Here is a 48,346-nt window from a genome sequence, read left to right as displayed (position 1 = left end):
CGGCCGCACGCTGGCGGCCCGCCTCGTGCAGCAGGTCGCCGCCGCCCGCCGCCGCGCCACCCCGTCCTGGCGAGCGGCCGCCCGCCCGGTCGCCGACCCCGTCGACGTCGACGTCCTGCTGGTCCGCCGCCCCGGCGAGGTCGACCCCGACCCGCTGGTCGACGATCTGCTGACCGGCACCGCCCGCCCGCGCCGCATCCTGGTCGGCGAGGACGGCGTCCGGCCCGCCCCGGCCCGCCCCTACGACCTGCTGTGGCACGAGGCCCCGCTCGGCCGCGGCCTCACCCGCAACACGCTGCTCACCCGGTCCACCGCCGAGTGGCTCCTCATTCTCGACGGCGGCATGCGCGCGTCGCGGTTCCTCATCGAGCGCTTCCTGGCCGCCGCCGACGGCGTGGACGTCGTGCACTGCCCGGTGGCCGACCCGGTCGAGGGCCTGGTCGGCGCCCTGCCCGCCGAGGAGCGCCGGCTGGGCACCATCCCCTACCTGGGCAGCGGCTACCTGATCCGCCGCCGGTTGATCGACGCGCTCGGCGGCTGGACCGAGGACCCGCTCCTCGACGGCCTCGAGGACCACCTGCTCTGGCGCCGGATCGCCGCCGCCGACCATCCCTCCGCCCTGGTCCAACAGATCCTCATCCGCCGCACGCGCCCCGACCCCGCTCCCCGTCCGGTCGACCTCGACCCCCACCGGGTTTGGGCCCAGGTCGTGTCACACTTGTGAGCCTGGGTTCAGAAAAGCCGGCCCCCACCGGACAACTGCGGGGTGACTCCGCGCGCGGGAGACGAGTTCATGGGTACCGACAGCAAGACTCGCTGGCAAAGCGGTTTAGCGAACGAGCTGGAGCATTGGAGACATTGGCTGGAGGGCGGTCCCGAGGCCTTTGCCGGTTGGGCCTTCAACGACTACGAGTGGAGAACGAGCCCCGACTCGGATTTGCGCCAGCAGCCGCACATCACAAGACACCTGGAGCGGTTCGCACCTCCGGGCGCCGAGGTCACGATTCTTGACGTCGGGGCCGGCCCGCTCACCTGTGTGGGGAAGAAATGGCCGGACCGAACCGTGCGCGTCGTCGCGGTCGACGCACTGGCGGATCAGTACGACAAGCTGTTGGAGCAACTGAACATCACACCCCTGGTCCGCACCAAGGCCGCCGAGGTCGAGCAGCTGACGCGCGTGTTCCCGGCCAACTATTTCGATCTCGTCTACTGCCAGAACGCCTTGGATCACGTGTACGACCCGCTGCGCGGCATCCACCAGATGCTGGAGGTCGTCAAGCCGGAACACGCCGTGGTGCTCATGCACAACGTCAACGAGGGCGAGCGGGAAGAGTATTTCGGGCTGCACCAGTGGAACTTCTGCCGCGAGCAGGATGACTTCGTGATCTGGAATGGCGACGGGCGGACCAGCGTGAACGCGTCATTGGCCGGAATCGCCGAAGTGCGTTTCGAGGACTCGGACCCGAACCTGCTCATCGTGTCGCTCATCAAGAACGGCTAACGCTGTATTTTCTAGCTCGGGCTGTGTTTTCTAGCTCGGGCAAGGCCGCCCTGTCGCCTTCGGCGAGCGGCCTGGGGTTGGGTTGCTTTTGGGGGTTGCGGGCCGGGGTGGGTGGTTGGGTGTCGTGGGTGGTTGGCTGACGACGACAAGGGCAGGGCGAGGAACGAGCCCTGCCCTTGTCGTCGTGTGGCGGCCGCCCTCGCCAACGATTTGTCGACCTCAGCGCAGTTTGACCTTGGCGCACTTTCGAACGGAATGGCTAGGCGCATTCGGGGCGGGGGCGCCACCACAGCGTTAGGACGCGTCCGTTGGGCAGGGGGTGGGATGCACGGGCGGTGAAGCCCGTGGCCTGTGCCGCCCGCGCCATGGCGGCGGGATCCACCGGCGGCGGGAACTCGTCGACCGTTCCGGTCGCGGTGAAGAGCAGGCAGGCGGTGCTGGCGTCGCCGCTGAGACTGTCCTGGAACCGGGTGAGCCAGCGCTGGTGGTCGGCGAGGGTGTTCCCGATCTCGACCGGCCTGATCTGCGCCATCGCCACGCCGTAACCCTTTTTCCGGAGCATGGCGAGCTGAACCGTGCTGGTGTTGAACATCCGGTCGCGGACGCCGAATGCCGTCGTGCCGCCGAGGGCGTTGTTGTCGACGATCTGCTGGGCGGCCCAGTCGCTGGCCGCGGACCATTGCCGCGCGGTCTCGGCGCTGACCGGTTCGCGGGCCTCCGTCGGCGGATCCAGACCCGCATAGATCTGCGCCGTGCCGCGGCCGTCGGTGACCTTCACGCGGCCCACCCCGGGCAGGTCCATGGTCCACACCCCGCCGGTCGGGGCCCTCAGGTCGAGCGCCGGCACGGCGGCGATGAGACCCACCACCGCGGCTACCGCCGGGAGAGCCCGTCGCAGGCGAGGGTGTGCACGGTGCAGCCCCCACACGGCGACGACGACCATCGCCGGTGTCAGCAGCAGGGTGTACCCGTTTCCGTTGGTCCGCGAGGACACGAATGCCGCAAGTCCCTCGGCGACCACCAGCATCACCGGCATTGCCGGCGACGTGACGGCCAGCTCGAGGAACGACCGGGTCCCGTCCGACCGGGCTCGCCGGAGCGCGAGATAGCTCGCCGAGATCAACCCGACGCACAGGACCAGGGTGTGCGGCAGGTACTGCTCGGCCAGAACGGTGTGCAGCCGGGCGAGCCAGGCTGCCGGGTTGAACACACCGGCCGCGGTGCCGTACTCCGCGGACTGCTGGCCGTAGCCGAACTCCGTCAGGTACCGGAAGACCACCGGGCCGCTGGACACCAGCCACGTCGAGGCGACCCCGACGGCGACGGCGAGGGCGACCGCGCAGTGGATGAGGCGTCGGCGCCGATCCGGCCCGACCGTCACCTGCAGGAGCGCCGCCAGCACCAACCCCGGTGCGAAAGCGATGGTCATGGTCCTGGTCAGCGGCATGAGACCGAGAAAGACGCCGAACGCGACGGAGAATCCCGTGCTCGACAGCCGCTCGGAGCGGACAAGGCAGTACAGCGCCGCCATGGCGACCGCCATCGCCGGCACCCCGAAGTGGTATGCGCGGGCCTCGAGAAGCACGCCGGGCGCGGTGGCGATGAGCAGCAGCGCCGGCCAGGCGAGCGCGCGGCCACCGAGTCGGTTCGCCAGTCCATAGGTGAGCAGGACGGTCGCCAGCCCGGCGAACAGCGGCACGGCGAGCGCCACCGTCGGGCCGGTCCCGGTGACGAAGAACTGCAGCGAGGTCAGGGCCGGGACCAGCGGGGCCGAGATACCCGGCCACCACACGGCCGCCACCCATCCGCCGAAGCCGTCGCGAACCGCCGCGTAGTGATCGTTGAGGGCCAGCGACAGGTAGCTGGCCTCGTCGACGTCGACGATCCCGTGCTGGCGGTAGATCGCGACCCAGCGGACGTTGACGGCCAGCCAGACCACCGAGGCGAGCAGGAGCATCCAGGTGTTCGTCCGGATCCGACGGACCGACCGGATGGCGACCGCCATCGTGCACCCCCATGGCGGTGAGCTGGACGAGCACAACATAGCCGCACATCAGGTGTGACAGCGCGCGGCAATCGGGTGAGACTGGTGCCGTGCCGGAACTACCTGAGGTCGAAGCGCTGGCTCATCATCTGCGTGAGCACGCCGTGGGGCGGACGGTCGCGCGGGTGGACGTGGCGTCGTTGAGCGTGCTGAAGACGGCCAGCCCGCCGTGGACGGCGTTGCACGACCGGGAGGTCACCGGGGCCGGGCGCCACGGCAAGTACCTTGACCTGGACTGCGGCGGGCTGCACCTGATCACACACCTGGCCAGGGCCGGGTGGCTGCGCTGGGCGGACACCATGGGAGCGGCGCCGCCGCGGCCGGGCAAGGGCCCGCTGGCCCTGCGGGTGCATCTGGGCCGCCCGGGCGAGGGACCCGGGTTCGACCTCACCGAGGCCGGCACCAAGAAGGGCCTTGCGGTATGGATCGTGTCGGACCCGCGGGAGGTGCCGCAGATCGCCGGCCTCGGGCCGGACGCCCTTTCGCTCACCCGCGACCAGCTGGCCGGGCTGCTCGCCGGGCGCTCCGAACGCCTCAAGACCGCGCTGACCGACCAGAAGCTGATCGCCGGCGTCGGCAACGCCTACTCCGACGAGGTGCTGCACACCGCCAAGCTGTCCCCGTACGCCACCGCCGGCAAGCTGCCCGACGACGCGATCGACCGCCTGCACACCGCGCTGCTGTCGGTGCTCTCCGACGCCGTGACCCGCTCGGTCGGCCAGGACGCCGCCCGTCTCAAGGGCGAGAAGCGCTCCGGCCTGCGGGTGCACGCCCGCACCGGCCTGCCCTGCCCGGTCTGCGGCGACACCGTCCGCGAGGTGTCCTTCGCCGACAAGGCATTCCAGTACTGCCCCACCTGCCAGACCGGCGGCAAACCCCTCGCCGACCGCCGAATGTCCCGGCTGCTCAAGTAGCTCAGCCGGTCAGCAGGACCTCGAGGGTGCGGGGGCCGTGCACGCCCTCGACGCGGTTGAGCTCGATGTCGCTGGTGGCCGACGGGCCGGAGATGAACGTCAGCGGGCGCAGCGGGTCGAGCGTGGCCAGCGCCTCCGGGACGGTGCCGACGATCTGCTCGGTGCGCACCACGCAGAGGTGGTAGTCGGGGATCAGGGTCAGGGCGCGGCGGCCCTGCTCGGGTCCGGCGTCCAGGACGATGGTGCCGGTCTCGGCGATGGCGAGGGCGCAGCCGGTGAGGACGCCGGCGGCCTCGTCGAGGGTGGCCACGGGCAGGGGGGTGTCCTCGTCGTCGACGTGCCAGTCGATGCCGGGCACGCACCACGAGGCGGGCACGTCGGGTGGGACGACCATGGGGCTGGCGCCGCGCAGGCGCAGCACCTCGGTGATGGTGGCGGGCAGGTCGGGGGTGGCGACGCGGCGGACGCCGGCGCGGTAGTCGGCGACCCGGGCGGCGAACAGGCCGGGCAGGTCGTCGATGGGCCGGCTGAGGTCGTAGTCGCGGGGGATCTCCTTGGCGGCCGGGCGGTCGGCGAGGGCGCGGCGGATGCGGCCGAGGATCTCGGTGCGGGGGTCAGCCACGGGTCCTCCTCCACCAGGCGCGGAACGACTCGCGGGGCGGGACGGGGGCGTCGCGGCTGTCCGTCCACTTGGAACCCGGCCAGGGCAGGTGGGTGATGCGGCCGCCCCGGCCGAGCAGCCGGGCCAGCGAGCCGGCCTTCTGCGCGGCCTCGTAGCGGCGCGGGTTGCCGAGGATCCAGGCGAGCGTGGCCATCCCGGCGGCCTCGGGGGTGCGTTTCCCCTTGGCGGCAACGGTTTTCGCGCGCAAGTGGACCAGCACCGACGGGATGTCGATGCGCACGGGACAGACCTCGAAGCAGGCGCCGCACAGGGAGGAGGCGTAGGGCAGCGACGCGGCCTGCTTGTCGTGCGGGTCGTCGACCAGCATCGGGGTGAGGATCGCGCCGATCGGGCCCGGGTAGACCGAGCCGTAGGCGGCGCCGCCGGTGCGCTCGTAGACCGGGCAGACGTTGAGGCAGGCCGAGCACCGGATGCAGCGCAGGGCCGAGCGCCCGACCGGGTCGGCCAACGTGGCGGTGCGGCCGTTGTCAAGCAGCACCAGGTGGAACTCGCGGGGGCCGTCGCCGGGGGTGACGCCGGTCCACACCGAGGTGTACGGGTTCATCCGCTCCGCGGTCGACGAGCGGGGCAGCAGCTGCAGGAAGACCTCGAGGTCGCGCCAGGTTGGCACGATCTTCTCAAGGCCCAGCACGGTGATCAGGACCTCGGGGAGGGTGACGCACATGCGCCCGTTGCCCTCGGACTCCACCACGACGACCGATCCGGTGTCGGCGACGGCGAAGTTGGCGCCGGAGACGGCGACCCTGGCGGAGAGGAACTTGCGGCGCAGGTGCAACCGGGCCGCCTCGGCCAGCGCGCCGGGGGCGTCGGTCAGGTCGGCCGGCGCGTCGGGCATGGCGCGGGCGAAGATCTCGCGGATCTCGGAGCGGTTGCGGTGGATGGCCGGCACTAGGATGTGCGACTGGCGGTCCTGTCCCAATTGGACGATCAGCTCGGCGAGGTCGGTCTCTACCACGCCGATGCCGCCCGCCGCCAGCGCCTCGTTCAGGCCGATCTCCGCGGTGGCCATGGACTTCACCTTGACCACCTCGTCGGCGCCGGCGAGCCGGGTAAGGCGCAGCACGATCTCGTTGGCCTCGTCGGCATCGCGGGCCCAGTGCACGACGCCGCCGTGCGCCCGGACCGCGCTCTCCAGCCGCTCGGCGTATGTGTCCAAATTGGACAGCACGTCGTCCTTGATCGCCTCGCCGGCCCGGCGCAGCCGCTCCCAGTCGGGCAGCTCGGCGACCGCGGCGGCCCGCTTGGTGCGGATCGTGTGCGTGGCGTGCCTGAGGTTGCGGCGCAGCTGGGGATCGCGCAGCGCCTCGGCGGCGGCCCTCGGGAACGTCGGCGTGCCCAGCCAGGTCACCGGGTTGCGGGCCATGGGTCCTCCTCCGTGCTGGCCAGGATCTCCGCGAGGTGCACCGCCCGCACACCGGAGCGCAGCCGGGTCAGGCCGCCGCCGATGTGCATCAGGCAGGAGTTGTCGCCGGCCGTGACGAACTCCGCGCCGGTGCCGAGCACGTTCCACATCTTGTCGGTGAGCATGGCGGTGGACGTGTCCGCGTTCTTCACCGCGAACGTCCCGCCGAAGCCGCAGCAGGACTCGGCCTCGTCCAGCTCGATCAGCTCCAGCCCGCGCACGCACTCCAGCAGCCGCACCGGGCGATCGCCGACGCCGAGCATGCGCAGCGAGTGGCAGGTGGGGTGGTAGGTCACCCGGTGCGGGAAGTACGCGCCCACGTCGATCACGCCGAGCACGTCGACGAGGAACTCGGTCAGCTCGTAGACGGGCAGGGATCCCAGGCCCAGCTTGGGATGGATCTCCCTGACCATGCCGACGCACGAGCCGGACGGCGCGACCACCGCGTCGTAGCCGTCGAAGGCCCTGGCCAGCGCCGCCGCCATGGGCACGGCGTGATCCCGGTAGCCGGTGTTGAAGTGCATCTGACCGCAGCAGATCGCGTCCAGCGGGAAGTCGACCGTACAGCCGAGCCGCTCCAGCAGCCGCACCACCGCCCTCGCGGTGTCCGGGTAGAACGTGTCGGTCAGGCAGGTCGGGAAGAGCGCCACGCGTGTTGTCTTGGCGACCACGATCAGTACCGTATCCCGGTGACCCTTGCTCCTTCGCTGTCGACAACCGAGCATTGACGCGTGGCCGACCTGCTGAACGAGCGAGCCGTGGTGGGCGCGGTGGCGCTGCTCCTCGTGCTCGCGGCCTTCCTGTTCCTGGTGCGGAACAGGAAGTCCGACGGTTCGGTGGCCGACGCCGTGCTCGACGCGGTGCAGCGGCTTTCCAAGGCGGCGCCCGAGCTGCGTAACGGGCTCACCGAGCAGGCGGCCGACCAGGCCACGAAGCACCTGGTGGAGATGCTCAAATGCGTCGCCATCGGCATCACCGACTCGTCCGGCCGGCTGCTGTCCTGGGACGGTGGCGCCAACGAGCACTACGAGGACCTCACCGGCGCCATCGACGTCGCGCTGAGCAAGGGGCATCGGGAGCACATCAACCACACCGACCTGCCGTGCGACCACAGGGGACGCTGCCCGATGCGAACCGCGGTGATCGTGCCGCTGATCATCGACGGTGAGGTCGAGGGCACGCTCATCGTGGTCGGCGGCGTCAACAGCAAGCGGTTGATCCGGGCCGCCGACGAGGTCGCCCAGTTCATCTGCATCCAGCTGGAGCTGGCCAAGCTCGACGAGTCCAAGCAGCAACTGGCCCGCGCCGAGCTGCGGATGCTGCGGGCGCAGATCTCCCCGCACTTCCTGTACAACGCGCTCAACGCGATCTCCTCGCTGATCCGCACCGACCCCGAGCAGGCAAGGGACCTGTTGCAGGAGTTCGCCGACTTCACCCGCTACTCGTTCCGCTCGTCGGGGCTGTTCACCACGCTGGCCGAGGAGCTGCGCAACATCGACCGGTACCTGACCATCCAGAGCCAGCGCTACCAGGAGCGGCTCAACGTGCGCATCAAGATCGCGCCAGAGGTGCTCAACGTGGTGGTGCCGTTCCTCGTGCTGCAGCCGTTGGTGGAGAACGCGGTGCAGCACGGCATCCAGCCCAAGCCGGGCGGCGGCACGGTCACGGTCATCGCGCAGGACAACGGAAACGAGGCGTTGATCAGCGTGGAGGACGACGGGGTCGGCATGGACGCCGACCGGTTGTTCGCCGACCTGCGCGACGCGCACAAGACCGGCGCGCACGTCGGCCTCGGCAACATCAACCAGCGGATGCGGTCGGTGTTCGGCGACGAGTACGCCCTGATGGTGGAGACCGCACCGGGCGCGGGGATGAAGGTGATCCTGCGGGTGCCGAAGTTCTTCCCCGGCGTGCGGCCCGATCTGCCGGAGTACTCCCCGTCGGCCGACGACGCCGAGGAGCCGGGGGCGCTCGCCACCAGGGCCGACACGTAGGGTGAACGGCATGAGCGGAGCTTGCGGAGCGAATCGTCGATACCGTCCCGCCGCCGAGGGACGAGGCGGCGGGACGGCCATCACCGAAGCTTGCGAGGTGCACCAGTGAGCGTCACCGACAAGCTGGTCTCCAGGCTGCCGAAGATCGGCGACCGAACCGGGCACGCACCCGTGGTCGCCGTGGTCAAGCTGCACGGCGTGATCACCCCGACGCCGTCTCCGCTCGGCCGGGGCACGATCAACATCAACACCGTGGAGTCGGCGCTGAACCGGGCGTTCGACCACGACCGGCTGGCCGCGGTGGCGCTGGCGATCAACTCACCTGGCGGCGCCCCGACCCAGTCCGCGCTGGTGGCCGAGCGGATCCGGCTCCTTGCCGGGCGCAAGAAGGTCCACGTGCTGGCCTTCTGCGAGGACGTGGCCGCGTCCGGCGGCTACTGGCTGGCCTGCGCGGCCGACGAGATCTACGCGCATCCGTCCTCGCTGGTCGGCTCGATCGGCGTGGTCTCGGCCGGCTTCGGGCTGACCGGGCTGCTCGAGCGGATCGGCGTCGAGCGGCGGGTGTACACCGCGGGCAGCAACAAGATGCGGCTCGACCCGTTCCGGCCGGAGAAGGCCGAGGACGTGGCCTGGCTGGCGGGCCTGCAGAACCAGCTGCACGACCAGTTCGCCGGCTGGGTGCGCAAGCGCCGCGGGGACAAGCTGGACTCCGACCACGAGGACCTGTTCTCCGGTGAGGTGTGGACCGGCGCGCGGGCGGCCGAGCTCGGGCTGGTCGACGGGCTGGGCAACCTGCGCGAGGTGATCGCCGAGAAGTACCCGGGCGCCGAGATCAGCGTGGCCGAGCCCAAGCGCCCGCTGCTGGCCCGGCTCGGCATGGCCGGTGCGGCCGGTTTCGGGCTGTCCGGCGCCGACCGGATGCTGGCGGCCGTGGAGGCCCTCGAGACCCGGGCCGCGTGGTCGCGGTTCGGCCTGTAGTCGGCTTCACCCGGCTGTGTGGCCCCCGAACTGACCATAGACAGGCGCCCGTCGCGCTCGGCAGGATTCTTCTCACCGTGAGTACCGCACATACCACCCGTGGTCTCGTCGTTCTCGCCGTCGACGACGAGAAGGACGGCATGGACGTCCTCGACGAGCGCCTGAGCAACAACCGCCACGTGCGGCGGATCATCAAGGCGTTCGACGCGACCGGGGCGCTGCGCGTCCTGAGCGGCGACGACGACGAGCTGGCCGAGCGCCGCCAGCAGGGCCTGCCGATCGTGGATGCGGTCTTCTCCGACCTGAAGATGCCCGGGCTGACCGGCATGGAGATGGCCAAGGTGCTCACCGGGTTCAAGCCGTCGCCCGTGCTGGTGTTCGTCACCGGGCACGGCGAGGGGGAGCACGCGGTCGAGGCGTTCGAGCTCGGCGCGGTCGACTTCATCCCCAAGCCCTGCGACCAGTCGCGGATGGACCGGGCGATCCAGCGGGTGCTGTCCAAGCTGCGCGGCGACGGGCTGATCGGGGAGGCCACCGCCGTGGCCGAGCCGAGCGAGGACGAGGTGATCCCGGTCGAGCTGGCCGGCACCACGAAGCTGATCCCGCGCTCGACCGTGCGCTGGGTGGAGGCGCAGGGCGACTACGCGCGGCTGTTCACCGCGGAGGGCTCGCACCTGGTGCGGATCCCCTTGGCGCAGCTCGAGGAGCGCTGGGAGAAGCACGGGTTCGTCCGAATCCACCGGTCCTACCTGGTGCCGGTCAACCTGATCACCGAGCTGCAGCTGGGCGGCAACGGCTACCACGTGATCATCGGCAACGGCGAGCGCAAGCTCCCGGTCAGCCGCCGGCACACCCGCGAGCTCAAGGACCGGATCACCCGGCGCGGAGTGGGGTTGTGAGCAGGCACGCGGCCGGGCCGGGCAAGCACGAGCAGCAGCCGAAGTACGTCGAGCCGCCGACCAAGCCGCGGCGCAAGCGGGTGGTGCTCGCCGACTCGCGCGCGCCGGTGACCGTGCTGCGCACCGTGGTCGAGCTGGAGGAGCAGACCAGCTACGGCGAGGAGCTGGTGCGCCAGTTCATCCGCATCCAGCTGCGCACGGCGGTGCGGATGTGGGGGTCGGTGGTGCTGGTGCTGGCCAGCCTGCCGGCGCTGTTCCACTTCCTGCCGCACCTGTCCGAGGTGACCCTGACCGGGGTTCGGCTGCCCTGGCTGGTGTTGGGCATCGCCCCGTTTCCCCTGTTGTTCGGCGTCGGCTATTGGTACAACGTCCGGGCCGAGCGCAACGAGCGCGATTTCGTCGACATGGTCGAGAAGTAAGGTTCTCGGCAAGCACTACGAGCTGGGAACCGCACCGTGGAAGTGAACCTGTGGGCCGTCGCGACCGTCATGCTGGTCGCGGTCGCCACCTTCTACATCGGTTACCGCAGCTCACGGCTGGCCAGCACCACACCTGACTTCCTGGTCGCCCGCCGGGCCATCCGGTCCAGCCGCAACGCCGCCGCGGTGTCCGGCGAGTACCTGTCCGCCGCGTCCTTCCTCGGCGTGGCCGGGCTGGTGCTCAAGGACGGGGTGGACGCGCTCTGGTACCCGATCGGGTTCACCGCCGGATACCTGGCCCTGATGGTGTTCGTCGCCGCGCCGCTGCGCCGGTCCGGCGCCTACACGCTGCCCGACTTCTGCGAGGCCCGGCTGGGCTCGCGCGGCCTGCGCGGGCTGTCCACCGCGTTCGTGGTGTTCATCGGCATGCTCTACCTGGTGCCGCAGCTGCAGGGCGCGGGCCTGTCGATCACCCGGATCCTGCCGTTCCCGCACTGGGTGGGCGCGTTGATCGTGGCCGGGGTCGTCGTGGTCAACGTGTTCGGCGGCGGCATGCGCGCGATCACCATCGTGCAGGCGTTCCAGTACTGGCTGAAGCTGTTCGCCATCGCCGCGCCCACGTTCGTCATGTGCGCGCTGTTCATCGGCGACGGCGGCATCAGCAGCTCGGCGACCACGGGGCTGACCGAGCCGTACCCGCCGACGTTCACCAGCGCCACCAAGATCGACGTGCGGACCCCGGTGATCCTGCAGGTCAAGGAGCACACCTGGCTGTTCGCCGAGGGCGTGGTCGACGACGGGCCGGCGCAGGGCTCGACGTTCTGGGCGCCAGGGGACCACAAGGTGGGCGCCGGCACCCAGCTGCACTTCTTCCAGGGCTCGGCGGTGCCGGTGGTGGCCGGCGCGCCGGCGGACAACGAGAGCTGGCTGAGACCGGTGGCCGGGACGTCGGACCTGTTCCTGACGTACTCGCTGATCCTGGCCACGTTCCTGGGCACGATGGGCCTGCCGCACGTGCTGGTTCGCTTCTACACCAACCCGGACGGCCGGGCGGCCCGGCGGACCACGCTGCACGTGCTGCTGCTGCTGTCGCTGTTCTACCTGTTCCCGATGCTGGTCGGCGCGCTGTCCCGGCTGTACACCCCCGAGCTGCTGGTCACCGGCCAGACCGACCTCGCGGTGCTGGCGCTGCCGACCAAGATCGCACCGGGGGTGCTCGGCGAGATCCTGGCCGCGGTCACCACCGCCGGCGCGTTCGCCGCGTTCCTGTCCACGTCCTCCGGGCTGGTGGTGAGCGTGGCCGGGGTGCTGTCCACCGACGTGCTTCCCGGGCGGGTGCGTGACTTCAAGTTCGCCACCGCGATCGCCGGGGGCGTGCCGCTCGCGCTGGCCATCGTGCTGCGGCCGAGCGACATCTCGCTCACCGTCGGCCTGGTGTTCGCGCTGGCCGCGTCCACGTTCTGCCCGATCCTGCTGCTCGGCATCTGGTGGCGGCGGCTCACCTGGGTGGGCGCCGCGGCCGGCATGGTGGTCGGCGGCGTGCTGGTGCTCAGCGCCCTTGTGGTGCACACGATCAGCGGCTACACCGGCGGCTGGGCCTCGCCGCTTTTCGCCCAGCCGGCGATCATCACCGTGCCGGTGGCCTTCCTCACGGTGATCCTGGCCAGCCTGGCCACCCAGCGCACCATGCCCGCCGACGTCAACCGCATCCGGCTGCGCATGCACGCCCCCGACCGCCTCGGCTTCATCCGCGACCGCGACATCGCCCGGTTCGGCACGGCCGAGGAACGGGCGCGTCTGGCCAACGGGAGACACCGCCAGTGAGGGTCATTCAAACGCCGACTAGCGACGGCGGGCCACCGGGCGGTGTCGCTTCCGACTAGCGAGGGTAAGCCGGAGGCCTGCCCGAGCGGTCGGCCCGACGACCACAGCAGTACGCAACCACCGCCGCAGTTTTGAATGGCCCTCACCTTGAAGACACACAGTAGAGCGGCTCACGCTTTCGTATGAGTGCGGACCACCCTAGTGTTCCCCTACGAGCAGCTTCGGGTGCATGGGAGCACGGATGTCGGCGACGGTCTTGGGCGTGGCCCGGCACATCGCCGAGCAGCTCAAGGACGGGCTCTCCGGCCAGCGGGTGCGCACCGCGGCCAGGGGCGTGCGGCGGCTGCTGAACGCCGACGCGGTCGGGCTCGCCGATCTGTCCGGGTCCACGGTCTGGGCCGGCTCGCCGCCCGTCGAGGCCGCCGAGCTGGTCAAGCAGGTGCTGCACACCGAGACGCGTACCGGGCGCCCGCCGCTGGTCGCCGTCCCGCTGCACGTCCAGGACGAGCTGGCCGGGGTGCTGGTGGTGTCCGGCGACGTCAAGCGGGGCACCGTCCGGGAGGCCGCGGACTGGATCGTCGAGGCGCTCGAGCGGGCCCGGCTGGAGGCCTCCGCCGAGCAGGCCGCCCAGGCGGAGCTGCGGGCGCTGCGGGCGGAGATCTCCCCGCATTTCGTGTACAACGCGCTGACCGTGATCGCCTCGCTGGTGCGCTCCGAGCCGGACCGGGCAAGGGAGCTGATGCTCGACTTCGCCGACTACATCCGGTACAGCCTGGCCCGGCACGGCGAGTACACCACCGTGGCCGACGAGTTCCACGCCATCGAGACGTACCTGGCCCTGCAGCGGGCCGTGCTCGGCGAGCGGCTGCGGGTGCTGGTGCGGGTCGCGCCCGAGGTGCTGGCCGTCGCGCTGCCGTACCTGGTGCTCCAGCCGCTGGTGGAGAACGCGGTGCGGCACGGCATCGAGCCGCGCGCCGGGACCGGCCTCGTGCAGGTGCGCGGCGAGGCGGAGGGCAACGACTGCGTGATCAGCGTGGAGGACGACGGGGTGGGCATGGATCCGGTGCTGGCCGAGGCGATCCTGGCCGGGCGCGGCGGCTCGGACAGCGTCGGGCTGGCCAACGTGGACCGGCGGCTGCGCAATGTGTACGGCCCGTGGTACGGGCTCGTCGTGGAGACCGCCGAGCGCGCGGGCACCCGGGTCGTGGTGCGGATTCCCAGGTTCCAGCCGGGAGTGATGCCGGGATGAGCGGTCTCAAGGTGCTTGCGGTGGACGACGTGCCACCGGCGCTCAACGAGCTGTGCACGCTGTTGCGCGAGGCGCCCGAGGTCGCCGAGGTGGCCGGCGCGGGCGACGCGCTCAGCGCGCTGCGCATGATCCAGAGCGGCCGGTTCGACGCGGTGTTCCTGGACGTGGCCATGCCGGGGCTGGACGGTTTGGAGCTGGCCTCGCTGCTGGCAAAGCTGACCGACCCGCCGGTGATCGTGTTCGTCACCGCCTACGAGCAGCACGCCGTGGCCGCGTACGGCATCGGCGCGGTCGACTACCTGCTCAAGCCGGTGCGGGCCGAGCGCCTGGCCGACGCGCTGGCCAGGGTGCTGCGCGTGGCGCCCGGCGGGGCGGCCGATGCCTCCGACGAGGCCGCGGCGCCGCTGCCCGACGCGATGGCCGCGCTGCCGGTCGAGAGCGCGGGGCGGACCCGGTACGTGCGCCGCAACGAGGTGCACTACGTCGAGGCGCACGGCGACTACGTGCGGCTGTACACGCACTCCGGCGTGCACCTGGTGCGGATGCCGATCTCCCGGCTGGAGGAGTACTGGGAGGCGGCCGGGTTCGTCCGGGTGCACCGCAGCTTCCTGGTGGCGCTCGGCGCGGTGCGGGAGCTGCGCAGCGACTCGGTCGGCGGGCTGCTCGCGCACACCGACCTCGGCGACGTCCCGGTCAGCCGCCGGCACGCCAGGGAGCTGCGCGAGCGGCTGCTGCAGGCGGCCCGGCGCGGCCAGCTCGACCGGACCGGGCGGCCGTAGTGCCCAACCGGCGAGTGGCGGTGATGAGCCCGCAGACCCGGCACGCGCACACCCGGCGCCGGCTGCGCGGCCGCTGGCGGGTGCCCAAGCTCGACGCCGCCGACGCCGAGCGGGCCCTTGCGCTCTACCGGGCCCAGCGCCGCAGGGCGATCGCCCCGCTGGTGCTGCTGTTCGCCGGCATGCTCGGCCTCCCGGTGCTCTTCGCCGCCCTCCCCGCCCTCGACGACGCCCGCCTGCTCGGCATCCCCGCCTCCTGGCTGGCCCTCGCCGTCCTGCCCTACCCCGGCCTGGTCCTGCTGGCCCGCTGGCACCTGCGCCGAGCCGAGCGGATCGAGGACCGGCAATGACCACCCACAAACCCCGGCGTGTCCCGCGCTCAGGCAGTCGTGTTCCGCGTCCAGACAGCCGTGTCTCGCCTCGGAGTAGCCATGACGCGCGCTCACGGAGCGGATTTCGCCGCACTTCCACCACTCAGCCCCCACCCCGTTGGGTGGGGGGAGGTTCGTGGGCTCGTGGCCCAGTCTATCGGCGAGTGCGGCAGCGGGACCGCGAATGATCTTGGCTGTGGACAGGCGGACATCTGTGGACAGGTGCCGCCTTGTCGGCGGTGGGCGCCCGCGGCGCGGGCGAGGTTGTGGTAAACGGTGATCTTCGCGTTCGCGGTGGCGCCGGTGGTGCTGGTGACGCTGCTGATCGGGCTGCGCGGGGTGGCGGCCATGCGGACCACGTCGGACTTCCTGGTGGCCTCGCGGCGGGTGTCGCCGCTGCTGAACTCGGCGGCGGTGTCGGGGGAGTACCTGTCGGCGGCGTCGTTCCTCGGCGTGGCCGGGCTGGTGGTCAAGGACGGGGTCGGCGCGCTGTGGTACCCGGTGGGGTTCACCGCCGGGTACATCGCGATGCTCGTGCTGGTGGCCGCGCCGATGCGGCGCTCGGGTGCGCTGACCGTGCCGGACTTCGCCGAGGCCCGGCTGGCCTCGCCGGCGCTGCGCCGCGTCGCCGCGGTGGTGATCCTGGTGATCGGCGGGCTGTACCTGGTGCCGCAGTTCCGCACCTCGGGGCTGGTGCTCAGCGTGGTCAGCGGCACGCCGTACTGGGTCGGCGTGGTGATCGCCGGCGCCGGCGTGGCGATCACGCTGGCGCTGGGCGGAATGCGCGCGGCCACCTACGTGCAGGCGTTCCAGTTCGTCCTCAAGCTGGTGCTGTTCATCGTGCCCGCGGTGTGGCTGCTGGTGGCGGTCGGGCCGGCGGTGCGCAGCGACGCCGTGCATCCGGTGGAGTTCACCCGGTTCGAGCGGGACACCCCGGTGACGTTCCGGGTGGGCGTCACGATGGACGTGTCCGAGCCGACCTCCGTGCGCACCGACGGCGGACCGGCCGTGCTCGCCCCCGGGCCGTGGCAGGTCGCCGCGGGCACCCGGGTGATCTTCCCGGCCGGCGCGTCGGTGCCCGAGGTCCGCGGTGAGCCGCTGCCCGGCGGGTCCGGCTGGCAGCGGCCGCTGCTTGACCTGCAGAACGCCGGCTACCCGCTGCTGGGCACGTGGGCGCTGCTGGTGTCGCTGATGCTGGGCACGATGGGGCTGCCGCACGTCCTGATGCGCTTCCACACCAGCCCGGACGGCCGCTCGGCGCGGCGCACCGCGGCGCTGACCGTGGGCCTGCTGAGCATGTTCTACCTGTTCCCGGGGATCTACGGGGTGCTGGCCAGGGTCCTGGTGCCGCACCTGTACCTGTCCGGGGCCACCGACACCGCCGTGGTCGCCATGCCGGCCCAGGTCGACGCCGGCGTGGCCGGGACCGCGTTCACCGGCCTGCTGACCGCGGGCGCGTTCGCGGCGTTCCTGGCCACCTCGCTCGGCCTTGTGCTGGTGGTGTCCGGGGCGATCGCCTACGACCTGCTGCCCGGCGGCCTCGGCGCGCTGCGGATCGCGGTGTTCGGCGCGTCGACGGTGGTGGTGCTGCTCGCCCTCGTGGCCATCCGGTTGGACGCCGGCGTGCTGGTCACCTGGGGCTTCACCGTGGCCGCGTCGACCTTCTGCCCGCTGCTGGTGCTCGGCATCTGGTGGTCGCGGCTGACCGTGGCCGGGGCGATGTGCGGCGTGCTGGCCGGGTTGCTCGGCTCGGCCGGGGCGATCGCCGCGACGCTGTTCGGTCCGCCGCTGTCCGGCTGGCCGGCCATCCTGGTCGCGCAGCCGGCCCCGTGGACCGTGCCGCTGGCGTTCGGCACGATGATCATCGTGTCGCTGCGCGGGCGGCCGCCGGCCTGGGCGGCGGCCGCGATGCTGCGGCTGCACCTCAACGAGGACCGCGCGGCGTCCGGCGGGCCGGCCGCCCTGCGTGACCTGCGCCACTCGACCCGATCAACACGCCGTTCGTCGACCGTTCGTCGCAGCCTGGGGCGGTTGGTCCGCTGACGATTTCGGTGCCCGCGGCGGGTTCTTAACTTGACTCAAGTTACCCACGCATTGCGGGAGGTGTTCGTGAGCACCACAGAACAGACCCGGGGACCGGACTGGTCCGCCGTCGAGCAGAGCGCGGACTTCGCCGTGCTCCGCCGCAGGTTGCGCGGCTTCGTCTTCCCGATGACGGCCGCGTTCCTGGTCTGGTACCTGCTGTACGTGCTGCTGTCCGACTACGCGCACGGCTTCATGTCCACCAAGGTGTTCGGCAACATCAACATCGGCCTGATCTTCGGGCTGCTGCAGTTCGTCTCCACCTTCGTGATCACCTGGCTGTACGTGCGGTACGCGAACCGGAAGCTCGACCCGATCGCCGACAAGATCCGCGCCGAGATCGAGGGAGGCGCGAAGTGATCAACCTGGCGCAGAGCAGCGGGGCCGAGGCCAACCCGGTGCTCAACATCAGCATCTTTGCGGTCTTCGTGGCGGTCACGCTCTACATCGTGTTCCGGGCCAGCCGGACCTCGAAGACGGCGGTCGACTACTACGCCGCCGGGCACTCGTTCACCGGCGCGCAGAACGGTATCGCGATCTCCGGCGACTACCTGTCCGCGGCGTCGTTCCTGGGCATCGCCGGCGCCATCGCGGTGTTCGGCTACGACGGGTTCCTGTTCTCGATCGGCTTCCTGGTGGCGTGGCTGATCGCCCTGCTGCTGGTGGCCGAGCTGCTGCGGAACACCGGCCGGTACACGCTGGGCGACGTGCTGAGCTTCCGGATGCGGCAGCGCCCGATGCGTGCCGCCGCTTCGGTGTCGACGCTGGCCGTGTCGTTCTTCTACCTGCTGGCCCAGATGGCCGGCGCGGGCGGCCTGGTGGCGCTGCTGCTCGACGTCACCGGCAAGGGCGCGCAGGCGCTGGTGATCGCCGTGGTGGGCATCATCATGATCACGTACGTGGTCATCGGCGGCATGCGCGGCACCACCTGGGTGCAGATCATCAAGGCCACCCTGCTGATCACCGGCGCGCTGGTGATGACCGTGTGGGTGCTCGGCAAGTTCGGCCTCAACCTGTCCAGCCTGCTCGGCGACGCGGTGACCCAGGCGAAGAGCCCGGTGCTCGACCCCGGCCTGCAGTACGGCGCCACCGGAACGTCCAAACTGGACTTCGTGTCGCTGTCGATCGCCCTGGTGCTCGGCACCGCCGGCCTGCCGCACATCCTGATGCGGTTCTACACCGTGCCGTCGGCCAAGGAGGCCCGCCGTTCCGTGGTCTGGGCCATCGCGCTGATCGGCATCTTCTACCTGTTCACGCTCGTGCTCGGCTACGGCGCCGGCGCGCTGGTCGGCAAGAGCGTGATCAACGCCGCGCCCGGCGGGCAGAACTCGGCCGCGCCGCTGCTGGCCTACGAGCTGGGCGGGACCGTGCTGCTCGGCCTGATCTCCGCGGTGGCGTTCGCGACGATCCTCGCCGTGGTGGCCGGCCTGACGATCACCGCGTCGGCGTCGTTCGCTCACGACATCTACGCCAACGTGATCAAGAAGGGCGAGGTGGACGACAAGGCGCAGGAGGTCAGGGTCGCCCGGATCACCGCGTTCGTGATCGGCGCCCTTGCCATCGGCGGCGGGATCCTTGCCCTCGGCCAGAACATCGCGTTCCTGGTGGCGCTGGCGTTCGCGGTCGCCGCGTCGGCCAACCTGCCGACGATCGTGTACTCGCTGTTCTGGAAGCGGTTCAACACCTCGGGCGCGCTGTGGAGCATGTACGGCGGATTGATCATCTGCATCGGATTGATCATCTTCTCGCCGGCCGTGTCCGGTAAGTCGACGTCGATGTTGAAGAACGCCGACTTCGACTTCTTCCCGCTGGCCAACCCGGGCATCGTGTCGATTCCGGCGGCGTTCCTGCTCGGCTGGCTGGGCACCGTCCTGTCCAAGGAGCGCAACGACGCCAAGTACGCCGAGATGGAGGTCCGCGCGCTGACCGGGGCGCACGCCGAGAAGGCGGTCGTGCACTAGCCGCCCCGGAGTGCCTGAAGGGCCCGCACCCGACGGTGTGTGCGGGCCCTTCGGCAGCTCACGCGCGCCGTACCGGGGCCCGTGGCAGCATCGAAACGTGATGCCCCCGAACGTGCCCGCCGTGACGGTGGCCGAGCTGCCGGACGGGGTGACCATGCTCGACGTCCGGGAGGACGACGAGTGGACCGCCGGCCACGCGCCGAACGCCGTGCACATTCCGATGAGCGAGCTGGCCGGCCGGCTCGGCGAGCTGCCCACCGACGGCAGCGTCTACGTCGTCTGCCGCAGCGGCGGGCGCTCCGCAAGGGTCACCGCCTACCTCAACGCCAACGGGTGGGACGCGGCCAACGTGGACGGCGGCATGCGGGCCTGGCACGCCGCCGGACGACCGATGGTCAGCGAGCTTCCGGGCGCCGAGCCGGAGGTCATCTGACCCATGCACCCGCACGAGCCGCGTCCCCGTTGGGTGGCCACCACGCCACCCCGCCCGGTGCCGCCCGTGCGGGTGCGCCGCATGCCCTACCTCGGCCCGCCGTTCTACGCCTCGCCGCCGCGCTGGGGGTTCCCGCCGCTGGCCTGGCGCTGGCCGACGTCCGTGCCGGGCACCCGCACCCGGGTGCCGGTCAGCGTGGACCGGGTCCGGGCGCTGGCCAGGCAGGCCGCCGTCGCGCTCTGGATGATGGCCGCGGTGGCGGTGTTCGCCGCGGCCGCCGAGGTGTGGCGGTACGTGCTGCTGGTGCAGAGCCGCACCGGGGCGCTGTCCCGCAGCGTCGTCACCACCTCCGACGCCCTCGTGGTGGCCGGGGCCGTGCTGGCCATCGGGATGGGCCTGCTCGCGCTCGGCCTGACCCTGTGGTGGCTGATCCAGGCCCGCGGCGCCGCCACCGACCTCGGTGGCCACGAGCCGGCCCGGCCGGACTGGCAGGTGCTGGCGTGCCTGGTGATCCCCGGGCTGAACCTGGTGGTGCCCGGGTCGGTGCTGGCCGAGCTGGAGCACGCCGTGCTGCGCCGCCCGGTCACCGACCGCCCAAGGCCCGGCCGCCTGATCGTCTGGTGGTGGGTGACCTGGGCGCTCAGTGGCCTGCTGTTCACCGCCACCCTGCTGTGGCGGCTGCGCTCCGGCGTGCAGGCCCAGGCCGACGGCGTCCTGCTCAACGCCGCGACCTACCTGGCCGCCGCCGCCGTCGCCGCGCTCACCGCGCTGGTCGTGCGCGCGCTGACCGCCCTGCTCGCCCCCATCGACCCGGCCAGCGTCCGCCTCATGCGGGTCATCAAGATCGACGGCGCCCCCGACCCGCCGCTGCGGCCCGGCCGCCCCGCGGGCGCCGTGCGCTGAGATTCCGTTACCGGAATTCCCGGTGCGATCATGTGGACACCCACAGTGACATGGGGAGTCCTCGTGAACACGTACCGCAAGCCGCCGCTCCGCCGTCGCCGCCTCGGCAAGCGGCTGCGCGCCATGCGCGAGCGGGCCGGCCTCACCCTCGAGCAGGCGGCGGCCCGGCTGGATATGAGCCGCTCCGGGGTGTTCCGCCTCGAGACGGGCGCGAGCCGGCCCAACATCCACGTGCTCCGCTCGATGATGGATCTCTACGACCAGTGGGAGGAGGGCCTGCTCGACGCGGCCCGCGACGCGATGAAGCCCCGCTGGTTCACCGCCTACGGCGTCGCGGACATGGGCTACGTCGACGTGGAGACCGAGGCCAGCCGGGTCTCCGAGTACACCTGCCAGCACCTGCCCGGCCTGCTGCAGACCGGGGACTATGCCCGCGCGCTCATCGAAGGCAGCCGGCGACGCCGAACCGCCGAGCAGTTGGAGAGCGAGGTGTCGGTGCGGTTGATCCGCCAGCACCGGCTCACCAACGAGGAGGAGCCGCTCGAGCTGGTCGCGATCATCGACGAGGCGGCCCTGCGCCGCGAGGTCGGCGGCCCGCAGGTGATGCACGCGCAACTGCGGCAACTGATGGAGATGGCGGAGCTGCCCACGGTCCACCTGCAGGTGCTTCCGTTGGAGGCGCAGGCGTACGGCGTCATGGACGGCGCGTTCACGTTGCTCGACTTCCCCGAGCCGGAGGACCAGGCGCTGCTCTACCACGCCTACGTGACCGGGGCGCTGCACATCGAGAACGAGTATGAGGTCCGCGAGGCTAGACTGACGTTCGACCAGCTTCGCTCCGATGCGCTCAACCAGGCGGATTCGGTGGCGCTGATCGAGCGACTGGCTCTGCAGCTCTACGTTCCGGCATGAAAGAGGGCGAGCCACGTGTCCACTGTGGACCTGCAGGGGCTGACCTGGCGCAAGAGCAGCCGCAGCGGAGGGACCGGCACCAACGACAACTGCGTCGAGATCGCCCTCGCCGGCCCCGTCATCGCCGTCCGCGACTCCAAGAACCCCTTCGCCGGCGCCCTGACCTTCCCCGCCACCGCCCTGACGGAGCTGCGCGCTTCCCTGTAGCCACGTTCGAGTGAACCCCTCTAGGGGGTCTTAACCTTGACCTTCAAGTGGCCCTAGCGTAGCTTTGTGGTGTTCAAACCGATGAAGCGGACCAAGGTGGTCTCGGCGCTGCGGTCACACGGATGCGAGCCTCTTCGCAACTCGGGAGGGCATGAGGTGTTCGCGTGTCCCTGCGGGGAGCACACGGCACCGGTACCCCACCACCGCACGATCACCGCCGAGTCGTTCGCAGCATCGGCAAGCAGATGGCATGCCTTCCGGACGGGTGGTTGCGATGAAGACCTATCAGGCCACGGCGCGCCGCGAGGACAGGTGGTGGGTCGTCGAGGTGCATGGCGTCGGAACGACCCAGGGTCGCTCCACGGCCGAGGCTCAGCGCATGGCAACGGATCTCGTGGCGATCATGAAGGAGGTCCCACTCGAGGACGTGCGCGTCGAGATCGAGTTCGAGGTGCCCGGCGATCTCGGCGAGGAGATCAAACGTGCCCGGCAGGAGGCTCGTGAGGCCGAGCAGGCCCAGCGCCGCGCCGCGGAAAAGGTGCGCCGTGCCGTCGGAAACATGTTGAGCAGCGGAATGTCCAAACAGGACGCGGCCCGGATCCTGGGAGTCTCCGCCCAGCGAATCAGCCAACTCACGAGGTCGGCGTGACGGTCACCGGCAGGGTGCGCAGCCCGCGGATGACGAACTCGGGGCGGCGTTGCGGTTCCTCGGCGAGCCGCAGGTCGGGCAGCCTGGTGAGCAATGCGTCCAGGGCGGCGGCGATCTCCACGCGGGCCAGCGGGGCGCCGACGCAGTAGTGGATGCCGGCGCCGAAACCCAGGTGGGGATTGGGGGTTCGGCCGACGTCGAGCCGGTCGGGGTCGGCGAACACCGCGGGGTCGCGGGCCGCGGCGCCGAGCAGGGCGGCGATCTTCTCGCCGGGGCGCACGACGTGCCCGGCGATCGACGTCTCGGCCGTCGCGGTCCGCTCGAACAGCTGCAGCGGGGCGTCGAACCGGATCAGCTCCTCGACCGCGAGCGGCGCCAGGTCCGGGGTGGCGACCAGCCGGTCCCACTGGTCGCGGTGACGCAGCAGCGCCAGCACGCCGTTGCCGATCACGTTGACGGTCGCCTCGTGCCCGGCCATGAGCAGCAGCACCGCGGTGCCGACCAGCTCGTCGTCGGTCAGCCGGTCGCCGCCGTCCCGCACCGCGACCAGGTCGCTGATCAGGTCGTCGCCCGGCTCGACCGCCCGCTTGCCGGCCAGCTCCCGCAGGTACGCCACGAACTCCACGGCCGCCCGCTCCGCCGCGCCGGCGCGCCGGGCCGGCAGGCCGTACTCGTACATCTTCACGATCGCGTTGGACCAGGGCTGCAGTCTCGGCCGGTCGGCTTCCGGCACGCCGAGCAGCTCCCCGATCACCTCGATCGGCAGCGGGGCCGCCAGGTGCTCGAGCAGGTCGGCGGCGCCGTCCGCGGCGATCGCGGCCGCGAGCCCGTCGACCATCCGCCCGGCGAGGTCGCCGACCCACGGCCGCAGCCGCACGGTGTGCCCACGCGCGAACGCCGCCGAGATCAGCCTGCGCAGCCGGGTGTGCCGCGGCGGCTCGCTCTCCAGCAACGAGTTGCGGTGCAACAGGTTGAACGCGGCGAACCGCCCGGCCGGCTCCTTGTCCACCCAGATCCGCCCGAGCGGCCGGGCCCGCAGCAGCTCCGAGCACGCCGCGTGGGACACCGCAACGGCCAGTCCGAGCCCGGGATGCCGGTGCACCTCACCCCGTTCGCGCAGGGCGGCGAACACCGGGTAGGGATCGGCGATGAACCCCGGGTCGCTCGGGTCGAACGGTAAGTCGCTCATAAGCCAACGGTAAACCGGCCGTGCGATGATCCCGGGCGTGTTGCCCGACGTCGTCGCGCACCGGGGCGCGTCCGCGCACCGAGCCGAGCACACGCTCGCCGCCTACGCGCTCGCGCTCGAGCAGGGGGCCGACGGACTGGAGTGCGACGTCCGCCTGACCAGGGACGGGCACCTGGTGTGCCATCACGACCGCCGGGTGGACCGCACGTCGAGCGGCCGCGGCGTGGTCAGCACGCTCAGCCTCGAGCGCATGGCCGAGCTGGACTACGGCGGCTGGCACGCCGAGCCGCCGGAGCACGCCGACGATCTCGTCCTGACCCACCGCACGGCCAAGCCCGAGCGGCTGCTCACCCTTGAGGCCCTGCTCGCGCTCGTCGTCGACACCGGGGCCCGGCTGTTCGTGGAGACCAAGCACCCGGTCCGCTACGCCGGGCTCGTGGAGGCCAAGCTGATCGCGCTGCTGCGCCGGTACGGGCTGGCCGCCCCACCGTCCAAAGAGGAGTCTCCGGTCGTGGTGATGTCGTTCTCCGCCAGGGCGGTCGGCCGGGTCCGGCGGCACTCGGCGACGCTGCCGACCGTGCTGCTGCTCGGCCCGCTCGCGCGGCTGCGCCGGGACGCCACGCTGCCGCCTGCGGCGGACTACGCCGGGCCCAGCATCGAGGCGCTGCGGGCCGACCCGGACTACGTGGCGCGAACCGCCGACCGCGGCCACGACACGTACTGCTGGACCGTGGACGACGCGGCGGACATCCTGCTCTGCCAGCGCATCGGGGTGCGGTTCCTGGCCACCAACGCCCCGGGAGCCACCCGCGCCATCCTCGACGGCGGCGCAGCCGGTAACGTCGCGGCCCGGTAAGCCAGGTCGACAAGGAGCCCCCGTGTCCAAGCGATCCGCCGGCAAGCAGGCCCGTAGGGACCCGTCCGGCATCAACCCGCGCCAGGCCTGCCCCTGCGGTTCTGGCAAGCGGTACAAGGCGTGTCACGGCGCGTCCGGCGGGGCGGCCGACGTCCCGGTGGCGCGCCCGTTCGACGGACTGGCCGGCGAGTGCGAGCTGGTGGCGCTGCGCGAGTTCGTGCCGTCGGCGACCGCGCCGCTCCCCCTTGCCGGCCCGGCGGACCGCCAGGTGTCGCTCGGCACCGTGCTGCCGATGGCGGCCGCGGCCGTGGTCCGCAACGACGGCGCCGCGCTGATCGGGATGCAGGTGCAGACCCGGTCCAGCGACGTGAGCCGGGACGTGGCGAGGGCCATCCGGTGGGCGCTGTCCGCCGAGCCGGGCCAGGTGCTGCCGATCGTCGACGCCGCCGAAGACACCGACGGTGCGCGGCTGCAGGACCTGCTGGCCGCCGACGGGGCCATCGAGCCCCAGCTGCACCCCGACTTCTCCTGGTGGATGCCCCCGGACACGGAGCCGACCGGCGAGGTGGCGCTGTCCCTCGAGCGGGCGAACGGCGCGATCCTGCCGACCGAGCGGATCGGGCCGGCCGCCTACTGGGTGAACGCCGGGGACAAGGCGCACCTGCGCTGGGTGCGTCCCGAGCCGGAGGAGCGCCTGCTGGCCGCCCTTGCCCGGCTGTCCGCGCGCGGTGAGCTGGCCCTCGGCGAGGGCTCCCGGTACGCCGGCTCGTTCCGCGCGCACGGCCTGCTCGTCCCGGTCTGGGACCTCGACCCCGAGTCGCACGCCCGGGAGTGGCAAGAGCCCGTCGCCGCGCTGGGCGCCCGGCTCGCCGATGCACTGTCCTCTTTGGACTCCGAGCCGCTCACCGCGGACGAGCGTCGCGCCCGCGACGGCCTGCTCGGCCGCCAGATCACCATCCGTTGATCGATATTCCGAGGCATTTTCGTGGCAACCTGTCGCTGATCCGCACGTCTCAAGGGACGCAGGGGCTCAGGATAGGACCATCAAAATGAACAGGTTTACCAGGCGTATTTCTGGTGCAATTTTTACCATTATTGTCGGGCTCGCGGTCGGGTGGGCGGACGCCGGCGCCGACACCACGAGCCACCCGTCGCAGCCGGCGAAGGTCTCGCCGCGGATCCTCGGCCCGAACGGCTACGGCGGACTCCAGCTGGGAATGACCTTCGCCGACGCCAGGGCGGCCGGATATGTCCGGGAGGACCAGCCGCCGGACCCGCCCTGCCGTAGTTACGATTTGTACCGGCGCGGAAAGCGGGTCGGCCGCGTGTTCATCTCGCCGGACCGGGGCGTCGAGGCGATCGCTCCGGAAGAGCGGGTGCGGACCGCGGAGGGCGTGAAGATCGGCTGGCCCGCCGAGCGGGTCAAGGAGGTTTACCCGGACCTCCGGCTCGACCTTCTGCCCGAGTTCGGTGCCCTCACCGTTCAGGTCCCCGGAAACCCCGCGGCCCGTTACCGACTCGGCTTCTCCGACCACGAGCACGTGTCGGACATCATCCTGCATCTGGCGGACCAGCCCTGCGCCGAGTAGCTAGAGCGCGCCACCCGCGGCGCGGGGCGCAAGGGAGTCGGAGCCGCCGTCGCCGACCGACTCGCGGGCGAGGAAGTTCTCCACGTCGAACAGGTTGCCGTTGGCGCGCTGGACCACGTTGAGCAGCGTGGTCATCTGCGCGACCTCCTCGACCTGCTCCTTGAGGAACCACTGCATGAACTGCTCGCCCTTGTAGTCGTCCTCGTCGCGGGCGGTCTTGGCCAGCCCGATCACCTCGTCGGTGACGGCCCGCTCCTGGTTGAGCGCCAGCTCGACCAGCTCGGCGGCGTCCTTGAAGTTGTTGCGCACCTCGCCGACCCCCGGGATCGTCGGCTGGATGTCGTTGTCCAGCAGGTACTGCACGATCATCATGGCGTGGTTGCGCTCCTCCAGCGCCTGCCGGTAGAAGTGCTTGGCCAGCTGGGGGAGGTCCTCCCCGTCGAACCAGACGGCGAGCGCCAGGTACTGCTGCGACGCCGTGAACTCGTTGCGCACCTGCTCCTGCAGTGCCTGGTGGAACTTGCTCATCATGGCGTCAACATACAGTCGATCGCCGACTGTGAAGACGTTGCTCTTCCACTGAAGGCCCTCCTCCTTCGAAAATGCCTAACGACAACCCTGCTCGAGGAGGCGCCCATGCCCACCGCTCGCAAGGCCCTACTCATCGCCGCGGCCGCCGGCATCCTGACCATGGCCGGCGCGTCGGCCGCGGCCGCGGACAGCTCGCGGTGCACCGCGGACGCCGGCTGCGCCGGCCGGGCGACGTTCACCTCGTACGGCGAGGTGTTCACGGTCTTCGACCAGCTGGCCGACGGGCACTCGGCCGTGGCCCTGTACTGGCTGCCGGACGGCTCCGGCCCCCACCTGATCTGGAACTCCAACGGCAACGGCACCAGCGTCACGGCCAACCTCGAGTTCCCGGAGGGGGCCTGGGTCACCTACCGCGTCTGCCTCGGCGAGGGCGGTCCCAAGGAAGTCCTGCTCAGCACCTGCGGCGCCACCATCACCGACTACGCCTGAAGGAGACCGATCATGAACAAGCTGAACCGCCGCCTGTTCCTTGTCTCCGGCCTGGCCGCCGGTGGCGCCGTCGCCCTGTCCGGCTCGTCGAGCGCGTCCGGCCCGCCGGCGGTGGCCGCGGTCCGCGACCCGTTCGGGCTCGGCGTGGCCTCCGGCGATCCCCGGCCGGACGGCATGGTGCTGTGGACCCGGCTGGCCACCGCCCCGCTGGACATCGGCGGGGGGATGGGCACCCGCAACGTCCCCGTCGAGTGGCAGGTGGCCACCGACCAGGCCTTCACCAACGTCGTCGCGTCCGGCACCGAGACCGCGGTCCCGGCCGACGGGCACAGCGTGCACGCCGAGCCGCGCGGGCTGCCGGCCGGCGCCGAGTTCTTCTACCGGTTCCGGGCCGACGGGTTCATCTCGCCGGTCGGCCGGACCCGGACCGCGCCCGCCGCCGGCGCCACCCCGTCCTCGCTGAAGTTCACCTTCGCGTCCTGCCAGCATTACGAGGAAGGCTGGTATCACGCGCACCGGTTCATGGCCGCCAACGACCCGGACCTGATCCTGTTCCTCGGCGACTACATGTACGAGAAGGCCTCCGGCATGGCCGCGGCCAACCGGGTGCGCTGGTACGTCGACTTCGACGAGGTCGACGCGCTCGGCGAGTACCGGTTGCGGTACGCCCAGATCCGCACCGACCCGGACATCAACGCCGCGCACGCCGCCGCGCCGTGGCTGGTCGTGTTCGACGACCACGAGCTGAAGAACAACTGGTGGGGCGTCAGCTCCGACGTCACCGCCGCCCGCAAGCAGGCGTCGTTCCAGGCCTTCTGGGAGAACATGCCGCTGCCCAAGGCGGCCAAGCCGGTCAACTCCGCGATTCCCTTGTACCGCAGGGTTTCCTGGGGCACCCTGGCCCGCTTCCACATGATGGACACCCGGCAGTACCGGTGGAAGCAGGCGCCGGCCGGCAACTGCACGGAGATCGCCCGCACCGACCGCACGCTGACCGGTGCCGCCCAGGAGACCTGGCTGCTCGACGGCCTGGCCGCCGGCGGCTCGCGCTGGGACTTCCTCGGCCAGCAGGTGTTCTTCGCCCAGCGGGACACCGACGGCGCCTCGGGCACCTGCGACGTGAGCACCGACGCCTGGGACGGCTACCGGGCCAGCCGGCAGCGGATCACCCAGGGCTGGGTGGACCGCGGGGTGCGCAACCCCGTGGTGCTGACCGGAGACGTGCACCGGCACTGGGCGAACAACCTGCGGCTCAACTACTTCAACCACAGCTCACCGTTCGTCGGCACCGAGCTGGTCACCACCTCGGTCACCAGCGGCGGGGACGCCACCGAGAACGTCTCGCCGCAGATCCCGAACAACCCGCACCTGTACTACGTCGGCAACCACCGCGGCTACGTCCGGGTGACCGCCAATGCCGGTCAGTTGACCGCCGACTTCATGAAGGTGTCCTCGGTCCGCGAGCGCAACCCGGCCAACGTGACCCTCTCGGTCCGCAAGCGTTTCGTGGTGCTGGACGGCCAACCCGGCGTCCAGGAGCCGTAAACCCGTTTGCGGCGTCGGGCGGCCATGCCGACGATGGGGCATGGCCTACCCCGACGACGTGCCGGTGCTCACCGACGGCGTGGTGACCCTGCGCCCGTACGCCCTGGACGACCTGGACCCGACCGTCGAGAACTGCGTCGACCCGGAAACCGTTGCGTGGACGACGATTCCGAGCCCGTACAACCGCGACGACGCGATCATCTGGATCACCAAGACCGCCCCGGAGGGCTGGGAGACCGGCACCAACCTGGTGTTCGCCATCGAGGCCGAGCACCACGACGGCGTGCGCCGCTGCGCGGGCGGCATCGGCCTGCTGCCGGGGGAGGAGGGGGTGGCCGACATCGGCTTCTCGGTGCACCCCGGGGCGCGCGGCCGCGGCGTCTGCCGCCGGGCGATCAAGCTGATCGTGGACTGGGGGTTCGCCGAGCGCGACCTCGAAGTGATCCTCTGGTACGCCTTCGTCGGCAACTGGGGGTCGCGCAAGGCGGTGTGGGCCAACGGGTTCAGCTTCGACGGCACCGTCGCCGAGCTCAAGGTGCAGCGCGGCGAGCGGCGCGACACCTGGCTCGGCTCGCTGCGCGCCACCGACACCCGCGAGCCCAAGACCGTCTGGTACGACCCGCCCGTCCTCGAGACCGACCGCCTGCGGCTGCGCCCCGTCGTCGACTCCGACGCCGGCCGCCTCTTCGAGATGATCCACGACGAGCGCAGCCTCCACTGGGCCGGCCGCATCCCCGCCGCCCGCCCACCCACCCCCGCGGCGTGCGTCTTGCGCATCCGCGAGCAGGCCGCCGCCGGCGCGACGATCAACTGGATCATCGCCGACCGCTCCACCGACGTGCCCCTCGGCCGGATCCAGCTGTTCGACCTCGCCGGCCTCGACGACACCGAGGTCAAACCCGGCTACGTCATCCACCCCGACGCCCGCGGCCGCGGCATCCTCACCGAGGCCCTGCGCGCCGTCGTCGACTGGACCTTCCGCCCGGTCGCCGCGGGCGGCTTCGGCAAACGCCGCATCACCATCAGCACCGCCGCCACCAACACCGCCTCCCGCCACGCCGCCGAGCAAGCCGGCTTCACCCACGTCTGCACCAACCCCACCGCCTTCTCCCTCGGCGAGTCCGACTTCGACGACGAGGTCCTCTATCAGGTGATAAACCCCTCCTGGCAGCCATGACCGGCCATCCTGCGCCGTCATGGGTGTATGGTGTTGGTAGCCGAGGCCACTAGGCCGAGGAAGTGAGCCCGGGCAGGACTGGGTGGACGCCCAGCGCCCGGGCTTCGCGCTGTCTACCGTGTCGATGACCGCCGATCTGCCGGGCCGAGATCAACGACCGACTCCACCATCGGGCCGATGCGTCGCCGCCAATCGCCGCCGGCTCCGTGACACCACGCGACGGCATCGGCCACCCATAGTGCCGGGTCCTCGTGGGACTGCAGATGTTCGTACGTGACGGTCTCCGTATCGATGCCCGCCGCGACCAGGGTTGACCGAATGATGCGGCGGTCCACCTGATCCCGCTCCTGCCCGCGGGAATCGAGGACGATCCGGCGCATGCCCGCCCATGCAAGATCGGTGACCAGTGCACGCAGCACAAGTTCGCCAACCGTCTCGGGTTCGCCACAGCCCAGGTAGACCCGTGCTCTCGCCCGTGCGGAGACCAGAGCGGCGACGATGTCCTTCTTGATCGAGTCTCGTTCGTGCTTGAAGTGCACCTTGCGCGCACCGGCCACCGTGAGGCTGCGCATCAGGGCTCTGGTCGAGGCAAGGTCGCCGGGGCGTAGCAAGGCGGCGGCCAGGAGGTACTGACTGCCGCGGGGGGATTCATCGACGAACACGTGCAAGTTCACCGGGGCAGCATCGGCCGGGGTCCGACGCTCTTGATGACCTGGTCGGTTAGACCGGCAGGCGGGTGATGGGGCAGGACATGCAGCGGGGGCCGCCGCGGCCGGTGCCCAGTTCGGAGCCGCCGATGCGGAGGACTTCGATGCCGGCCTCTTCCAGTCTGGCGTTGGTTTCCACGTTGCGTTCGTAGGCGACGACGACGCCGGGGGCGACGGCGAGGGTGTTGTTGCCGTCGTCCCATTGTTCGCGTTCGGCGGTCACCGGATCCAGGCCGGTGTCGATCACCCGCAACCGGTCGATGCCCATGGCGGTGGCGGCGGCCTCGAGGAACGGGACGGGGCCGTCGACGCGGACGCCGTCGATGCCGTCGGGGCGCAGCGGGTAGGCCTGGAGGGTGTCGCGGACGGCGGGGTACATGACCACGGCGTCGCGGTCGACCATGGTGCAGACGGTGTCCAGGTGCATGGTGGCGCGGTCCTGGGCGATGGGCACGGCCAGGACGGTGTGCGCGAGGCCGTCGGAGAAGACCGAGCGCGCCAACGATTCCGCGCCGGCGGGGGTGGTGCGCTCGCCGACGCCGATGGCCAGGACGCCGGGGCCGAGCAGCAGGACGTCGCCGCCCTCGACGGGGGCGGAGTGGGCGCCGTAGGCGCGGCCGGCGGTGCGGAACCGGGGGTGGTAGGCGTAGATCAGGTCGAGGAGCGCGGTTTCCCTGGTCCTGGCCGGCATGGCGAGCGAGGCGATGGCCACGCGGTCGGCGATCCAGACCGAGGAGTCGCGGGTGAACAGCAGGTTGGGCAGGGGGTAGACGACGAAGTCGTGCGGGTGGTGCATCCTGCGGACCAGGGACGCGCCCTCGGCGGCGGGCAGCTCCTCGAAGGTCATGCCGGCCATCAGCACGTCGGCAAGCGCCGAAGCGTCCACAGTGGACAGATAGGAGGCCAGCGCCTCGGCCAGCTCGTTGCCGAGCCGGCGGTGGTCGACGGCGGTGCTGGCCGCCGCGGCGTGGGCGCGCTCGTCGCCGAGCGCGGTCACCAGGGCGTCGGACAGCAGCAGCACGTCGGCGCCGCGGGCGCGCAGCACGTCGGCGAACGCGTCGTGCTCCTCCTGGGCCCGGCCGACCCACGGGATGCTGTCGAACAGCAGCTGGTCGTTGTTGCGCGGGGTGAGGCGCTTGAGCTCGGCGCCGGGGCGGTGCAGCAGGACCGCGCGCAGCGGCCCCACCTCGCTGTCGGCGCGCGGCGCCGGCCAGTGCTCGGCGGTGAGCTCCGGGGCGGGCTGGGCTGTCACGAGGTTCGAGCGTAACCAGTTGGTAAGGCCATGTCGCGGGTGGACCGGGCACGATGGACGCATGCGCCGATTGCTTCGTCGCCCGGTGACCTGGGCCGTGCTGTCCGTTCTGGCGGTCGGGCTCGTCGTCGGCCTGCTGGTGTTCGAGCCGTGGCGGGCGTTCACCAGCAGCCACGTCGACGAGGCCGAGCCGGTCGCCGCCCCCCGGATCGAGCAGCCGGCCCAGCCCGCCGAGGACCCGACGAGCGCGGCCGCGAAGCCCGCGGCCCCACCGCAGAACGAGGTGCTCGCCGAGGGCGCGTTCGTCGACGGGGAGCACGCCACCCGCGGCACGGCGCGCGTGCTGAAGCTGGCCGACGGGTCCCGGGTGCTGCGCCTGGAGAACTTCTCCACATCGGACGGACCGGACGTGCACGTGTGGCTGACCGACCAGCCCGCCGGCGGCGACTGGGGCAGCTTCGACGACGGGCGCTACGTGGCGCTCGGCGAGATGAAGGCCACCGACGGCAACCAGAACTACCCGATCCCGGCCGACGCCGACCTCAACGGGATCAGCAGCGCGGTCATCTGGTGCGACCGGTTCAACGTCGCTTTCGGCTCGGCGCCGTTGACTCTGTGAGGGCTTCCCGGCGCCGAGGCCGGGCCGACGGGTCGGTGTCCGGCCACCGCCGGCCGCCAGCGACGAGTAGTGCTTTCGGCTCGGCCCTCACCTTGACTTCAACGCGGTGAGCTTGGGCGGGTTCTTCTTCCGCAGCAAGGGTTTGAAGAGGTCGCCGTGCTCGTCGACGCGGTCGAGCACGTCGTCGGCGGTGAACACCAGGTCTCCCGGCTCCCGGCAGCTTTCCACCTCGGCCCAGGTGATCGGGGTGGACACGGTGGGCCGCTCGCGGGCCCGGAGGGAGTACGGGGCGACCGTGGTCTTGTACTCGTGGTTCTGGCTCCAGTCGATGAACACCTTGCGGGGGCGCAGGTTCTTGGCCATCCTGGCGACGATCAGGCCAGGGTGCTCGGCGGCGAGCTGCTCGGCCAGCTCCTTGGCGTAGCCCCAGGCCTGCTTGGGCGCGGTGGTGGTGACCGTGCAGTAGAGCTGCATTCCCTTGGAGCCACTGGTCTTCGCGACCGGCTCGAGCCCGTCGGCGCGCAGCTTCTCGCGCAGCAGCAACGCGACCCGGCAGCACTCGACGATGGTGGCCGGCGGGCCCGGGTCCAGATCGAACACCAGCCGGTCCGGGTTGTTCCGCCCGCCCCGCGGCCCGACCGTCCACTGTGGAATGTGCAGCTCAAGCGAGGCCATCTGCGCCGCCCACACCAGCGTCGGCAGGTCGTCGACGACGGCGAAGTCCAGGGTCTCGGCGCCGGTCGAGCTGCCCGGCGTGTCCACGGTGACCGTGCGCACCCAGTCCGGGGCGTGCCGCGCGGCGTTCTTCTCGTAGAACGACTGGCCATCCACGCCGTCGGGGTAGCGGCGCATGGTCAGTGGCCGGCCGGCAAGGTGCGGCAGCAGCACCGGCGCCACCCGGGAGTAGTAGTCGATCACCTCGCCCTTGGTGAACCCGTCCGACGGGTACAGCACCTTGTCCAAGTTGGACAGTTGGAGCCGCCTGCCCTCGACCGCGACGAGCACGTTCTCACCGGCCATCGGGCAGCTCCATGATCTCCAGGTCCTCGGGGTCCTTGTCCGAGCGCAGCCCCCGCCAGCGGGGCGCGCGCATCCGGCCGTCCGACGTCCAGTTGAGGAACTCCACCTCGCCGACCAGCTCGGGACGCACCCAGTGGGCCCCCTTCGACCGGTCCCGCGGCACCTCGTTGACGAACGGCGAGGTCTTGCGCTCGAGCGACCGCAGCCGAACGATCAGCGCCTGCAGCACCTCCTCGGTGAACCCGGTGCCGACCTGGCCGACGTAGCGCAGCCCGGCCGCGGTGCGCACCCCGACCATCAGCGAGCCGAGCGTGTCCGACCGCTTGCCCTCGCCCGGCCGCCAGCCGCCGACCAGGACCTCGACCGGGCGGATCTCGGCGATCTTGATCCAGTCCGCCGAGCGCCGGCCCGGGAAGTACCGGGAGGACAGCCGCTTGGCGATCACGCCCTCGAGCCGCTGCTCCCGCGCCGCCTCGACGACCGCGGCGCCCTCACCCGGGTAGCTGGGCGCGGTGTGCCAGTGCGGCCCGGACAGCTCGAGCGCCTCCAGCAGCCGGCGCCGGTCGGCGTAGGGCAGCTCGAGGCAGGACCGGCCCTCCAGGTGCAGCACGTCGAAGACCAGGTAGGTGATCGGGACCTCGGCCATCGCCCGGCGGATCGCCCGCTCGCCCTCGGCGTGGATCCGGCTCTGCAGCGCGTAGAAGGTGGGCCGCCCGTCCACCAGTGCGACGATCTCGCCGTCCAGCCAGACCTGCGTGCTGCCCAGCTCCTCGCCGAGCAGCCGCAGCTCGGGGTAGCGGGCGGTGATGTCGTTGCCCTTGCGGGCGTGCAGCCGCAGCCGCCCGCCCTCCACCCTGGCCAGCGCGCGCACCCCGTCCCACTTGAACTCGTACGCCCAGCTTTCGTCGGAGTCGGGCGCCGGAAGCACGCCCGGCACGGCGAACATGGGCTCGAGCAGCTCGGGCAGCGGCTCCCAATCCGACCGCTGCGGCGGGTCCGAGCGCCGCACCATCCAGTCCTTGCCGTCGCGGCCGCTGCGAAAGAACGTGTACTTGCCCTTGACCCGCCCGCCGTCGAAGACGACCTGGACCTCGCGCTCGCTCCACTTGATCGTCTCGTACCGGCCGCGGTCCCAGATGAACATCCGGCCGCCGCCGTACTCGCCCCTGGGGATCGTGCCCTCGAACGTGGCGTACTCCATCGGGTGGTCCTCGGTGTGCACGGCAAGCCGGATGTCGCCGGGCACCTCGGGCAGCCCCTTCGGCACCGCCCACGAGACCAGCACCCCGCCGCGCTCCAGCCGCACGTCCCAGTGCAGCCGCCGGGCGTGGTGCTCCTGGATGACGAACGTGTCGTCGTTGCCCGCCGGCAGCGCGTCCTGCGCCGGCACCGGCTCCGGTGTGCGGCGCGGGTCGCGCTTCCTGCGGTACTCGCCGAGATCACCCATTGCCCTCATTGTGTCCGAAAGTACGGGTCAGAGTATTGAAACGCTGTTATGAAACGATGTAACGTCCCGGGTCATGACACTCGCGCTCACCGACGCCAGCCGCTACATCGCCGGCGTTCTGCTGCTGACCATCGTGACCGTCGAGTTCGGCGGCAACTTCCTGCTGCGCATCCACCGCGGCCAGTTCGGGTTCACCGACTTCCAGAAGGCCTTCGCCCGGGCCATGCACGCGCATGCCGGCGTGCTGGTCATCCTGAGCCTGCTGTGCCTGCTGCTGTCCGACGCGGCCGGCCTGACCGGGTTCTTCGGCTGGACCGGCCGGCTCGGCGTCCCGGTCGCGGCCATCCTGATCCCCGGTGGCTTCGCGGCCTCCGCACTGATCGGCACGGGCGAGATCACCAGGCCGAACCGGTTCGTCTGGCTGATCGGCGCCGGCGCCGCCGCCCTGACGCTCGGCGTGGTGTCGGTCGGGATCGGGTTGCTCGCCGGTTAGGGCAGCCAGCCGACCCGGTCGCGGAGCAGCGTGTAGCCGACGAAGGCGACCACGTCGAGCAGGGTGTGCGCGATGACCAGTGGCCAGAGCCGGTCGGTGCGCTGCCACAGCCGGCCGAAGATCAGGCCCATCAGCAGGTTGCCCAGGAAGCCGCCGAAGCCCTGGTAGAGGTGGTACGAGCCGCGCAGCACCGCGGAGACCAGCAGCGCGGCGTTCTCGCCCCGGCCGAGCTGGCGCAGCCGGGAGATCAGGTAGCCGACCACCAGGACCTCTTCGGCCCAGGCGTTCGCCGCGGCCGAGATGGTCAGCACGACCGGACGCCACCACGTGTCATCCAAAGTGGACGGAAGGACGGTGAGGCTGGCGCCGAGGTGGTACGCGAGGAGGTACAGGCCGAGCCCGGGGACGCCGATCAGCAGGGCCAGCCCGGCGCCGAGCCGAAGGTCGCGACGCGGGTCGGTGCGGTCGATGCCGATCGAGGCCAGCCGGAACCCGGCCCGCCACAACAGGTACAGGCCCAGCGCGCCCCAGGTGAACAGCTGCAGCGCGCTCAGCAGCTGCTTGAGCAGGTCGATCAGGTCGACCGTGGCCTGCGGGACGTTGAGCGCCACCGACTGCTGGCTCAGCGGCTCCGGCCGCACCAGCGAGTCCACAAGCGACAGCAGGCTGCGCGCGCCGGACAGGCCGAGCGTCATCGCGAACACGATGGCCAGCTCGATGACGACGACCCGGCGCCGCGCCGGGTCGGTGATCGGCTCCGGGCCGCCGGTCCGCTCCGGGATCAGCCACGACCGCAGCAGCGTGCGCACGCTCGCACGGTACCGGCCGCCCGGAGGTGGCAGAGTGAACCCGTGACAGGAAAGTTCGCGACCGAGGACATCGTCGACGCGACCGGCCTCGCCGAGTTCATCCGGCCCCGCCACCGCGCGATCCTGGTGACGGCGAAGGCCGATGGGCGGCCGCAGCTGTCGCCGGTCACCTGCGGGCTGGATGCCGAGGGCCGGATCGTCGTCGCCAGCTACCCGCAGCGCGCCAAGTGCCGCAACCTCAAGCGCAACCCGGCCGTGTCGGTATGCGTGCTGTCCGACGACTGGAACGAGCCCTACGTGCAGGTCGACGGCACCGCGGAGGTGCTGGAGCTGCCGGAGGCGCTCGAACCGCTCGTCGAGTACTTCCGGGTGATCGCCGGGGAGCACTCCGACTGGGACGAGTACCGGGAGGCCATGCGCCGGCAGGGCAAGTGCCTGATCCGGATCACCATCCAGGACTGGGGCCCGGTCGCCACCGGCGGCTTCCCACCGGGAGTCGACGCCTGACCCCGGGCGCGCAGTCGAGCCACCAACGGTATGGTTCGGCGGTGGGAGGCGCGGTCGAATGGCGAGTTCGAAACGCGCGGTGCACCGAACCATTCTTATCGTCGACGTCGAGGGGTTCGGTGATCCGCGCCGGAAAAGTCCTCATCAGGTTGCCATCCGCGACGGTCTCTATCGCGCGCTTCAGGAGGCGTTTCGCGTCGCCGGTATTCCGTGGCACAAAATCGATCATGAAGACCGCGGGGACGGGGTCATGATCCTGGCGCCGGCCGAGATCCCCAAGGCGCAATTCGTGGAAGATCTGCCCGGCGCGCTGGTGGAAGCGTTGGAAAAACACAACGCCGGGCAGGATCCGCGGAGTCGGATCAGGCTGCGTATGGTGCTGCACGCGGGGGAGATCCATGCGGACGATCACGGCTTCGCCGGGGCGTCCCTCAATTTCGCGTTCCGGCTCCTCGACGCGACCCCGGTCAAGGCGGCCCTCGCCGAGTCGCGCGGCGTGCTCGTCCTCATCGCGTCGGGCTGGTTCTACGACGACGTCGTCTGCCACAGCGAGACCGTCGACTCGGCGACATACCGCCCGGTTCCCGTGCGGGTCAAGGAAACCACCGCCACGGGTTGGGTCGCCAGGCCGGACGATCCCTACCCGCCGCACCGAAGCGGAAGGCCCGTGCCGCGGCCAGCCGCGGCGGCCCGCGCGATCGCGGTCGTGGCGGTGTCGGCGCTGCTGGTGTCCTGGCTGGCCGCCGATGGCCGCACCGACCGGCCGGCGGTCGGCGCCGCGGGCGTTCGGATCGGCGGCGACTACCCCCACGAAGCGGAGTTCGTCGCGAAACTGGTCAGCAGGAAGACCGGAAAGTGCGTGGCCCGGAATGGCGCATACAGTCATCCGGACAACTCCGAACGCCTCGGCGAGGACATCTACCAATGGGACTGCGCCGGCTCCGACAACCCCGGTCATACGCTGGTGCTGGCGCCGCTGGCCGACGGCTGGATTATTCGTAGCAGTATCCGTGCCGATCTGTGCCTGGCGGCCGATGGCGCACCCGGTCAGGAGCAGCATTTCCAGCGCTGCGACCCGCGGGATGACCGCCAACAATGGCGGCTGCGGCGGGTCGGCGTCCGGGGATCCGACACGGTACTGGTCGAGAACCGCAACACCGGAATGTGCATGGCACCGCAGGACGGCGACCCGGGCCGGGACATCCAGATCTTCCAGTCCCCGTGCACGGCGGCGCCGGATGGCGCGGTGGAATGGACGATCGAACGGTATCCGTCGATCGCCGATGGCGGCTGCGGGAGTCGGTCGCCGGGCCGGCTGCGGAACCATGAGTCCGGCCTCGCGGTTGCCGCTGGAGATCCACCGACACTGGGTGAGGCCGGCCCGCTGCTGGCGCTGCGGCCCGCGAGGAAGACCGCGCACGGCTGCGCGCGGTTCATCGTCGGACCGGACGGGAGCTGCCTGGGTCTCGCCCTCGCCGGACCGGCCTCTTCCGAGGTGCGCTGGCAGCCTTGTCAGGACCGTCCGGTCATGGAGTGGGTGGTCGAGAACCTCGGCGAGGCGAGCGGGCTTTCCTGGACCCGGATCCACTCCGGCCAAGACCTGAGCCAGTGCCTGCAGCCGGAGACGAAGACGGCCGGAGCCCTGCTGACGGTGCGGCGCTGTGCCGGCCACTGGCTGCAGCAGTGGCACACCGAACCGTCCTGACCCTCAGGGCGCGGTGAGCACCACCGGGCCGTTCTCGGTGACCGCCACGGTGTGCTCGAAGTGGGCCGCCCGGCTGCCGTCGGCCGTGCACAGCGCCCAGCCGTCGGGCTTGGTGACGAACCGGTCCCGGCCGCCGGCCATGAACATCGGCTCGATGGCGATCACCAGGCCGGGGCGCAGCGGCAGCCCTCGCCCGGACCGCCCCTCGTTGGGCACCGACGGGTCCTCGTGCATCCGGCGGCCGACGCCGTGGCCGCCGAAGCCCTGCGGGATCCCGTAGCCGGCGCCCCGGCCGACCTCGCCGACCGCGGCCGACACGTCCCCGAGGCGACCGCCGGGTCGCGCCGCGGCCACGCCGGCCTCCAGCGCCGCCTCGGTGTTCTTCATCAGGGTGGCGTCGGCCGAGCTCGGCGGGCCGATGGTGAATGTGATCGCCGAGTCGCCGTGGAAGCCGTCCAGGCAGGCGCCGCAGTCGATGCTGACCAAATCGCCGTCGCGTAGCCGGTAGCCGTCCGGGATGCCGTGCACGATCACCTCGTTGACCGACGCGCAGATCACGCCGGGAAACGGGGTGGGCGCGAAGCTCGGGTGGTAGTTCAGGAACGACGACGTCGCGCCCGCGCCCCGGATCACGTCGGCGGCCACGGCGTCCAGCTCCAGCAGCGTGACGCCGGCGCGGGCCTCGGCGCGGACCGCGGCCAGCGCGGCCGCGACGATCCGGCCGGCCTCACGCATCACGGCGAGCTCGTCGGCGGTTTTCAGTTCGACCATGCGGAGAGTCCCTCGGGGTTGAGCGACCGTCAGGCACTACGGTGCCTGCCGAGCGGCGGCCAGGAACGGGCAGCCGACCAGCCGCCTCAGCTCGACGGCCAGCTCCCTCTGGGTACCGATCGGGTGCGAGAACGCTAACCGCACGTCGTGGTCGGCGTCCAGCGCCTCGACCCGCAGTCGAAGCCCGTACCGGTCCAGCCCGAGCGGGCGGATGTGCCCGCCGCGCAACGGCTCCGGCAGATGCCGGGCAAGCATGCCGACCACGTCGGTGTGCGACAGCTCGAGGTGCCGCAGCCAGCCCGCCTCCTGGGCGGAGAACGGGTCGGGCTCGGCGGCGAGGAAGTCGTCCGGCCGTACCGGATGCGTGCCCTCGCCGTCGGCCAGCACCAGTGACGCCGGCCTCAGCCGCACCATGGCCGCGCCGTGCCCGAGGTCGAGCAGCCGCGGGTCGGCCCTGATCTCGGCCAGCCGCACGGCGATCTCCCGCGCGGCCGCGGCGGGCACCGCCCGTAGCCAGCCGGTGATCCACAGCAGGCCGCGGACCGGCTCGCGCAGCGGAACCGGCGCCAGGTCCACGATCTCGGCCATCGCGGCCGGCTGCTCGCGCGCCGCGGCGACCAGCTCGTGGTCGTCCGGCAGCAGCGCGGTCACCACCCCGTCGGCGTGCACGTGGTGCAGCAGCGGAGCGACCTTGTCCGGCTGCCTGGCGTCCTCGGCCGGCAGCAGCAGCGTGGCCGGCCCGAGCGCCGCGATGGTGCGTGCACGCTCGCCCGGACATGGTGTCGGCGGGCGACGCGCCACGAATCACCTCCAGGTCCAACTTAGGCTAACCTAAGTTGGACCCGATGGCGAACCAGGAACAGACGTTCGATTATCCCCAGACTTGTCCACAGCCTGGGGACAACCTCAGCAGCCCAGGGCGCACCACTGGTATGTGGCCTGGTAGGTCGCGGTGCTCGCCGGAGCGGTGATGTTGTGGGTCTGGGCGCCGCCGTCGGACCAGCGCACCCACCGGTAGCGCAGGTTCAGCGGCGGCACGTTCTGCGGGCTGGGGGCGCTGATCGAGTTGTTCGAACCGACGATCACCGTGCGGCTGAACGGGGTCCGCTGGCTGACGCCGCCGACCGTGAGCAGGACCTGGCTCGGGTTCGACGTGAAGTTCAGCACCACGGTCCGCGGGTCCAGCCGCACCGTGGTGCTCGCCGAGTTGCCGTCGGAGTCCGTCGCGGTCAGCGTCAGGTCCAAATAGGACGGATATTCGTGGTCGGGCGCGACGAACGAACCCGAGGCCACACCCGGGAAGCTCTGCACGACGTGGGCGTGGCAGTTCGTCGCCGTGGTGCAGTGCTGCAGGGTCAGCCGCCAGGAAAGGGCCGACGGCGGCAGCGTGCCGTCCTGGGCGTCGGCGGCCCGCCCGGAGAACGGCACGGTCTGGCCCACCTGCCAGCGCAGCGCCGTGGTCGGGTCGTCGATGGTGACCACGGGTTGCGGCGTCGGCGGGTCGTCCACGGCCACCTGGACCGTGGTGGTGGCGAACAGCCCGGCCGGGTCGGTCACCTTCAGGCCGACCGTGACCAGCGCCTGCTGGATGTAGGTGTAGCTGGGTCGGGCGGCCGTGGAGTCGTCGTAGGCGCCGTCGCCGTCGAGGTCCCATGCGTAGGTCAGGGTGTCGCCGACGTCCGGGTCGGTGGACCGGGTGCCGTCGAACTGCACGGTCAGCGGCGCGGGACCGGCCGACGGGGTGGCGGTGGCGACCGCGGTCGGCGGCCGGTTCGTGCCGCCCGGGTAGCTGATCCGGCGCAGCTCGCCGGCGCCGAGCGCGACGTAGAACAGGTCTCCGCCGGGCCCGATCGACAGGTGCACCGGCGTGCCGACGCCGGTGGACAGCGCCACCAGCCGGGCGGGATCGGGTTGCCCGGTGGCGCCGCGCTGCATGGCCCAGATGCAGCCGCGCGAGGCGTCGGCGAAGAACAGCGCGCCGGCGTAGGCGGCCGGGTAGTTGCTGCCGTTCTCGAACGCGATGCCGGCGATCGACGAGCCGCCGGTCGGGCAGCCGTCGCCGGCCACGACCGAGGCGCTGTGGTTGTAGGCGTAGTAGGGCGCGGTCTGCCCGCCGCCGCTGTACAGCGACTCGCACAGGGTCAGGTTCGCGTCGTCGTAGCCGGACTGCCGGCCGGTGCCCTCGAAGCACGGCCAGCCGAAGTTCTCCACCACCGCGTCGGTGGCGTCGGGGATCCGGTTGATCTCCTCCCAGGTGTTCCAGCCGACGTCACCGGCCCACAACTCGTTGGTGTTGGGCCGGAAGCCGAACCGGAACTGGTTGCGCATCCCGTAGGCGATGATCGACCGGGCGCCGGTGTCCGGGTGGACCCGCAGGATCGTCCCGTCCGGGGTGGTCGGCTCGCCGGCCGGGCGCCGCGGCGACTGCGAGCGCAGCGCCCCGCCCCGGGCGGTCGGCGGGCTCAGGTTGGTTCCCGCCGCACCGGGCGGGTCGCCGCACGGGTTGCCGACCTGGCCGTAGTCGGCGAAGTTGAAGCTGGCGCCGTCCCCGCCCCCGACGTACAGCTGGCCGTCCGGTCCGAACACGACCGAACCGATGGAGTGGCTCGGGTACTGCTGGCACCAGTCGGTGATCAGCACCTGCTCGTTGGTGGACACCCCGGTGGCGTCGAGGGTGAGCTTGGCCAGCCGGCCGGTGATCACGCAGCCCTGGTCGGTCGCGCCGGGCGGGGTCGGGCACTGGTCGCCCCAGCGCGGGTGGGTGCCGCCGGGCAACGCGTCGTAGCTGTACAGGACGTAGGCGTACGGCCGGGTGGGGAACTGCGGGTCGAGGGCGAGGCCGAGCAGGCCGCGGTCCCAGAAGTCCTGCACGGCGGGACGCAGGTCGGCGGCGATCGTGGGCGTGGTGTCGGTCAGCGAGTCGAACACCTTGAGGATGCCGCTCTTCTCCGCGATGAACACCCGGCCGTCCGGCGCGAACGCGGCCGCCGTCGGCTGGGTCAGTCCGGTGATCACGGCGGTGTCGGAGAACCCGGGCGGGACCACCGCACCGGCCACTGTGGACGGCAGCGCGGCCAGCCCGGCGGCGACCACGCCTACCGCGAGGGACAGGATCAGCCCACGTCTTTTACCCGACAACGATTCACTCCTCATCATCTGGTCTGCTTGAAGGTCGCCTGGTAGGTCGTCGCGCCCGCCGGCGCGATGATGTTGTGCGTCTGCGCGCCGCCGTCGGACCACTTCCGGAAGTCGTACTGGCGGTTCTGCGCGCCGAGGACCTGCGGGCTTGGCGCGCTGATCGAGTTGTTCGACCCGACGATCACCGTGCGGGTGAACGGCGCGGTGGCCGAGGTTCCACCGACGACCAGCAGCGCGCCGCTCGGGCTGGACGTGAAGGTCAGCACCACGGTGCGCGGATCCAGCCGGCGGGTGGTGGACGCGGTGTTGCCGTCGGAGTCGGTGGCCGTCAGCGTCAGATCCAAATAGGACGGATACTCGTGGTCCGGCGCGGTGAACGAACCCGTTGCCACTCCTGGGAAGCTCTGGACCACGTGGGCATGGCAGTTGGTCGGGCCGGTGCAGTGCTGGAGGGTCAGCTGCCAGCTGAGCCGAGACGCCGCAAGGGCGCCGTCCTGCCCGTCGGTGGCGTGCCCTGAGAACGGCACGACCTGGCCCACCTGCCAGAGCAGGCCGGCGGCGGGCGTGTCGATGACCGGCACCGGGTTGGGATCCGACGAGGCGCCCACCGTGATCGGCACGGTCGCGGTGTCACTCGCCCCGTCCGGGTCGGTCACCCGCAGCGCGGCGTTGACCACGCCGGCCTGGGTGTAGGTGAAGCCGGGCTGGGCCGAGGCGGAGTCGTCGAACGCGCCGTCGGCGTCCAGGTCCCAGGCGTAGGTCAGCGGGTCGGCGTCCGGGTCGGTGGACCGGGTGCCGTCGAACTGCACGGTCAGCGGCGCGACGCCGGAGGTCGGCGTGGCCGAGGCGACCGCGTCGGGCGGCCGGTTGGGCCCGCCTGGGTACTGCACCCGGCGCAGTTGGCCGGCGCCGAGCGCGACGTAGAACAGGTCGCCGCCGGGCCCGATGAGCGTCTGCACCGGGGTGGCCACGCCGGTCACGAACGGCACGATCGCGGCGGTGTCGGGCAGGCCGTTGGCGCCGCGCGGGATGGCCCAGATGCAGCCGCGCGAGGCGTCGGCGAAGAACAGCGCGCCGGTGTAGGCGGCCGGATAGTTGCTGGTGCCGTTCTCGAAGGCGATGCCGGAGATCGCCGAGCCGCCGGTCGGGCACGGGTCGGTGGGGACGACCTTGGCCGAGTGGTTGTACGCGTAGTACGGCGAGACCTGCGTGGGGGCGGCGTACAGCGACTCGCACATCGTCAGGTTGGCGCCGTCGTACCCGGGTTGCCGGCCGGTGCCCTCGTAGCATGGCCAGCCGAAGTTCTCCACGACCGCGTCGGTGGCATCGGGAATGCGGTTGATCTCCTCCCAGGTGCTCCAGCCGACGTCGCCGACCCACAGCTCGCCGGTGCCGGGGCGGAAGCCGAACCGGAACTGGTTGCGCATCCCGTAGGCGATGATCGACCGGGCGCCGGTGTCCGGGTCGTACCGCAGGATCGTCCCGTCCAGCGTGACCGGCTCCCCGGCCGGCCGCCGCGGCGACTGCGAGCGCAGGGCGCCGCCGCGCGCGTCGGGCGGGGCCAGGTTCACCCCGGCCGGGCTGGGCGGGTCGCCGCACGGGTTGCCGACCTGGCCGTAGTCGGTGAAGTTGAAGCTCGCGCCGTCGCCGCCGCCGAGGTACAGCTTGCCGTCCGGGCCGAAGGTGACGGTGCCGATGGAATGGCTGGGGTACTGCTGGCACCAGTCGGTGACCAGCACCTGCTCGCCGACGGAGACACCGCCCGCGCCCATGGTCAGCCGGGACAGCCGCCCGTAGGTCAGGCACCCGTCGCCGGTGGCGCCCGGCGGGGTGGGGCAGGCGTCGTTCCACTGCAGCGCGTCGTAGGTGTAGAGCGCGTACACGTAGGGGTCGGCGGGGAACTGCGGGTCGACGGCGAGGCCGAGCAGCCCGCGGTCCCAGAAGTCGTAGACCTGCGGGCGCAGGTCGGCGAACACCGTGGCGGTGGTGTCGGCCAGCGAGTCGTAGCTCTTGATGATCCCGCTCTTCTCGGCGATGAGCACCCGGCCGTCCGGGGCGAACACCGCGGCGGTCGGGTTGGTCAGCCCGCCGATCGCCAGGGAGTCGGTGAACCCGGGCGGCACGGCGGCGCTGGCCGGGGTGGCGGTCGGTCCGACCACGACGAGACCGACGGTGACGGCGATGATCCCCAGGCGGCGTAAGCATCCAGACACGGCGCGTCCTCAAATCCGGCGGGCATCACCCGATCGGCCCTATGCCGCGCGCCCCGGCTCACGCTCGGATGACTGCATGAGAATCGTCCGCAGCTCAAGGCTCGTTTCGCGGAATTTCGGGTGCGCCCGGCCAGTGGGCTGAACAGGTGATGTCCTTGGGTCGGGCGGCGTGATCCCGCTCGTCGCCCCCTGGCCGTTCGGATTGCCGCGCTGTACGCGATAAAGCTGCCATGACCAGGCTTGTCGGCTTACTCGCGGGCGTCGTCCTGCTGGTGCTGGCCGCCCCGGCGGCCACCGCTGCCGAGCAGGGCGGGGAGCGCATGCTCAGCTACGTCGTGCACGCCGAGGTGGGCGCCGACGGGACGGTGGCCGTCACCGAGCGGATCCGGTACCACTTCGACGAGCCGCGGCACGGGATCTTCCGGTTCATCCCGCTGTACTACCCGCTGGACGCCCACGACGCGCGGACGCTGGAGATCGATGGCGACACGGCCACGATGGACGGACGGCCGGTGCCGTTCGTGCGCGACGAGGAGGCGTCCGGCGCCGACGAGAACTGGATCCTGCGCGTCGGCGACGAGCACCGCGAGATCACCGGCGACCACGACTACCAGCTCGGCTACCGGATCCGGGGCCTGCTCAACGCCCCGGCCGGCCGGCCGGAGCTGTTCTGGAACGCCCTCGGCAAGGACAGCAAGGTCCCGGTCGACCACGCCGAGGTGACGGTCACCGCGCCCGGCCCCATCGACCGGGTGCGCTGCGTGGTCGGCGCCCGGGGCACGCCGTGCGCGGTCGCTCGGGTCGAGGGCAACACCGCGCGGTTCGCCGCCGACGGCATCGAGGCGCTGTCCGCGGTGACGGTCACCGCCGCGCTGCCGGACGGCGTGACGGTGCCGCCGCCGATCGTCCGGGCCAAGCGGGACTACGTCAGCATGTTCTGGGACAACCTCCGGCACCCTGGGCGGGAGAGCGGCATCCCCGGTCTCGCGGTGGCCGGCACGGTCGCGCTGTTCGCACTCGGCGCTGTGGTGCTCGGCGTGGCGTTCTACCGCGGCCGGGATCGCTACTTCGCCGGGGTCATCCCGGGTCTGCTGCCCGATCACCCGTCGAAGGCACCGCAGAAGCGCCGCCTGTTCGCCCAGCGCGAGGCCGCCGCGGTCCGGTTCGACCCGCCGGACAAGGTGCCGCCCGCGCTGTGCGGGGTGATCATGCGCAAGAAGGCGGACCGGCACGCGGTCTCCGCGGCGGTCACCGATCTGGCCGTGCGCGGGCACCTGACCGTCACCCAGTTGCCGAAGGGCTTCCGGATCGCTCGGACCGGCGAGGGCGACGGGGTGGTCGCCGGCTACGAAAGCGGGATCCTCGGCGCGCTGGGCGGTCCCGTCACCCTGCGCCGCCGCCGCAAGGACGGGATGGGGTTCCGGCACGCGCTGGGTCAGCTGCCCGGCCGGCTGATGGACGAGGCCGTCCACCGCCGGTGGTTCGTACGGGATCCGCGGCGCAACACGTTCCGCAAGTACGGCGGCGCGCTGCTGTTCCTGTCGGTGTTCGCGCTGATCTGGCTGTTCGATCAGGGCCTTGCGTGGTTCTGGGTGCCGTTCACGCTGACCGTGCTCGTGCTGCTGATGCTGCCGAGCCGGTGGTTGGTCGGGCGTACCGCGGTCGGCTCGGCGATGCTGGCCCAGGTGCTGGACTTCCGGCGGTACATCGAGACCGCCGAGGCGGAACGGCTCGCCGCCGAGGAGCGTCAAGCGATCTTCAATCGCTACCTGCCCTACGCTCAGGCGTTCGGCCTCGCCGAGCACTGGACGCGCAAGTTCGCCGCGGTGGGCGCCGCCGAGCCGAGCGGGTGGTACCAGGGCCCGTCCGACCGTCCGGTCATGTTCGACAGCTACCCCGCCTTTGCCTCCACTGTGGACTCCTCACCGATCAGCGTCAGCTCGAGCACCGGCTCCTCGTCCGGCTGGAGCGGCGGGAGCAGCGGCTTCAGTAGTAGCAGCAGCGGTGGCGGCGACGGCGGCGGTGGCGGCGGCGCCGGTTCCTGGTAGCTCCACTTAGGACGATGCGGCGGCCAGGCCGGTGCAGGCGCGGAGGGCGGCGAACTTGGCGGTGATGCGGTCCGCCTCGGGCCCGGTGACCGGGAGGGGCTGGCCGGTGTCCCGGGAGATATAGGCCGGGACCAGCTCGGTGCGGGCGATCCTGTTGTCCCGCACGGTGATCCGCAGGACCCCGGTGTCGTTGGAGTGGGCGTCGTTCCACCACCACAGGAAGTTGCCGAGGCCGTAGGCGACGTAGGTGCGGCCCAGCCAGCCGTCACCGAGCAGCAGGTGGGCGTGCGTGCCGACGATCGCGTGGGCGCCGGCGCCGGCCAGCGTCGTCGCGAACGCCTTCATCTCCGCGGTGGGGCAGTCGCTGCCCTCCTTACCCCAGTGCATGTAGACGACCACCAGCTCGGCCCGGCCGGCCGCCGCCCGCACCGCCTCGACGGCCCGCTCCGCATCCCGGGCGTGCGCGACCCCGGGGCGCGAGTCCGTGGCCGACCACGTCTTCTCCAGCTCGTGCACCTGGGAGATCCCGATGACGGCCACCGTCGTCCCGTTCACCTCGGTGATCCACGGCGCGAACGCCGCGTCGGCGTTCTCACCCGCGCCCACCACGGGCACCCCGGCCTTCCTGGCATGCTCGAGCGAGTCGGCAAGCCCGACGCGGCCGTAGTCGAGGGCATGGTTGTTGCCCAACGACACCACGTCGATCCCGGCGGCCTTGACCGCGGCATACGCTGCGGCCGGGGCGCGGAACAGGTACCGCTTCGGCTCGGCGGTGCCGCGCGTGGTCACCGCGGTCTCCAGGTTCACCATCGCGATGTCCGAGGCCGCGAGCACCTCCGCGATCGGCCCGAACGCCATGCCAGGATCGTCGAGCAGGGCGGTCGTGCGCTCGGCGAAATGCACGTCCCCTGCGATCGTCAGCACCACCTCACCGGGCGGCCGACCCGGCGCCGAACCGCCGCCGCCGCCCGCCCCGGCCACCGGCCCCGGCACCCCGGGCGCGGCCGTCGAGCACCCGGCCAGCAAGGCGGCGGCAAGAACGAGACCAAGACGGCGCACCGCGCAAGGGTAACGGCGCGCCGAGCGCTCGCGGTCGAGCCGACGCCGACGTCTCGCCGGACAGCGACCCTTCGCGGGAGCACCGGGCCGATCTGAGCGGCGCGCCGGCGGCCGGTCGGCCGCGTTGAGTTTGACCAAAGTTTGATAGCACCCTGCTCGACGGCGCGCGCGTAGGTACCCGGGCGACGATGAACAGCACTCGACTCTGCCGGGCCCGTGACCAGCGTCGGGTACTCCAGCCAGCGCCGCTAGCTCCAGTCGGGGCCGCGCTGGGACCAGGTCCAGGCGTAGCGGGGGTCCTCGCAGGCGGCGGCGCCCTCGCCGAGCTCGAGCGGGCGGAAGGTGTCGACCATGACCGCGGTCTCGTCGAAGTAGTCCACGCCGATCGAGGCCTCGGCGGCGCCGGGTTGCGGGCCGTGGGTGAAGCCGGACGGGTGCAGCGACAGCGAGCCGATGCCGATCCCGGATCCCTTGCGCGCCTCGTAGTTTCCGCCGACGTAGAACATCAGCTCGTCGGAGTCGACGTTGGCGTGGTTGTACGGCACCGGGATGGCCAGCGGGTGGTAGTCGACCTTGCGGGGGCAGAACGAGCAGACCACGAAGTTGGGGCCCTCGAACGTCTGGTGCACCGGCGGCGGCTGGTGCACCCGGCCGGTGATCGGCTCGAAGTCGCGGATGTTGAACACCCACGGGTACAGGCAGCCATCCCAGCCGACCACATCGAACGGGTGATGCGCGTAGGTGAACTTGGTCAGCCCGGCCCGGTGCCGGACGAAGACGTCCACGTCCGAACCGTCCGCCAGAAGCGGTTCCGAAGGCCCACGCAGATCCCGTTCGCAGTACGGCGCGTGCTCCAGGAACTGGCCCTTGGCGCTCAGGTAGCGCTTCGGCGGCCCGATGTGGCCGGTCGCCTCCAGGATCAGCAGCCGCATTTCGCCTTCCGGCACCACCCGGTAGGTGCACGAGGTCGGCAGCACGACGT

Annotated in this window: 46 protein-coding genes and 1 pseudogene; 30 read left to right on the top strand and 17 right to left on the bottom strand. The window is 71.5% G+C overall.

From position 1 onward, the window contains the following. Both VGX25_RS19130 and VGX25_RS19125 read left to right on the top strand, forming a co-directional pair. Positions 1–724, top strand: a pseudogene (locus VGX25_RS19130) (glycosyltransferase family A protein); the annotation flags it as partial. Positions 725–793: 69 nt separating this feature from the next. Next, positions 794–1,501 carry a class I SAM-dependent methyltransferase gene (locus VGX25_RS19125; RefSeq protein ID WP_326919186.1) on the top strand — a complete coding sequence of 236 codons (708 nt, stop codon included), beginning with the start codon at positions 794–796 and terminating at the stop codon, positions 1,499–1,501. 259 nt (positions 1,502–1,760) lie between these two features. Here VGX25_RS19125 and VGX25_RS19120 read toward each other — a convergent pair whose 3' ends face one another. Next, complete coding sequence (locus VGX25_RS19120) at positions 1,761–3,506, bottom strand: glycosyltransferase family 39 protein (RefSeq protein ID WP_326919185.1); 1,746 nt, start codon at positions 3,504–3,506, stop codon at positions 1,761–1,763. A gap of 89 nt (positions 3,507–3,595) precedes the next feature. Between VGX25_RS19120 and VGX25_RS19115 the strand changes: the two genes are divergently transcribed. Continuing rightward, the gene (locus tag VGX25_RS19115; protein WP_326919184.1) at positions 3,596–4,459 is read left to right on the top strand and encodes an Fpg/Nei family DNA glycosylase; all 864 of its coding nucleotides are present in this window, start codon (positions 3,596–3,598) and stop codon (positions 4,457–4,459) included. 1 nt (position 4,460) lies between these two features. Here VGX25_RS19115 and VGX25_RS19110 read toward each other — a convergent pair whose 3' ends face one another. From VGX25_RS19110 to VGX25_RS19100, 3 genes are read right to left on the bottom strand one after another with little or no spacing between them, the layout of a single operon-like run. After that, complete coding sequence (locus VGX25_RS19110; protein WP_326919183.1) at positions 4,461–5,081, bottom strand: lactate utilization protein C; 621 nt, start codon at positions 5,079–5,081, stop codon at positions 4,461–4,463. Then, the gene (locus VGX25_RS19105; protein ID WP_326919182.1) at positions 5,074–6,504 is read right to left on the bottom strand and encodes a lactate utilization protein B; all 1,431 of its coding nucleotides are present in this window, start codon (positions 6,502–6,504) and stop codon (positions 5,074–5,076) included. The genes VGX25_RS19110 and VGX25_RS19105 overlap by 8 nt, the downstream gene beginning before the upstream one ends. Further along, positions 6,486–7,193: a (Fe-S)-binding protein gene (locus VGX25_RS19100; RefSeq protein WP_326919189.1), complete on the bottom strand. Its 708-nt coding sequence runs from the start codon at positions 7,191–7,193 to the stop codon at positions 6,486–6,488. Before VGX25_RS19100 ends, VGX25_RS19105 begins: the two co-directional genes overlap by 19 nt. 81 nt (positions 7,194–7,274) lie before the next feature. On the opposite strand from VGX25_RS19100, the gene VGX25_RS19095 reads away from it, so the two are divergent. The 16 genes from VGX25_RS19095 (at position 7,275) to VGX25_RS19020 (ending at position 22,200) form a co-directional block, all read left to right on the top strand. Beyond that, on the top strand, positions 7,275–8,537 hold the full coding sequence (locus VGX25_RS19095) for a GAF domain-containing sensor histidine kinase (protein ID WP_326919181.1): 1,263 nt from the start codon (positions 7,275–7,277) through the stop codon (positions 8,535–8,537). 105 nt (positions 8,538–8,642) lie between these two features. After that, positions 8,643–9,515, top strand: a complete 873-nt coding sequence (locus tag VGX25_RS19090; RefSeq protein WP_326919180.1) for a S49 family peptidase — start codon at positions 8,643–8,645, stop codon at positions 9,513–9,515. A gap of 77 nt (positions 9,516–9,592) precedes the next feature. Further along, on the top strand, positions 9,593–10,414 hold the full coding sequence (locus VGX25_RS19085; RefSeq protein WP_326919179.1) for a LytR/AlgR family response regulator transcription factor: 822 nt from the start codon (positions 9,593–9,595) through the stop codon (positions 10,412–10,414). Further along, positions 10,411–10,833 (top strand): hypothetical protein, encoded by a 423-nt coding sequence (locus tag VGX25_RS19080; protein WP_326919178.1) that lies wholly within the window; start codon positions 10,411–10,413, stop codon positions 10,831–10,833. Before VGX25_RS19085 ends, VGX25_RS19080 begins: the two co-directional genes overlap by 4 nt. A 36-nt stretch (positions 10,834–10,869) precedes the next feature. Beyond that, on the top strand, positions 10,870–12,657 hold the full coding sequence (locus VGX25_RS19075) for a cation acetate symporter (RefSeq protein ID WP_326919177.1): 1,788 nt from the start codon (positions 10,870–10,872) through the stop codon (positions 12,655–12,657). Positions 12,658–12,886: 229 nt separating this feature from the next. Beyond that, on the top strand, positions 12,887–13,906 hold the full coding sequence (locus VGX25_RS19070) for a sensor histidine kinase (RefSeq protein WP_326919176.1): 1,020 nt from the start codon (positions 12,887–12,889) through the stop codon (positions 13,904–13,906). Further along, entirely contained in the window at positions 13,903–14,685 is a 783-nt protein-coding gene (locus tag VGX25_RS19065; RefSeq protein ID WP_326919175.1) for a LytTR family DNA-binding domain-containing protein, read from the top strand. Before VGX25_RS19070 ends, VGX25_RS19065 begins: the two co-directional genes overlap by 4 nt. A 23-nt stretch (positions 14,686–14,708) precedes the next feature. Continuing rightward, positions 14,709–15,032, top strand: coding sequence for a hypothetical protein (locus VGX25_RS19060; protein WP_326919174.1), 324 nt, complete (start codon positions 14,709–14,711; stop codon positions 15,030–15,032). A 297-nt stretch (positions 15,033–15,329) separates the two neighbouring features. Continuing rightward, a complete protein-coding gene (locus tag VGX25_RS19055) occupies positions 15,330–17,096 on the top strand; it encodes a cation acetate symporter (RefSeq protein ID WP_326919173.1) in 1,767 nt (588 codons plus the stop codon). A 66-nt stretch (positions 17,097–17,162) separates the two neighbouring features. Beyond that, positions 17,163–17,495 carry a DUF485 domain-containing protein gene (locus VGX25_RS19050; protein ID WP_326919172.1) on the top strand — a complete coding sequence of 111 codons (333 nt, stop codon included), beginning with the start codon at positions 17,163–17,165 and terminating at the stop codon, positions 17,493–17,495. Next, a complete protein-coding gene (locus tag VGX25_RS19045; RefSeq protein WP_326919171.1) occupies positions 17,492–19,096 on the top strand; it encodes a cation acetate symporter in 1,605 nt (534 codons plus the stop codon). The genes VGX25_RS19050 and VGX25_RS19045 overlap by 4 nt, the downstream gene beginning before the upstream one ends. A gap of 100 nt (positions 19,097–19,196) precedes the next feature. Further along, on the top strand, positions 19,197–19,529 hold the full coding sequence (locus VGX25_RS19040) for a rhodanese-like domain-containing protein (RefSeq protein WP_326919188.1): 333 nt from the start codon (positions 19,197–19,199) through the stop codon (positions 19,527–19,529). Positions 19,530–19,532: 3 nt separating this feature from the next. Continuing rightward, a complete protein-coding gene (locus tag VGX25_RS19035) occupies positions 19,533–20,432 on the top strand; it encodes a DUF4328 domain-containing protein (RefSeq protein ID WP_326919170.1) in 900 nt (299 codons plus the stop codon). A 63-nt stretch (positions 20,433–20,495) separates the two neighbouring features. Further along, positions 20,496–21,344: a helix-turn-helix transcriptional regulator gene (locus VGX25_RS19030; RefSeq protein ID WP_326919169.1), complete on the top strand. Its 849-nt coding sequence runs from the start codon at positions 20,496–20,498 to the stop codon at positions 21,342–21,344. Between the two features lie 15 nt (positions 21,345–21,359). Further along, a complete protein-coding gene (locus tag VGX25_RS19025) occupies positions 21,360–21,551 on the top strand; it encodes a DUF397 domain-containing protein (RefSeq protein WP_326919168.1) in 192 nt (63 codons plus the stop codon). Positions 21,552–21,825: 274 nt separating this feature from the next. Next, entirely contained in the window at positions 21,826–22,200 is a 375-nt protein-coding gene (locus VGX25_RS19020) for a hypothetical protein (RefSeq protein ID WP_326919167.1), read from the top strand. Here VGX25_RS19020 and VGX25_RS19015 read toward each other — a convergent pair. Next, complete coding sequence (locus tag VGX25_RS19015) at positions 22,184–23,389, bottom strand: cytochrome P450 (RefSeq protein ID WP_326919166.1); 1,206 nt, start codon at positions 23,387–23,389, stop codon at positions 22,184–22,186. The two genes, VGX25_RS19020 and VGX25_RS19015, sit on opposite strands and share 17 nt — an antisense overlap. Positions 23,390–23,426: 37 nt before the next feature. Between VGX25_RS19015 and VGX25_RS19010 the strand changes: the two genes are divergently transcribed. The 3 genes from VGX25_RS19010 to VGX25_RS19000 all read left to right on the top strand — a co-directional run bounded on the left by VGX25_RS19010 (position 23,427) and on the right by VGX25_RS19000 (position 25,834). Then, positions 23,427–24,245 (top strand): glycerophosphodiester phosphodiesterase family protein, encoded by an 819-nt coding sequence (locus tag VGX25_RS19010; protein WP_326919165.1) that lies wholly within the window; start codon positions 23,427–23,429, stop codon positions 24,243–24,245. A gap of 22 nt (positions 24,246–24,267) precedes the next feature. Continuing rightward, positions 24,268–25,209: a DUF5926 family protein gene (locus VGX25_RS19005; protein ID WP_326919164.1), complete on the top strand. Its 942-nt coding sequence runs from the start codon at positions 24,268–24,270 to the stop codon at positions 25,207–25,209. A gap of 85 nt (positions 25,210–25,294) precedes the next feature. Beyond that, positions 25,295–25,834, top strand: coding sequence for a hypothetical protein (locus tag VGX25_RS19000; protein WP_326919163.1), 540 nt, complete (start codon positions 25,295–25,297; stop codon positions 25,832–25,834). Here the strand turns inward: VGX25_RS19000 and VGX25_RS18995 are convergent, their stop codons facing one another. After that, positions 25,835–26,365: a ferritin gene (locus VGX25_RS18995; RefSeq protein WP_326919162.1), complete on the bottom strand. Its 531-nt coding sequence runs from the start codon at positions 26,363–26,365 to the stop codon at positions 25,835–25,837. 105 nt (positions 26,366–26,470) lie between these two features. Here VGX25_RS18995 and VGX25_RS18990 point away from each other — a divergent pair, with 105 nt between their 5' ends. Genes VGX25_RS18990 through VGX25_RS18980 form a run of 3 tightly spaced genes read left to right on the top strand, consistent with a single transcriptional unit; the run spans position 26,471 to position 29,576 of the window. After that, a complete protein-coding gene (locus tag VGX25_RS18990) occupies positions 26,471–26,854 on the top strand; it encodes a hypothetical protein (protein WP_326919161.1) in 384 nt (127 codons plus the stop codon). A gap of 12 nt (positions 26,855–26,866) precedes the next feature. Next, positions 26,867–28,399, top strand: a complete 1,533-nt coding sequence (locus tag VGX25_RS18985) for an alkaline phosphatase D family protein (protein ID WP_326919160.1) — start codon at positions 26,867–26,869, stop codon at positions 28,397–28,399. Between the two features lie 40 nt (positions 28,400–28,439). Next, on the top strand, positions 28,440–29,576 hold the full coding sequence (locus tag VGX25_RS18980) for a GNAT family N-acetyltransferase (RefSeq protein ID WP_326919159.1): 1,137 nt from the start codon (positions 28,440–28,442) through the stop codon (positions 29,574–29,576). 113 nt (positions 29,577–29,689) lie between these two features. Here VGX25_RS18980 and VGX25_RS18975 read toward each other — a convergent pair whose 3' ends face one another. Further along, positions 29,690–30,250: a hypothetical protein gene (locus tag VGX25_RS18975; protein WP_326919158.1), complete on the bottom strand. Its 561-nt coding sequence runs from the start codon at positions 30,248–30,250 to the stop codon at positions 29,690–29,692. Between the two features lie 46 nt (positions 30,251–30,296). Beyond that, positions 30,297–31,535 (bottom strand): arginine deiminase, encoded by a 1,239-nt coding sequence (locus tag VGX25_RS18970; protein WP_326919157.1) that lies wholly within the window; start codon positions 31,533–31,535, stop codon positions 30,297–30,299. A 61-nt stretch (positions 31,536–31,596) separates the two neighbouring features. On the opposite strand from VGX25_RS18970, the gene VGX25_RS18965 reads away from it, so the two are divergent. Next, positions 31,597–32,154, top strand: a complete 558-nt coding sequence (locus VGX25_RS18965) for a DM13 domain-containing protein (protein WP_326919156.1) — start codon at positions 31,597–31,599, stop codon at positions 32,152–32,154. An 87-nt stretch (positions 32,155–32,241) separates the two neighbouring features. On the opposite strand, the gene ligD (VGX25_RS18960) is transcribed toward VGX25_RS18965, so the two are convergent. After that, complete coding sequence (gene ligD, locus VGX25_RS18960; protein WP_326919155.1) at positions 32,242–33,174, bottom strand: non-homologous end-joining DNA ligase; 933 nt, start codon at positions 33,172–33,174, stop codon at positions 32,242–32,244. Further along, complete coding sequence (ligD, locus tag VGX25_RS18955) at positions 33,164–34,621, bottom strand: non-homologous end-joining DNA ligase (protein ID WP_326919154.1); 1,458 nt, start codon at positions 34,619–34,621, stop codon at positions 33,164–33,166. The genes ligD (VGX25_RS18960) and ligD (VGX25_RS18955) overlap by 11 nt, the downstream gene beginning before the upstream one ends. Positions 34,622–34,694: 73 nt before the next feature. Between ligD (VGX25_RS18955) and VGX25_RS18950 the strand changes: the two genes are divergently transcribed. Then, positions 34,695–35,114, top strand: a complete 420-nt coding sequence (locus VGX25_RS18950; RefSeq protein WP_326919153.1) for a hypothetical protein — start codon at positions 34,695–34,697, stop codon at positions 35,112–35,114. On the opposite strand, the gene VGX25_RS18945 is transcribed toward VGX25_RS18950, so the two are convergent. Then, positions 35,111–35,923: a CPBP family intramembrane glutamic endopeptidase gene (locus VGX25_RS18945; protein ID WP_326919152.1), complete on the bottom strand. Its 813-nt coding sequence runs from the start codon at positions 35,921–35,923 to the stop codon at positions 35,111–35,113. The genes VGX25_RS18950 and VGX25_RS18945 overlap by 4 nt on opposite strands. A 42-nt stretch (positions 35,924–35,965) precedes the next feature. Between VGX25_RS18945 and VGX25_RS18940 the strand changes: the two genes are divergently transcribed. After that, entirely contained in the window at positions 35,966–36,430 is a 465-nt protein-coding gene (locus VGX25_RS18940; protein ID WP_326919151.1) for a PPOX class F420-dependent oxidoreductase, read from the top strand. Between the two features lie 58 nt (positions 36,431–36,488). Then, complete coding sequence (locus VGX25_RS18935; protein ID WP_326919150.1) at positions 36,489–38,135, top strand: ricin-type beta-trefoil lectin domain protein; 1,647 nt, start codon at positions 36,489–36,491, stop codon at positions 38,133–38,135. Between the two features lie 3 nt (positions 38,136–38,138). Here VGX25_RS18935 and map read toward each other — a convergent pair whose 3' ends face one another. The 4 genes from map to VGX25_RS18915 form a co-directional block, all read right to left on the bottom strand. Continuing rightward, positions 38,139–38,906, bottom strand: a complete 768-nt coding sequence (map, locus tag VGX25_RS18930; RefSeq protein WP_326919149.1) for a type I methionyl aminopeptidase — start codon at positions 38,904–38,906, stop codon at positions 38,139–38,141. Between the two features lie 36 nt (positions 38,907–38,942). Next, complete coding sequence (locus VGX25_RS18925; RefSeq protein ID WP_326919148.1) at positions 38,943–39,707, bottom strand: DUF2470 domain-containing protein; 765 nt, start codon at positions 39,705–39,707, stop codon at positions 38,943–38,945. Positions 39,708–39,812: 105 nt separating this feature from the next. Then, positions 39,813–42,044: a PQQ-dependent sugar dehydrogenase gene (locus VGX25_RS18920; protein ID WP_326919147.1), complete on the bottom strand. Its 2,232-nt coding sequence runs from the start codon at positions 42,042–42,044 to the stop codon at positions 39,813–39,815. 14 nt (positions 42,045–42,058) lie between these two features. Further along, the gene (locus tag VGX25_RS18915; protein WP_326919146.1) at positions 42,059–44,257 is read right to left on the bottom strand and encodes a PQQ-dependent sugar dehydrogenase; all 2,199 of its coding nucleotides are present in this window, start codon (positions 44,255–44,257) and stop codon (positions 42,059–42,061) included. 230 nt (positions 44,258–44,487) lie between these two features. Here VGX25_RS18915 and VGX25_RS18910 point away from each other — a divergent pair, with 230 nt between their 5' ends. Beyond that, on the top strand, positions 44,488–46,305 hold the full coding sequence (locus VGX25_RS18910; RefSeq protein ID WP_326919145.1) for a DUF2207 domain-containing protein: 1,818 nt from the start codon (positions 44,488–44,490) through the stop codon (positions 46,303–46,305). Between the two features lie 6 nt (positions 46,306–46,311). On the opposite strand, the gene VGX25_RS18905 is transcribed toward VGX25_RS18910, so the two are convergent. Both VGX25_RS18905 and VGX25_RS18900 read right to left on the bottom strand, forming a co-directional pair. Continuing rightward, positions 46,312–47,364 (bottom strand): CapA family protein, encoded by a 1,053-nt coding sequence (locus tag VGX25_RS18905; RefSeq protein ID WP_326919144.1) that lies wholly within the window; start codon positions 47,362–47,364, stop codon positions 46,312–46,314. Between the two features lie 248 nt (positions 47,365–47,612). Next, positions 47,613–48,346: homogentisate 1,2-dioxygenase (locus tag VGX25_RS18900; protein WP_326919143.1), on the bottom strand; the 734-nt coding region annotated here is incomplete at its 5' end.

The organism is Actinophytocola sp., from assembly GCF_035942955.1.
Taxonomy (GTDB): domain Bacteria; phylum Actinomycetota; class Actinomycetes; order Mycobacteriales; family Pseudonocardiaceae; genus DASYTH01.
This window is presented reverse-complemented; position numbering and strand designations above follow the sequence as displayed.

Coding starts and splice junctions, on each gene's coding strand:
- VGX25_RS18950 (WP_326919153.1), top strand. CDS start 34,695: ATGACACTCGCGCTCACCGACGCCAGCCGCTACATCGCCGGCGTTCTG.
- VGX25_RS19040 (WP_326919188.1), top strand. CDS start 19,197: ATGCCCCCGAACGTGCCCGCCGTGACGGTGGCCGAGCTGCCGGACGGG.
- VGX25_RS19060 (WP_326919174.1), top strand. CDS start 14,709: ATGAGCCCGCAGACCCGGCACGCGCACACCCGGCGCCGGCTGCGCGGC.
- ligD (WP_326919154.1), bottom strand. CDS start 34,621: ATGGGTGATCTCGGCGAGTACCGCAGGAAGCGCGACCCGCGCCGCACA.
- VGX25_RS18995 (WP_326919162.1), bottom strand. CDS start 26,365: ATGATGAGCAAGTTCCACCAGGCACTGCAGGAGCAGGTGCGCAACGAG.
- VGX25_RS19105 (WP_326919182.1), bottom strand. CDS start 6,504: ATGGCCCGCAACCCGGTGACCTGGCTGGGCACGCCGACGTTCCCGAGG.
- VGX25_RS19065 (WP_326919175.1), top strand. CDS start 13,903: ATGAGCGGTCTCAAGGTGCTTGCGGTGGACGACGTGCCACCGGCGCTC.
- map (WP_326919149.1), bottom strand. CDS start 38,906: ATGGTCGAACTGAAAACCGCCGACGAGCTCGCCGTGATGCGTGAGGCC.
- VGX25_RS18965 (WP_326919156.1), top strand. CDS start 31,597: ATGCGCCGATTGCTTCGTCGCCCGGTGACCTGGGCCGTGCTGTCCGTT.
- VGX25_RS18910 (WP_326919145.1), top strand. CDS start 44,488: ATGACCAGGCTTGTCGGCTTACTCGCGGGCGTCGTCCTGCTGGTGCTG.
- VGX25_RS19035 (WP_326919170.1), top strand. CDS start 19,533: ATGCACCCGCACGAGCCGCGTCCCCGTTGGGTGGCCACCACGCCACCC.
- VGX25_RS18990 (WP_326919161.1), top strand. CDS start 26,471: ATGCCCACCGCTCGCAAGGCCCTACTCATCGCCGCGGCCGCCGGCATC.
- VGX25_RS19120 (WP_326919185.1), bottom strand. CDS start 3,506: ATGGCGGTCGCCATCCGGTCGGTCCGTCGGATCCGGACGAACACCTGG.
- VGX25_RS19070 (WP_326919176.1), top strand. CDS start 12,887: ATGGGAGCACGGATGTCGGCGACGGTCTTGGGCGTGGCCCGGCACATC.
- VGX25_RS19020 (WP_326919167.1), top strand. CDS start 21,826: ATGAAGACCTATCAGGCCACGGCGCGCCGCGAGGACAGGTGGTGGGTC.
- VGX25_RS19000 (WP_326919163.1), top strand. CDS start 25,295: ATGAACAGGTTTACCAGGCGTATTTCTGGTGCAATTTTTACCATTATT.
- ligD (WP_326919155.1), bottom strand. CDS start 33,174: ATGGCCGGTGAGAACGTGCTCGTCGCGGTCGAGGGCAGGCGGCTCCAA.
- VGX25_RS18985 (WP_326919160.1), top strand. CDS start 26,867: ATGAACAAGCTGAACCGCCGCCTGTTCCTTGTCTCCGGCCTGGCCGCC.
- VGX25_RS18935 (WP_326919150.1), top strand. CDS start 36,489: ATGGCGAGTTCGAAACGCGCGGTGCACCGAACCATTCTTATCGTCGAC.
- VGX25_RS19015 (WP_326919166.1), bottom strand. CDS start 23,389: ATGAGCGACTTACCGTTCGACCCGAGCGACCCGGGGTTCATCGCCGAT.
- VGX25_RS18980 (WP_326919159.1), top strand. CDS start 28,440: ATGGCCTACCCCGACGACGTGCCGGTGCTCACCGACGGCGTGGTGACC.
- VGX25_RS19125 (WP_326919186.1), top strand. CDS start 794: ATGGGTACCGACAGCAAGACTCGCTGGCAAAGCGGTTTAGCGAACGAG.